We start from the raw sequence: 56,707 nt of genomic DNA on the forward strand, positions 1-56,707 counted from the left end.
GCATGACATATCCACTGAACGCCAAGCTCATCCGGCGCACCGTCAGCGGTCACGCGAAAACCACGATGTTCAAAAACCACAAACCCTCCAGACATAGAACGAAATGCAGGTACCTCGACGACCATGTACACCGAGGATCATGGGAAGCCTAACATGGGTGCCCAACCCTCTGCATTAGAGTGCCAAACTCGATTACACGTAGCTGACTCTTGCGCAAAAATGCGCACCTCGCTGAAAGGGAGCCGCATGCAAACGGTGTGCGAACGTCGCTCCCGGCGTCAGCACGCGTGGCCGCATTCCAGATTTCAGACAGGGTTTTGATGAGTTTCGATGAGACCGTCGGCCGGTCGCTTACATCTGTATTCCGGCCGCGATGATGATAGAGAGGGCGAGGACACACAACTCGAAGGTTGTGAATCGGGGGTATCTAATGTTCATCTTCATCCTCATGTCCCACGAAGGATCTTCATCAGGTCATCGTATGGCGACAAGGTGCTTTCCAAAACTTGTCAGCCACTCCGAAGCAGGAGCCTATCCGTGAATAGCAAGTGCATTCGCCGTCGACGGAGCCATGGCGTCCTCGTCGCCGATGCGGAACGGGTCATCTCGTTCCGGTCATCGTTGGCTACTGCCAGACCGCAAATCCGCTGCATTCCGTGGTCATTTCGGCGAAGCACTTCGCACAACAGACGGCGGTTATATTCGGCCAAATGCTCACGTGCTTCTGAACGTCTTCCTTCAACTCGCCGCATTCATCGCAGCGTTCCAACACCCGGACCTGGAGCGGTCGGTTGTGCCACTTTTCAAGCGCGTTCATGTCAGCAACCCTCCCATGGAATCAAGATAGACCGACGACTCCAGGAAAACTATTCTACGAACGGTTGCTGCAGTTCTACCTGGACATAGTGCACCTATACGCCTGGATAACTCGAGGCTTCCAAGGGGGCTAGTGTTCGGATCTTGACGACGATGTTGCGGGATCCGTTACTGGAAAGCCGGTCATACTCGATTCAACAAACAATTCTTGCGGGCTAAAGAGTCAGCGTTTCGTGCGCCTTGACAATGTCGCTTGCCACCACCTCGATTGGCTCGCGCTTGAGCATCGCCTTTGAGCGTAGCGACTGATACGCGTGCTCTTCCGACACACCGCGCCTTTCCATCAGGATCTGCGTGGCCTGCTGGACCACTCGAACCTTCGCCTGCTTCTTCTCGAGCCGCTCGATGTATCGATCGCGCACCCGCAATGCCTGACATTGCGTCAGCGCCACCGCAATCGCCGTCAGCAATCCGAATGAACGCACTGGCGACGGTATCGTCGTCAGCGCGTTCAGGCGCAGCACTGCTTCAACGGTGATCGGATTTTCGCAGGTCACCACCGGAATCACGGGCGGCGATAGGCTGGTTCCGAGCCAAGGAAAATCGGCCGAGAGGGTTTCGGGGCGCATTGCCATCAGCACGAGGCCGGTTCCGAAGGGCAAGCAGTCGAGTGTCGGCCAGCAGACCGTCACGTCGCATCCAATGCGATGGAGTTGAGCTAGAAGCTCGTCGCCGTCCTGATCTTGCGGATGAATCACAACAACTTTCAGCGAGCGCAAATCGCGAAGGATCGCCAGGCTATCCGCAGTCCACTTCATCGTTGCGCCCTGGCATGTAAGCACACGCGACGCGAGTCCTCGGGCCCGACTTCGCCTGGGTTGATTACATCGTCGAGGCCCGAAGGAAGACGGTGCAGTCGCGCAAACCTGGCGACCTCTAGTTGCATGGTAAGTCTCCTGTAGCCAGACCGAAGAGCGTACCGTGAGGCCGGTGCCCAGGCGATGCTTCACGGCGCGTTGACCCAATCTACGCCAACGCCGGCACCGCCAAAGAGGAGATCGGCCCCGCGGGAGCCGGAAGCGCATGTCGTCGTGGTGGCCGAACCGCGGGCTTCCCGCTGGTGTAACAGCCAGCGCGTAGCGATGAGAGAAGATTAGGCCGAGCCGGAGGACGAATCTACTCTACGGTTGGATATGCCAATGCCGCGTTAGCGTACCGCGCTTATACGGAGGTATAAGCGCAACGAGGGATGAACGCCTGGATTAACCGCCCATCTCTGCAAATATCAGAGCGGCGGTTCGCCTTGATCTCGTCAATAGCCAGTCGCTCCGCCTGAACCACCGGCGGAGCCACACGCTATTTGCACCGCTCAGACCTTTGCGGCACCTTAGAGCTGCACGCCGCGCGTGAGCGCGCCATCCACGACGAGATTCGCCCCGCTCACGAAGCTCGCCGCCGGACTCGCGACGAACGCAACCGCGTTCGCGATCTCCTGCGGGCGCGCCATGCGTCCGCTGGGATTCAGCGCGAGTGCTTCCGCGAACAGCTTCGGGTCGTTGTGTTCGATGTGATCCCACACGCCGCCTTCGAAATAGACGTTGCCCGGCGACACGGCGTTCGCGCGAATGCCCTTCGGCGCGAGGTGATAGGCGAGGCCTTGCATGTAGTGGATCAGCGCCGCCTTGAAGGTCCCGTAAGGGCCGGCGGCGAAGTCGATTTCGCGGCCGGACACGCTCGATATCGCGATGATCGAGGCGGCCTTGCTCGCTTCGAGAAACGGTAGCGCGGCATCGACCAGATTGACCGTGCCCATCAGGTCGGTTTCGAACTCCTTGCGCCACGATTCGAGATCGTTGCCGATCGACAGCGCGCTCACATTGGCGACCACGATGTCGATTCCGCCCAGTTGCGCGGCGGCTTCGCGGGTCCAGGCCTGTAACGCGGGACCGTTGGAAACGTCGACCGAGGCGCCGCACACCTTGACCGCACCACGGGTGGCCTGCACGATGCCGGCCACCGTCTGTTCGACGGCGGCGCCATCACGCGCGCAAAGCGCGACGTGCGCGCCTTCGGTGGCCAGCGTTTGCGCAATGGCGCGGCCGATACCTTTGGTGCCGCCGGTAACAAGTGCCTTCAAACCGTTGAGTTTCAGATCCATGGTGGCGTCTCCTCAGGCAGCCGGTGCGAGATATTTCTTGCTGATCGCCGCGCCGACCGAATACTTCGGGTCGACGAAATTGCCCAGCCGCACCTTGCCGCACTGGCTGAGCATCATGTAGGCATCCCAGCGGTCGAAGCCGTATTCCTTTTCCATCCACAGCACCAGTTCGTGGTACGCGATGCGCGTTGCGTCTTCAAGCGGGCGCGCACTGCCGATCGCCATCAGCAGCTCATCCGTTTCGAGGCGCGGCCATTCGATGTGCCAGCCCTTGATCAGATCGACGTGGATCGTGGTCGTGCTGGAGAATTCGACGGCGGTGCCGCATACTTCGCCGTCGCCCTGGCAGGCGTGCGCGTCGCCGATAAAGAGCCGCGCACCGGCGGAGCGCACCGGCAGATACGTGATGCTGCCCGGGCCCATGTCGGGCACGTCCATATTGCCGCCGTGATTGTCCGGCGTGAGCGAATTGATCGAGTCGATTTCCGGCGACAGGCTCAGTGTGCCGATATGCGGCTTGTACGGCAGCGTGACGCGCTTGCTCCAGTAGACGCCTTCTTCGTCCACGTCGATCTTGCGGGTGATCTCGGGCAACGGCTCATTGAGCGTCGCGGTGTATTCCGTACCGGTCAGCGCGCCGAAGCGCGGAATCAGGCAGCAGGTGCCGCGCGGATTGTCGCCGCGCGGCAGCATCGATTCGATGTAGACCGCCACCACGTCGCCCTTCTCCGCGCCTTCGATCATGATCGGACCGCTTTGCGGATTCAGGAACGGCACCCGCAGCTTCTGACTCGGCAGATCCTGTTCCGTCAGGATCTTGCCGTCGAATGCGTCGCGTGTCTGAACCACTACCCGGTCGCCCGGGGCGATGTTCATCACCGGCGTCGAGTACGGTCCGATGGTGTAGTGAAATGTGCCCTGACGGGATTCGCTGAGATCATGCGTTTCACGGACCTGGCCGCGTGCGACGCCGCGCGTGTACATGATCGATTGTTCGAGCCAGTTCATTATGGTGTTTCCTGTTCAAATGTGGGTTGTCGATGTGAATGGGCGCAACGCTCACGCCGCATTACACTGAAATTAACGCTCTGACGTTATTGGCTTCCATCTGGTCCCCGGCCCCAGCCGAGACAACCTGGCCGCGTACCAGCACGACATAGTCGTCGGCTACCGCCTGCGCGAAATCGAAAAATTGCTCTACCAGCAGGATCGACAGCGATCCTTTCAGCGAACGGATCACCGCCTCGATCTCCATCACGATCGACGGCTGGATGCCCTCGGTCGGCTCGTCGAGAATGAGCAGCTTCGGATTGGTCAAAAGCGCCCTGCCAATCGCAAGCTGCTGCTGCTGTCCGCCGGACAGATTTCCTGCAATGCGCCGGCGCATCGTCTTCAGCACAGGAAAGGTATGAAAGACGTCATCGAAAGAAAATTGCTTGCCCTTGGCGGTCTGATTGCTCTCGCCGGCGTAGGCGCCGATGCGCAGGTTTTCTTCGACGCTGAGTTGCGGAAAAATCTCGCGTCCTTGCGGCACGTAGCCCAGACCCGCCAATACGCGCCGGTGCGACGGCGTGCGGGTCAGCGGCTGGCCCGCCAGTTCGATTTCGCCGGCTTTGACCGGCAACAGCCCGACGAGGCACTTCAGCAAGGTCGTTTTGCCCACGCCGTTACGGCCGAGCACGACGGTGCAGGCGCCGTCGGCGACGTTGAGCGACACGTCGCGCAACGTGTGGCTGCTGCCGTAAAACTGATTGAGTGCGGAAATCTTCAGCATGCTCACCGTCCGAGATAAACCTGAATCACGCGTGGATCATTGCGCACGCTCTCCATCGATCCCTCGCCCAGCAACTGCCCTTCATGCAGCACGCTGACGAGGTCCGCGATCCTGCCGACAAAATCCATGTCGTGCTCGATCACCACCACCGCCCGCTCGGGCGACTTGAGCCGCGCGATCAGTTCGGCGGTGCGTGCCGTTTCGTGGTCGGTCATGCCGGCAACCGGTTCGTCGAGCAGGATCACTTGCGGATCGGCGACAAGCAGCATGCCGATTTCGAGCCACTGCTTCTGGCCGTGCGACAGCGTGCCGGCTATCCGGGGCCCTTCATTCCCGAGGCCGATCGTCTCGAGCACTTCGTCGATGCGCCGGTTCTGCTGTGCGCCGAGGCGCGAGCGAACCATCTCCGCATATCCGCGACCGTTGCGAATCGCCAGTTCGAGGTTTTCGCGAACCCGCAGTGCTTCGAACACGCTCGGCTTCTGGAACTTGCGGCCGATGCCCAGCCGCGCGATGGACGTTTCGTCGAGCGTCGCGAGGTTCGTCACCTTGTTCAGAAAGACCTCTCCGCCTGCCGGCCGGGTCTTCCCCGTGATGACGTCCATCAAGGTCGTCTTGCCCGCACCGTTCGGACCGATGATGGCGCGAATCTCGCCGTATCGAAGCTCCATCGACAGATTCGTGATCGCCGCGAAGCCGGAAAACGTGACGGACAGGCCGCTGATGTAGATGGCGGTGGCCGGTTGTGGCTTGTTCATTGGCCGCCCCTCCTGGTTTCGCTGGCGGCGGCCTTGAGCGTACCCCACACGCCGTTGCTGAAATAGACGACGATCACAAGCGTGACGCCGGCAAGAATGAACGGCCACAACGCCGGCAGTTGCGCCGTCAGCCAGAACTTGAGTCCGTTGATCACGATAGCGCCGACGATCGCGCCGATCAGCGTGCCGCGCCCACCGATGGCCACCCACACGGCAATCTCGACGGACAGTTGCGGCGAAACGATGGTCGGGTTGACGATGCCGACCTGCGGCACGTACAGCATTCCGGCAAACGCCGCGAGTACCGCCGAGAGACACCACGCGAAGAGCTTCAGCGTATGCGTGCGGTAGCCGAGAAAACGCATCCGCGCTTCGTCGTCGCGCACCGCGATCAGCGCCCGGCCAAAACTGGAGCGCGCGAGAAACCGCACGCCGACATAGGCGACCACCAGGAGCAGGCACGAACACACGGCAAGGCCTATCTGCGTGGACGTATCGGCAAGCTTGCGGCCGGCGATGCTCGTAAAACCGGTCATGCCATTGTTGCCACCGAGGCCCACGTCGTTGATGAACAACAGCAGCATCAACGCATATGTGAGCGCCTGAGTGATGATCGACAGATACACGCCGTTGATGCGCGAGCGGAATGTGACGAAGCCGAACGCGCCCGCGACCAGCACGGTGACGACGATCGTGCCGACGATCGTCACATCGAGCCGCGAAAGCATCTTCCATAGCGCGGGAAAGTCGCTCGCGCCCATGTATTGCATGAAGTCCGGCAAGACGTGCGTTTCGGCATAGGCGCCGTTCAGCAGATAGATGGCCATCATATAGCCGCCTATGCCGAAGAAGACGCCGTGCCCGAGGCTCAGGATGCCCGCATAACCCCAGACCAGATCGAGCGCCAGCGCGAGCAGCGCGAAACACATGATCTGTCCGATCAGATTGATGCCGAACAGCGACAGATGCAACGCATTCGACTCCGGAATCACAAAATAGGCAAAGGGCAGATAGAGCGCCAGCAGGACCAGCACCGGCACGATACCGGCCTCCACGGACTGGCCCATCCATTTCGTTGCGAACGCCGACAAGGTGACTCTCCCGCTGTTACGCGGTTCAGGAAATGTATTCATACGCGGGTCTTCAATGCGAAGAGTCCTTGCGGGCGCTTCTGGATAATCAGCACGATGAGCAGAAGCACAGCCACCTTGGCGGCAACTGCTCCGTAGAACGGTTCGATGAACTGGTTGATTTCGCCGAGCGCAAGCGACGACACGACCGTCCCCGCGAGACTGCCCGCACCGCCGAGCACCACCACCATGAACGAATCGACGACGAAGCCCGTGCCCATCGACGGATTGACGCTGGCAATCTGCGTCAGCACCACGCCGGCCAGTCCCGCGAGGCCGGCGCCCAGGCCGAACGCGATACGATCGACGCGCTCGGCGGGGACGCCAAGGCAGCGCGCCATGTCGCGCAGCTGCGTGGTGGCGCGCATCAGCAACCCGAGCTTCGTGAAGCGGACCACGGCGAAGGTCGCCACGAAGATCAGCACGGCGAGCACGATTGCAAATACGCGGTTGTAGGTCACGAAAAAGCCGGGCGCGACCTGCATGCCGCCGTTGAGAAAGCCGGGCGTGATGAACTCGACGTTCTGCGAGCCGAACAGCACCTGAATCAGCTTGATCAACGCAATGCTGACCGCCCATGTGGCGAGCAGTGTCTCCAGCGGCCGGCGATACAGAAACCGGATGACGAAGAATTCGAGCAACATGCCGCACGCTGCGCAGATCACGAACGCCACGGGAATCGCAACGAAAATGTAGGCGTCGAACAAACCCGGCAGATGCGCCTGCATGAAACGTTCGACGAGATACGTCGCGTACGCGCCGATCATGATGAATTCGCCATGCGCGAGATTGATCACGCCCATCAGTCCGAACACGATCGACAAACCGAGCGCCGTCAGCAACAACACGCCGGCATAGCTCAAGCCGCTAAACAGAATCGACAAGCCCTTGCCGAGCGACAGCCACGTATCCATGTTGCGGATCGCGCCCTGCACTGCGGCCAGCACGTCGGGATCCGATCGCACGGAACTTTGCTCCGCAAAGTTCGCCAGCGCGGTACGCGCGGTTTCGCTCGGCACCTCGGCCACGGCCTTGATCGCCGCCAGGCGGTCGGCCTTGACGTTGCTGTTCAGTCCGCGCTTGGCCAGCGCCAGCCTGAGAACGGTCGCGATATCCGGGTCGTTCTGCGCCCTGACCGCACGGGCGACGATAGCGGGGTCGAGTAATGCAAAGAACTTGTCGACTTGCCGCGCGGCCGTCGCGCGGGTGTCTTGCTGTGGCGAGAACAGGTCCATTTCCGCCGACACCACTGCGAGCTTGCGCATCATCACGATGCTCGGCACATAGGGCGAATCCGCCGGCCCATTGGCACGCGGCTGGAGAGTCGCGGCGTCGAGCGCGGGGTTGCCTTGCAGCGTCGCCTGACCGTCGGCGCCGCACTGCAGCGCGCCGTTACGGATCGCATCGACGATCTGACGCGCCCACGCACGCTCGTGCGTGTCGTCCGACACGCCGGCTTCGACGACTTGCTCCAGCGCGGCGGCCTTATCGCCGTCCGTCGCGCAGAACGACGTGAGCATCGCAGCGCGGCTCGGCGCTGCGTTCGCGGTAGTGGCCCAAACAAGCGCCAGACAAGCGATCGCGAAAAAGAGCTGCCTGAAATTGATCATGGGTGTTTCCATTCGATCCTGCCAGGGGACCGGCATGCTTGCGTATGCCGATCCCACAACTGCTGACTGTGCGACAGGGACTGTCAAGCCTTGCCGATGAACGGGCTGAATGCCACTGGCTTCTCGATGTCTTTCGACTTCCACAAAATGTCGAAGCCCTGAGTCGCGTTGATCGAGCCGATCATGTCGCCCCGCCACAAGTACTGCGTGGAAGCATCCATCTTCACCGTGTAACCCGCCGGATCGACCATCGACTGACCCGCGAGCGCCTTGCGCACCGCGTCCGTGTCGGTGGAATGCGCCTTCGCGGCAGCCTGCGCCCACAGATTGATGCCGAGGTAGGTCGACACCATCGGGTCGATCACCATGTCCGGCCGATGCTTCAGGCTATGCGCGCTGACGTAGTTCTTCCAGTCGCTCTTGAACTGGCGATTCTGCGGCGTATCCACGTTCTGGAAATAGCACCAGCAGCTGAGGTGGCCGACCAGCGGCTTTGTATCGAGACCCTCCAGATCGCTGTCGACCACGTCCAGGCCAAGAATCGGAATATCGGTGGCGCGCACGCCCTGATTGATCGCTTCCTTGAACATCGCCGGAATCGAATCGCCGACCACGGTCATCACGACGATGGCCTGGCCACCCGGTTGCGCGGCGAAGTCCTTGATGTCGCGCACGATGGTCTGGAAGTTCGATTGCCCGAATGGAACGTAGTGTTCGCGCCATGCGGAGTCCGGAATGTTCTTGGTCTTGAGATAGCCCTTGAGCATCTTGTTGATCGTGCGCGGCCAGACGTAGTCGCTGCCGATCATATAGAAACGCTTGGCGCCGCCGCCCTGGTCACTCATCAGGTAATCGATTGCGGGGAGCACCGAGCTGCTCGGCGGCGAGTTCAGATAGACGACGTTCTTCGACTGCTCTTCGCCTTCGAAGTGAAGCGGATAAAACAGCAGGCTGTCTTGCGACTCGACCACCGGCAACACCGACTTGCGCGACACCGACGTCCAGCAGCCGAATAGCGCCGCGCATTTGTCGCGCAGAATCAGTTGCTTCGAGAGCTGCGCATACATGGGCCAGTCCGACGCCGGATCGACGACGACACCCTGAAGCTTGCGCCCGAGCACGCCGCCCTTGGCGTTGATCTGATCGATCGTCATCAGTGCCGTATCTTTTAACAGCGACTCGCCATTGGCCATCGTGCCCGACTGCGAGAACAGCAGGCCGAGCTTGATCGGATCGCTGGCTTGTGCGGCGAACGCAGCCTTAGGTAGCGCGGTGCCCGCAGCGGTCACCAATCCGGAGCCGACTGCCGACAGGAAAGTACGTCTTTTCATATGCTTCACTCCGACATGGATTAGAAATCGCAAACGCAAAAAGCCCGAAACCAGACAAGCTGGTTTCGGGCTTTTTTGGCCGGTGCTGCTCAAGACGCCTTTGTCTCGAACAACGAAATGGATGCTGTGGGTCGCCGTGATGCACAGCGGGACAGCGTCACCATATAAGCAACGGTCATGCCAGAGCTTTGCGTTCGGCAGGGGTGCGTGCCGCAAAAGCCTTTGTGAAGCGGCTGTAAATTGATTAGTTGCGCCCCGGTCAACGCGGGAGGCATTATAAATAAAGCACTTTGCGCGGCTGACTACCTGAAAGCCGCACAAAGGCAGTGCGAGTGCGCACCAGTCACGTGCTGCACGCACAAACAGCGCACTTCCCTGGCGACCTTTGGTTTTGACGAATGACTCGTATTGATGCCAGCCGTACCTCGGACCCAATCAGAATTGGCGTCCTGTATTCACGCTCAGGCGTAACCTCGGCCGCGGAGCTCACTCAACTGCAAGCCACCATGCTTGCAGTGGAGGAAATCAATCGCGCAGGCGGCGTGTCAGGACGCGAGATCGAACTCGTCTGTCTGGATCCGCAATGCCAGCCGCGGCGTTATGCCAACCTCGCGGAACAACTGATTCTCGAACACCGGGTTCGGATCATCGTCGGCTGCTATATGTCCAGCACGCGCAAGGCGGTCATTCCGATTGTCGAACGGCACAATGCGCTGCTCTTCTATGCGACACCGTATGAAGGCTTCGAATACAGCCGCAACGTGATCTACACCGGCGCGGCGCCCAATCAGAACACCTTGCCGCTCGCCGGTTTCATGCTCACGCAGTTCGGCTCACGCGTGAGCATGATCGGTTCGGACTACGTGTGCCCATACGAGTCGAATCGCGTGATGAGCGATCTGATCCTCGAACGCGGCGGAGAAAAGGTGGACGAAACCTATCTGCCGCTCGATGCGCCGTGGGAGAGTTATCTCGATGCCGCCAAGCGGATCAAGCAACTCGCACCCGACTTCATTTTCTCCACGGTAGTGGGCGAAGGCATTCCGCATCTGTACCGTGCGTTTGCGCAGGTCGGGCTCGATCCGTACCGCACGCCTATCGCCAGCCACATGACCAGTGAAGCCGAAATCGCGGTAATGGGAAACGACCTCGCACAAGGACACATCACCTCAGCCGCGTACTTCCAGAGTGTGGATACAGTTGCGAACCTCGGTGCGGTCGCCCGCTATCAGGCTCGCTTCGGCGACGACCAGCCGACCAACATGTGCTGGGAAGCCTCCTATTTCCAGATGCATCTGCTCGCGGATGCGATCCGCCGCGTCGGCTCGGACGACCCGACGCTGTTGCTGCGCGTATTGCCCGGCCTCGAATTCGACGCGCCGCAAGGCCGCGTGCGTATCGACGAGCACAACAACCACACGTACCTGCATCCGTTGATCGGCCGGGTCGACGCGCATGGCCGCTTCGATATCATCGGGCGTGCGCCTGAGCGCGTGAAGGCGGATCCCTACGTCGTCTCTCACAGCACGCCAGCGTGGACCGCGCACGCGCATCCTGAACTCGCACGCGCGGGAGAGGTTCGATGAAGCGGACCACGCAGACGCCGGCGATCCTGCGCGACCTGCGTTCGCTAAAAGTCGTTGTGATTCATCCGCAGGATCAGGACGGTGAAGAGTTGCTCGCGCAGCTTCAGCGCATCGGCTGTGACGTGCAGGTATGCTGGCCACGGCTCGATAGCCTGCCTGCCGACACCGGCCTCGTCCTCATGGCGATGCGCCCTGAGGCTCTGTCAGTCGATTATCCGTGGCTCGGAACCAGCACGTCGCCGCCGGTGATTCCGGTCGTGACCTACGAAAATCCGATCACCATCGAAGCGGTGCTGCGGCTAAATGCGTTCGCGACAATCCCGTCGCCGGTCCGCTCGTTTGGACTGTTGACCGCCATCGCTGTCGCGCTGACGCAATTCAAGGCATCCCGCACACGTGAGCGATACATCGAGCGGCTCGAGCAGAAGCAGGCGAAGGTTCGGGTGATCCAGCAAGCCACGCGAATCGTCATGGACTCGCGCGGCATGTCTGAAGAAGATGCATATCAGCTGCTGCGCTCACAGGCCATGCTCAAACGCGAACAGATCGAGACGGTGGCCGGCGACATCGTCAAGGCGCACGAAACACTGAGTTTCTAACGACGGCGCAGTGGCGTCGCGCAAGCGCCCCGATGCATACCACGGCGGTTGTGCCGCCGCTTATCGGGTCCGGCTGTTCATTTGGCCTGCCGATACCCGCCAATTGCCTCGTCGCCCAATACCGACGCCAGAAGGTACTTCATGGCAAATTTGTCATGTCCGCGTCCGTTTCGTGTTAACTACGAACTGATATCCTCGGGCCTGTCTCCGCAATTGCATCGCGACACGGATAGATCCGTAGACCGTCCGGCGTCGTGTTTCCTCGCATGAGCCTGAGTTTCTTCAAACAGTGGTTAAGAGCCCCTGCAACCGTGGGCGCAGTGGCTCCTTCGTCGCGCTGTCTCGCCGACGCCATGGCCGATGGTGTCGAGTCGTTCGAGGCAATCGTCGAGGTGGGCGCCGGCACCGGAGTCGTGACGGACTCTCTGGTGCGCCGGCACCCATCGGCGCGGCTAATCGTATTCGAGCTCGGCGATCAATTGGCCACCGAACTGAGAGGGCGGTTTCCTCAAGCGCATGTGGTCGGCGGTGCGTTTCATAAGAACGTAGAGGTCCTACAAGACCTGCCAGCGAAGACGATTATTGTCTCCGGACTCCCGTTTCGTTCGCTTTCGTCCGGTGTCGTCGAACCGACGGTTGCGGCTTTCGCCGAACTCCTTTACGCCGACCGGGCTCGCCGTCTCGTGCAGTTCACGTATCAACCGCGCGTCCCATTCGCCGCTCCTATAGGCTTGCGTTGGCACCGCATCAGAACAGTGTGGCTGAATGCGCCGCCAGCGAACGTCTGGCATCTCAGCAGCAAGACCAACTGGTAAGGCAGCGCGACGACGCGGCGGGGCTTGCTGCCAACCCAAAGATCCCTAACTTCAGGCATCTGAAGTCTGGTACGCTGCGCCCTTTGCTACCGCTTGCATTCAGATTCGATGGAAACCCCTTTCAATGATCGTGGCGTGTCGGTCACGCGCAACGCTCTCTCGTCCGCCGGCCAGGTCTTTCCGCTGCGCGATATCGTGAGCGTGCAGGTCGTCACCGTGCCGAAAAACAAGGTCTTGCCGCTCACGATTTCGCTGCTCGGAGCCGTCGGCGCTATTGTCGGCGTAATATTGCGCTCGCCGGTGGGCATGGTGTGCGGCACGATGCTGGCCGTGGTCGGCTGGCTCACCTGGCTGACCCAGGACGTCACCCATCGTCTGATGGTGCAGACGGCAAATGGCGAGCGTGAAGCGCTGATGAGCACCGATCGCGATTTCGTCGAACGCGTCGGCGTGGCCGTGAACGAGGCGAAGGCCGCCGCCGCGGCGCCCAAGGTTTGATGCCGCGATTGACCGGCCAGCACGGTGCACGCAGGTCGCGCGCAGGCCGCCCGTTAACACAATTTTGATTCGACGCGCCGCAGCTTTTGCGCTTCATTGAGACGCGCGTCGCTAGAGTGAACGGGTGTCAACAACGCGCGCCGCCCGCCGGGTCGGCGCAACTCTATGCCCCCGTCCGCCGCAACGTCCGACCTCTCCCTCACACGTCCCTCGCGCACCCAGCGCACACCGCAAACGCCGCGCATGGCCCGCCGCACGCATATCGTCGTGCCGCTCGTCATTATCGACGTCACTGTGCCCGGCACATCGTCGGCAGACGGACGGCGCGCGTTGCACGCCGCACTCGGCGACGACCTGCGTCTTTATGTCGTCACCATCGACCAGCAACGCGAGCGCGTCACCTTTCGCGTCGAAGTCACCTCGCGCACCCTCGAAGACGTAATCGGCCTGCTGGCCATCAAACTCGATAGCGCCACGCTCGGCCGCGCGCAATCGACCGTGGTCCGGCGTCCGCGCGACTATTGATTTAGATCGGATGTAGATCGACGCTCGCGCGGGCCGGTTGTCAGCCGCGCCCGCGCCTTCACACATCTTTGCAATTGCACTTGAGCGGCCATGTAGAGTCGCCGCTCCTGTTATCGCGTGTTCCCTCCCGCAGGCCCGCAAGCGTCACGGTTTCCGCTCACGCCGCGGCCAATCCAGCGAGATTGCCGCTCGTGTTGTCCGCCTCACCGCTTGCAATGTCTCGCCTTCGTCGGGGACCCACCTTTTGCAAAGCGTGTGATCCATGTTCCTGTCGTCTCTCGATGCCGCGCGCCGGCATGTGCGCCTCAACCTGCGTCGTTTCGGCGCGACCGCGTTCGTCGTGACCGGGGCGCTCGCCGCGCTCAGCGGCTGCGCCGTGACCTTCCCCACGCCCACGCCGCCCGCGCCGACTGCCTCCCTGATCAACGGCGGCCAGGACGGCCTGCTCATTCCGCTGCAAGTGGAGCGCGTCGACGCAGGTCATGCGCGCCTCGGCCTGCCGGTCCAACTCGACGGCAAGCCGGTGTATGTCGCACTGGACACGGGCACGCAAGGCGTGCGCGTGCTGAAGTCGGTTCTGCCGGCCACAAACTATCCGAACGCCGGCCCGGTGAGTTCGCTGCCGTTGCAGAACGGCGCACAAGTCTCCGGCGCGGCGGTGAAATTGCCGATGAGCCTCGCGGGGACGAAGCCGGCGCAAATCGACGCGCAAGCCGTCGAACTGGTGAATTGCCAGCCCAACGCCCGGCGCTGCGTGGGCATGGACGGCTACACCGGTGAATTCGGCTGGGCGTTCTCGGGTCTGTTCGGCATCGGCGCGGCGCAACCGGACGACACGTGCTGCACGCAACCGCTGAGCGCGTTGCCCGGCAATATCGGCCAGCGCTATCTGGTGCACTCGAACTTTGCGAAACCTTACCTGGTGCTGAGTCCGTCGGGCGCGCTCACCAAGGACTACACAATGGTGCCGATGACCGTCCTGCAAGACGGCACGGCGCAATGGCCGAGAGGTTGCGTCAACGTCGGCGACAAGATGACCTTTTGCGCGCCGCTCGTGTTCGCCACGGCCAGCACCGACATGATCCGCGTGGAAATGGACAAGGCGCCGAACTGGACCGGCGACGACGACGTAGGCAAGGTGCTCAATCAAGGCAACTACAACGCGGCGGTCGGCACGGGCAAATGGGTGCATCGCTATGAAGGTGCGCAAGTGGCAATCGTCAAGGCGAATCCGGGCGCCGAGCGCATCGTGATCGGCCTGATGGGCATGCAGAATATCGACGTGCTGTTCGACTTCCCGCACGGCCAGTTGGGCCTGCGCGCCGCGAGCGAGGTCGAGAAGTTCGCGCAATAAGCGTTGCGGTAGCAGCCAATCAAAAAGGCCGTGCGATTCACCCACAATCGCACGGCCTTTGCACATCTACGGCGAGTTGAAACGAGGCAACCGTCCGCTATTCGATATCCAGCGGATTCACATGCCAGATGTTGCGTGCATATTCGCCGATCGTTCGATCCGACGAAAACTGCCCCATGCCCGCCACATTCTCGATTGCGCTTTCGGCCCACGCGCGTTTGTCGACAAAGCGCGCGTCCACCTCGTCCTGCGCCTTCGCGAACGCCGCGAAATCGGCGAGCACCATGTAGTGATCGCCCCAATCGACCAGCGTGTGGAAAATAGCCGAGAAGCGTAGCGGATCGTCTGGTGAGAAGAAGCCGGTGCGGATCTGGTCGAGCGCCATGCGCAGTTCCGCGTTCTCTTCGTAGATCTGCCGCGGCCGGTAGCCGCTGGCGCGCAGGTTGTCCACTTCGTCGGCGGTGTGGCCAAAGATGAAGATGTTCTCGCGGCCCACCGCGTCGCAGATTTCGATATTCGCGCCGTCCATCGTGCCGATCGTCAACGCGCCGTTGAGCGCGAGCTTCATGTTGCCGGTGCCCGATGCCTCCGTGCCGGCCATGGAAATCTGCTCCGACAGATCGGCGGCCGGAATGATCAGCTCCGCCACGCTCACGCCATAGTTCGGCACGAATACCACCTTCAGGCGGTCGCCGACCAGCGGATCCTGATTGACCTTTTCGCTGACGTCGCCGATCAGCTTGATGATCGTCTTCGCCATCCGGTACGCGGAGGCGGCCTTGCCGGCGAACATCACCACGCGCGGCACCCAGTCGAGTTCCGGATTCGCGCGAATCTGGTTGTAGCGCACGATCACGTGCAGCACGTTGAGCAGTTGCCGCTTGTACTCGTGAATGCGCTTGACCTGCAGATCGAACAGCGCATCCGGATCGAAATGCAGTTTCGTATGATGCGCGAGACGGTGCACGAGCCGCAGTTTGTTCTGCCGCTTCGCTTCACGGAAGGCGTCGATGAAACCGCTATCCGTGCGCAGGTTGCGCAGTTGCTCCAGCTCGAACAGATTGCTGCGCCAGTGCTTGCCGATCTGCTGATCGATCAGCGACGACAACGACGGGCTCGCCTGCGCGAGCCAGCGGCGCGGCGTGATGCCGTTGGTGACATTGGTGAAGCGGTCCGGATAGATACGCGCGAAGTCGGCGAAGATATCGCGCGTCATCAGTTGCGAATGCAGCTTCGACACGCCGTTCACCTTGTGGCTCGCTACGATCGCCAGATACGCCATGCGCACGCGCCGCTGCCCGTATTCGTCGACGAGCGAAATGCGGCGAATCATCTCGGCGTCATGGCCCGATTGCTCGCTGACGTGCTTGAGAAATTGCGCATTGATCTCGAAGATGATCTCGAGGTGCCGCGGCAACAGGCGCGCGAGCATCTCCACGTCCCACGTTTCGAGCGCTTCGGGCATCAACGTGTGATTCGTGTACGAGAAGATCTGCGTGACATGCTTCCACGCCTTGTCCCACTGCAGATGGTGGACGTCCACCAGCAAACGCATCAGCTCGGGAATTGCCAGCACGGGGTGCGTATCGTTCAGATGCACCGCCACCTTTTCGGAGAAGCGCCCGAACGTGCTGTGCGTGCGCTGATAGCGGCGAATCAGATCCTGCATGGTCGCCGAGACGAAAAAGTATTCCTGACGCAGACGCAACTCGCGGCCGGCCGGTGTCGAGTCGTCCGGGTACAGCAGGCGCGAGACATTCTCCGACGTGTTCTTGGTGTCGACCGCGTTGCGGTAGTCGCCGCGATTGAATGCGCCGAGATCGAGTTCTTCGGTCGCGCGCGCCGACCACAGGCGCAGTGTGTTGGTCGCATCCGTTGCGTAACCCGGAATGACGGTGTCGTATGCCGTGGCATTCACGTGTTCCGTATCGATCCACTCGACATGTTCGCCACGCTGCACCGTGCGGCCGCCGAAGTGCACCACGTACTTGATCTCGGGCCGCGGAAACTCCCACGGATTACCCGCGCGCAACCAGTAGTCCGGCGCTTCGACCTGCTCGCCGTTGACGATCTGCTGACGGAACATGCCGTATTCATAACGGATGCCGTAACCGAAACCCGGAATGCCGAGCGTCGCCATCGAATCGAGAAAGCACGCCGCGAGCCGGCCGAGGCCGCCGTTCCCGAGCGCGGCGTCCGGCTCGATATCGGTCAGCGCATCCATGTCGACGCCGAGACTCGCCAGCGCTTCCTTCATCTGGTCGTGGATGCCGAGGGCGAGCAAGGCGTTCGTAAAGGTCCGGCCAATCAGGAACTCCATCGACAGGTAGTAGACGCGTTTCACGTCCTGTTCGTATTGCAGGCGCGTGGTCTTCATCCAGCGCGCGACCAGCCGGTCGCGCACGGCGAGCGCCGCGGCGTGCAGCCAGTCATGCGGATGCGCGGTGACGGCGTCCTTGCCGACGCCGTACATCATGCGATTGGAAATTGAGCGCCGTAGCGCGTCGACGGTACTGTTGAGCTGGTCGAATTCCAGATCGACGGCTGTCATCGAAGCCTCCGGGGAAAAAGACGCGACATGCGCGAACCGCACAGATGACGGACGGGAGGCGCGTGCCGGTCAGGCGGGTTAAGAAACAGAGTAGATCATTTTACGGCCACCGGACACCGGCGAGCGCGAGCGTCGGGTCACGCACATGCCATGCCCGCCGACATCGGCCGGCGCGCCGCTTTTTCGCACGCGCGAGGTGCAAGCCACGTATATGGGGCACTGCGCGCGTGCATCGGTTCCGCAAAACAGGCAAACGATTGCGAGCCAGCCGATGCGCCGTGCATGGAACGCAGCGTCATTATTTTTTCGCCGCGTGACGCGCGGATGAATGAGTCGATGGACTCGATGCGTGGTCAAATCGGAGCGCCTCGTCTGCAGGGCTGTTGTGCCGGAATGGCTTGTGACAACGCGAGGCGGCGTCAGTTCGCGGTGGTCGCGCGGACTTGACCGTTAGTTGCATTGACAGCGAGGTGGGCGGAACCCTACTCGCTCGGGTCCCAGCAGGATTTCCGCGTCTCTGTAACAATCACTACATTCGCCGCGCGCCCCAGCCGGAACGCTTCAAACGCTGGATTCAGACCACGCGCTTCATGCCACGAAACCCCTGCCACACGCGCGCCGTGCGCCTCGACTCGTCCGGCCGCGCGCGGGCATGCTTAACCCGACGAGCCACTGCCTTGTCCGACAAACCTAGCGCCACCGCCGCCCGGCCCTTCCCCGCGGACCGCCCAATGTCCGCCGCCAACCGCCGTGCGATGGCCGCAATCATGCTCGCCGTCGCGCTCGCCACGCTCGACACCGCCATCGCCAACACCGCGCTGCCCGCCATTGCCGCCGACCTGCATGCGGCGCCGGCGGCGTCGGTGTGGATCATCAATGCCTATCAGCTGGCGATGGTCGCGACACTCCTGCCGCTCGCCGCGCTCGGCGATATCGTCGGGCATCGACGGATCTATATCGGCGGCATTGCGCTCTTCACGCTGGCTTCGCTGGCGTGCTCGCTGGCGTCGACGCTGCCGCTGCTGGCCGCCGCGCGCGTTCTGCAAGGTCTCGGCGCGAGCGCGATCATGAGCGTGAATACCGCGCTGATCCGTTATCTGTATCCGCCGCACCGGCTCGGACGCGGTCTCGGCACCAATGCGCTGATCGTCGGCGTGTCGTTCGCGGTCGGGCCGACTGTCGCGTCGCTGATTCTGTCCGTTGCCGCGTGGCCGTGGCTGTTCGCGGTCAACGTGCCGCTCGGCCTGCTGGCCTTGGGCTTCGCCTGGCCGGCGCTGCCGCACACCGGGCGCGGCAAGCACAACTTCGATCCGGTCGCGGCGTTGCTGAACGTGATCACCTTCGCCGCGTTGATCTTCGCGCTCGGCGAAGCGGCCCAGCGTGCCTCGGCGCAACTGGTGCTGAGCGCGGCGGCGATCGCGGTGGTGTTCGGGCTGCTGCTGATTCGCCGCGAAGCGGGCCACCCGGCGCCGATGCTGCCCGTCGATCTGTTCAAGCGGCCGGTGTTCGCGTTGTCAGCGGTGACTGCCGTGTGCTCGTTCGCCGCGCAAGGGCTGGCGTTCGTCTCGCTGCCTTTTTACTTCGAGGACGTGCTGCATCGCAGCCAGGTCGAGACGGGCTTTCTGATGACGCCGTGGCCCGTGGTGGTCGCGCTGGCGGCGCCGCTCGCGGGCAGCTTGTCCGACCGCTATCCGCCGGGACTGCTCGGCGCGATCGGTCTCGCGGTGATGTCGGCGGGGATGGCGTCGCTGGCGCTTCTGCCGGTGCATCCGCATGTTCTCGACATTGGCATCCGCATGGCGATTTGCGGCGCGGGCTTCGGCTTCTTCCAGTCGCCGAATCTGAAAGCATTGATGGCGAGCGCGCCGCCGGAGCGCAGCGGTGGCGCAAGCGGCATTGTCGCGACCGCGCGGCTGCTTGGGCAGACCACCGGCGCGGCGCTGGTCGCACTGAGCTTCGGGATTGCGGGGCGGCATGGGCCAACGCTGGCGCTGAGCGCCGGCGCTTTCTTTGCGGGCGCGGCAAGCCTGGCGAGCGGCCTGCGTTTGCTGGCGCCGTCGCATCGGTCGGGTGTGCATGCGAAAGCGTCGGTGAAATGAAAAAAGCGGGCGCGCCGGGTGACAGTGCGTCCGCTTTTGTTTGCTGATTTTTCTTGCTGGTTGCTTTGCTGCCTGGCTTTGCTGTTCGGCTTTGCTGTTCGGCTTTGCTGTTCGGCTTTGCTGTTCAGCTTCGGCCCCTCGCTGGCGCCTCGCTTCACCGCCCGGCCTCGCGACTGTTCCCGGCGGCCTTGATGCCCGGCGCTTCCCTGCTTGAGCCTTCACTTCAATGCGCCTGGCAGATCAACTCTCCGCCTGGACTTCGCAAGCGCGGCCGCTCGAAAACCAAGGATCAGACCGCGCCTCGCCCAAACGTCACCGCGCCGCGAAGTACCCCTTCACCGCGGCGATAAACGTATCGATATCCCCACGTGACACGTCCTTATGCGTCACGAATCGCGACGCATACAACATCTGCGTCAGAATGCCACGCTCCTTGAGCCACGTTTCGAGCGGCACGCAATGTTGCTGCGGGAATTGCGCGAACACCATGTTGGTGGCGACCGACTGCACCTTGACCTGCTCGATGCCTTCCAGACCCGCTGCCAGATGCGCGGCGTGCGCATGGTCGTCGGCGAGACGCTCGACGTTGTGATCCAGCGCGTACAGGCAAGCCGCCGCCAGCACGCCGGCCTGACGCATGCCGCCGCCCAGCACCTTGCGCCAGCGTTGCGCCACTTCGATCAGCTCCCGGCTGCCGACCAGCACCGAGCCGACGGGTGCGCCCAGTCCCTTCGAAAAACAGATCGAGATCGAATCGAACGGCTCGCACAGCGCCGCAACCGGCTTGCCCGAAGCAACCGCCGCGTTGTAGACGCGCGCGCCGTCGAGGTGAGCGGACAGGCCACGCTGACGCGCAAGCTGCACCGCCTCGGCGACATAACCCGCCGGCAGCACCTTGCCGCCGATGGTGTTTTCCAGCGCCAGCAGCCGCGTGCGCGCGAAGTGGTTGTCGATGGGCTTGATCGCGGCGGCGATCTTCTCCAGCGGGATCGAGCCGTCCGCGGCATTTTCGAGCGGCTGCGGCTGGATGCTGCCGAGGACCGCCGCGCCGCCGCCTTCATATTTATAGGTGTGCGCCAGCTGGCCGACGATGTATTCGTCGCCGCGCGCGCAATGCGCCATCAAGGCCGCGAGGTTGCTTTGTGTCCCGCTCGGGAAGAACAGGCCTGCCTCCTTGCCGGTACGTTCGGCCAGCGTGGCCTGCAAACGCAACACGGTGGGGTCGTCGCCCCAGACATCGTCGCCCACTTCGGCGGCGGACATGGCCGCGAGCATCGCCGGGGTCGGACGGGTTACGGTATCACTGCGCAAATCGATCATTGGGTGTTCCTGTGCGTCCATGAATGACAGCCGGTCGGCGCACCGCTTCGTCGGTATCGACGGACGGACACGGCGCCGGCAGTGTGGCCACACAGTATATTCAATTATCGCGGCGCTGAAATCGCGCCAAAAGAACCTCACCCACCCGACTTGGGCAGCCACGCGAGCGGATCGACCGGCTGGCCGTTCTGGCGGACTTCGAACTGGATCGACGCCACACCGCGGCTGTCCACCCCGACTTCGCCGATGGTTTGCCCCTGCGCGACGGCGTCGCCTTCCTTGACGAGCAGCGTGCTGTTCTGCCCGTAGGCGGTGATCAGCGAGTCGTCGTGCTTGATGATGATGAGCGGGCCGTACGCCTCGATGCCCGAGCCGGCGTAGACGACGCGGCCGGTCGCGGCCGCCTTGACCGGGTCGCCCGGACGACCGCCGATCACGATTCCGTTCGACCTGCCCGGTGCGAAGGCTTTCAGCACGGGACCGCGAACCGGCCATTGCAACACGCCTTGCTGCGGACCGGTGGCCGCCGGGGGCGCGCCGGGCGTCGTAACCGGACCGTTCGGCCCGACGGCGACCGGCGGCGTCACCACACTGCCTGAAGCCATCGGCGGGGACACGCGCAGCACTTGCCCCGGCGTGACCGCGGCGGTGACCGGGAGGCCGTTCCACGCCGCAATCTCCTGCGGTTTGCGACCATACGCCGACGCAATCCCACCGATCGTGTCACCCGGATTGACCCGGTAGAAGCCGGCGGGAACAGGCACCGTGCTGAGGGTGGTCGGGCGGGAAGGCGTGCTGCTATAAAACGGCGTGCTCTCCCACGGCATCGTCGTGCAGCCGCTGAACATCACCCCGAGCGCGGCCGCTGTCAGCAACCGGGTCCCCGTCAATTGCCATGGTCTTGTCATGTGATTTTCCTCGACACTTTATTCAATCAATCGGATTCAATCGATGCCCAAGCATTTGCCGTGCCGCAGTCTCGAGGGCGCGGGCGCGGTTATCCATTATGCCGCCGTGTGCGCGGACAACCGTGCCCAGCATGGCATCGGCCGTCCGCCAAGATTCAGACGCTACCCTCCGCCTCGACCACCAGAATGCGCGCCGCGCCGATCGGATGAGCGACATGTTCGGTGCCCACCGAAGCGTAGAACACGTCGCCCGTTTCCAGAATCGCCGACTGTTCGACGCCGCCTTCGCGATAGCGCATCTCGACGCGCCCATCGAGCACGGCGAACACTTCCTCGCCGTCGTTGACATGCCACTTATACGGCTGATCGGTCCAGTGCAGGCGCGTCGTGATGCCGCCCATGTTGGCGATATCGAGCGCGCCCCAGGCGCGCGCGGCGGTGAAACTCTTGCTGCGAATGATCTTCATGGTCGCGAGTCAATTGAAAAAAAACGACGCCGGCCAGTCATACGATTCATGCGGCATGGCGAGCCACCACGGCTCGCGCGAACCGTGTTCCGGCTGGCCCCATTATAGGTGCGCTACACGCCATGCTTGCCGCCGGCGGGCCGCGCGCCAATTCGTGTGAATATTGAATCCTTTGGGGCCTCGCCTATACTCAGTCATGCTGCCGCGACGCGCCGTAAGCAGAACGTTTGAATCAAGCGAGGGGGTTGAGGATGAACAAAGCCACTTTTCTGGCCGTACAACTCAACGTCGACGATGTGGCTGCGTCGCCCGGTCTGGTCGAGTTGCTGAACACGCATCTGGTCTTCGCCGCCGACGTGGCCGAAGCCGCCGACGCCCTTGTCCAACTCGCCAGCGTTGCGGGATTGTCGAGCGGCGTGGAAGCGAGCGTCGAGATTCCCGCTCTGGCAATCGAGCGACTGCGCGAGGCGCTCGACAATCTGAGCGGCTACGACGAATCCTGGCTGCTAGCCCTCGAACCCAGCCGCGCATTATTCGATGAGATAGGCCGCCGGCTTCGCACACTGCATTAGAGCCGCATTAGCGGATCGCATCTGCGTTGCATCTGGCGGATTCGCCAGCTCAATCTGACGAGCAGCGACCCGATTCCCCATTTGCCGACTCGTTGAGACCTGCGCGTTGAGACCTGCGCGTTGACACCGCGCGTCGAAGCGTGCACGCCGACATCGTGTCAGATACCAGCGCCAAAGCCCCGCCGTAAACAACAAACGCCGCCCGGCAATCCGGACGGCGTTTCAATTTGCTCGCCGCCCGTTAGCCAGGCGGCATTTCCATCAGCTTCAGCGCGAATCAGTTGCCGAAGTAGATCGAGTTACGATCGTTGCTGCTCACCGGACGGCCAGCTTGCGAGCTGCCGGCGATCGGTGCGCCATAGCCGCTGTTCGCAGCCTGGGCGGCGCCGTTTTGAGCGTCGACACGGGCCTCGGCAGCCTGGATGTTAGCCGGGTAATCGATGTGATCGCCCACCGGGTTGTAACCGGCCTTTTCCAGCTGAACCAGTTCAGCGCGGACTTGAGCGCGCGTAACCGGCTGGTTCGATTGAGCAAACGAAGCGACAGGAGCGGCCAGAGCGGCGGCGACGACAACTGCAGAGATAAGAGCCTTCATGATGTAAACCTCCAGAACTTGTTTTAATTCGCTGTGGGCTTGTTGTGCCGTAGCGGTTAAGCAGAAGTTTAGGAGTGTCGACACCTAGGGGAAACCCCTAAATTGATGAAACTCTGTTTCGGATTTCGCAACAGTAGCAGAGGCGCCGTGCCGCCTTGCCGTCTGTCCATTGGCTTTCAGCAATAATTGGCTGTCTCGATTTCAAGCGCCTTCCTAGCCCGGCGTGCCTCGCTGCATAGGCGCGCCGGGCTGTCGGTCAAACGCTCAGCTCCAGTTCGCGTGGAAGCTGCCGGGCTTGTCGATGCGTTCGAACGTATGCGCGCCGAAGAAATCGCGCTGCGCCTGCACGAGGTTCGCCGGCAGGCGTTCCGACCGATACGCGTCGAAATACGCGATTGCCGACGCGAAAGCCGGCACCGGCACACCCGCATTGATCGCCGCAATCACCACTTCGCGCAAGGCCGATTGGTAGTTCTTCGCGATGTCGCGGAAATACGGATCGAGCAGCAGATTGGCGATCGCTTTGTCTTTCGTATAAGCGTCCGTGATCTTTTGCAGGAAGCGGGCGCGGATGATACAGCCGGCGCGGAAAATCTTCGCGATGGTGCCGTAGTCCAGATCCCACTTGTACTCTTCCGACGCCGCACGCAGTTGCGCGAAGCCTTGCGCGTACGAAATCACCTTGCTGAAGTAGAGTGCGCGGCGCACCGATTCGATGAAGGCGTCGCGCTCGGCGCCGAGCGGCTTGGCGGCCGGGCCCTCCAGCACTTTGCTCGCGGCCACGCGCTGCGTCTTCAGCGACGACAGCACGCGCGCGAACACGGCTTCCGTGATCAGCGGCAGCGGCGCGCCGAGGTCGAGCGCGTTCTGGCTGGTCCACTTGCCGGTGCCCTTCTGCGCGGCGCGATCGAGAATCACGTCGACCAGATCCTTGCCGGTCTCGTCATCCTTCTTGCTGAAAATCTTCGAGGTGATTTCGATCAGATAGCTGTCGAGCTCGCCCTGATTCCACTCGGCGTACACCTTGCCCAGCTCTTGGTTCGACAAGCCGACCACCTGCTTGAGCACCGCGTAGCTTTCCGCGATCAGCTGCATGTCGCCGTATTCGATGCCGTTGTGCACCATCTTCACGAAGTGGCCCGCGCCGTCCGGTCCCATGTAGGCGACGCACGGCTCGCCGTCCGGCGCTTTCGCGGCGATCTCGGTGAGGATCGGAGCCACGAGGTCGTAGGCGTCGCGCTGGCCGCCCGGCATGATCGACGGGCCTTTCAGCGCGCCTTCCTCGCCGCCCGACACGCCCGTGCCGATGAAATGCAGTCCGGATTTCGCGAGATCCTGATTGCGGCGAATGGTGTCGGTGAAATGCGTGTTGCCGCCGTCGATCAGAATGTCGCCCTTGTCCAGCAGCGGTTTCAGCTGGTTGATCGTCGCGTCGGTGCCTTCGCCTGCCTTCACCATCAGCAGAATGCGACGCGGTTTTTCCAGCGATTCCACGAATTCTTCCAGCGTGAAGGCCGGCACCAGCTTCTTGTCCGGATATTCCGCGATGAGTTCGTCGGTTTTCTCGCGGCTACGGTTGTACACCGACACCGCGTGGCCGCGGCTCTCGATGTTGAGCGCCAGATTGCGGCCCATGACCGCCAGCCCCACCACGCCGATTGCCTGTTTGCCCATGTGAATTCTCCAGAGTCCAAAAATGTCGTGACGCCGCGCCGGAAAGAACGTCGGCGCGACGTCGAGGGTGAAAGAATAAAAGAAATGCCAGCTTGCCGCTCGTTGGCGGGCAACGGGCGGCGTTTTCTGCTGCGTCGAACGTTTGTGTCAGACCCGCGCAGCGTCCGCGCGTTTCCTGAACACCAGACTGAAATTGTTGGCCGGCATCGCGATCGGCTCGTCGCACACGAGTCCGACCGAAGCGCCCAACGCCACCACCGCCTCCATGTCGCGCACGCCCCACTCCGGGTTGCGGCCTCGCAACTGCTGATCGAACGCATCGTTGCTCGGTGAAGTATGCGCGCCGCCACGTCTATAAGGACCGTACAGATACAGTACACCGCCGTCGGCGAGACGGCGGCTCGCACCCGCGAACAGCGCCTGCGCCGCGCTCCACGGCGAGATGTGAATCATGTTGATGCACACCACGGCGTCGAGCGTGTCCACGCCCCAGTCCGGCTGATGCACGTCGAGCGCGAGCGGCGCGCGCACGTTCGCGAGACCCTGGTGCGCGGCCCACGCGGCGATCGAATCACGCGCGTCGGCATCGGCGTCGCTCGGTTGCCAGTCGAGTCCGGGCATGGCGCGGGCAAACCAGATCGCGTGCTGGCCGGTGCCGCTCGCGATTTCGAGCACGCGGCCGTTAGCCGGCAACACGTCGCGCAGCACCGCGAGGATCGGTTCGCGGTTGCGTTCAGCGGATGGCGAATGTTGCCGCAACGCCGATTGGGAATCTGTCATGTTCAGCTTCGGTTTCAGTAGAGGGTCGTGCGCACGCGTTCGGCGAGTTCGCGATCGTAGGTCGCCGCGTCGAACTGCGCGCCGTTGATGCGCCGGTGAATCTCGCCCGCGCTCGGCAGCCGCGAACGTTCTACATGATGCGCGGGATCCCATAGTTTCGAGCGCACCAAGGCTTTCGAGCAGTGAAAGTAGACGCTGTCCACGTCGATCAGCAGCACGGTGCGCGGCAGTTTACCTTCGACAGCGAAACTGTCCAGCCATTGTGGATCGTTGGTGATACGGCCGCGGCCGTTCACGCGCAAACTTTCGCCCACGCCGGGAATGATGAAGAGCAGCGCGAGACGCGGCTCGACGATGATATTGCGCAGACTGTCGAGCCGATTGTTGCCGATCCGGTCCGGCAGCGCGAGCGTGCGCTCGTCGACGATGCGCACGAAACCCGGCGCGTCGCCGCGCGGCGAACAGTCGAGGCCTTCCGGGCCGGCGGTGGCGAGCACGACGAATGGCGCGACTTCGATGAACGCGCGATAGTCCTCGTTGATGCAGCCAATCTCTTTGCGCACGGCGCGCTCGTGCGGTTGACCGTAGAGGGCTTCGAGCTGTGCGATCGTCGTCAGCATCGGCATTCCTTGTTTGTTGATGTGTCGTTTAATCCAGCGCCAGCCGGCCCGCTAGCGCGGTCAGCGTGTCGGCGCACGGCGCCGCGATTTTCAGCGACAACAGCGGATCGGCGCGCGTGCGCCCCAGATTGATCGCGACGACCGGCTTGCCCTGCTTCTGCGCCCACACGCAAAAACGATAGCCGGAGTAGACCATCAGCGACGAGCCGATCACCAGCACGGCGTCCGCTGCGTCGAGCGCGTGCGAAGCCGCCTCCACGCGCTCCTTCGGCACGCTTTCGCCGAAGAACACCACCGCGGGCTTGAGCAGGCCGCCGCAGTTCGAGCATGCCGGAATGCGAAAGCCGCCGAGATCGTGCCACTCGAGATGCGCGTCGCCATCGGCGGCGGTTTCGGCGGTCACGTTTAGCAGCGCGGGATTCTCTGCTTCAAGCGTCTGCTGGATCGACGCGCGCGAGTGCTGCATGCCGCAGTCCAGACACGTCACACCGCCGATGCCGCCATGCAGTTCGATCACCTCGCGGCTGCCCGCCCGCTGATGCAGGCCGTCGACGTTCTGCGTCACCAGCGTGGGCACATGGCCGGCCGCTTCGAGCCGGGCCAACGCCGTATGCGCGGCGTTGGGCTGCGCGTGCGCGACCACCGGCCAGCCGACCATGCTGCGCGCCCAGTAGCGCTGGCGCATGGCGAGCGTGCCGAGAAACTCCTGCATCGTAATGGGTGGCGAGCGTTTCCATTCGCCATTGTCGTCGCGATAGCCGGGGATGCCCGAGTCGGTGCTGATGCCCGCGCCGGTCAGCACGAACAGTCGCGGGTAACGCTGCACGAAGCGATGCAGATCGTCCAGCGTGTGCGATTCATTCAGGGGTTCGAGAGGGGCGGACTGAAGGTCGGTCATGACGGGGCATGGTGGAGGGCTGCAGCCTCGAGGCGAAACCTCGAGCGCGATTCAACGGCGCGAGCGCGGCTTGCTCCGCCGCGCCGGCGCCCTGTGCTGCTGCGCCTGCCGCGCTTGCCACTCGGCAAGCACGGTTCGATAACGTTCGAGCGCTTCATCGTAGAGATCGAAAACACACGGATTGCAGCCGCTATGACAACAGTCGTCGAGATCGGGCTGCACGGGCGGCATTGGCTGCGGGTCGTCCTTCGGTGTGGCTCGGGGCACGGCAAATCGCGTTCCATCAAAGGCAGGAAGCGACCAGTATAAGTTGATCCCGCGCGGCTTGCTGTTCGCGTGAGGCCGTCAACCCCGGCCGACGAACGGCATCTTGCTCGCCATGATCGTCATGAACTGCACGTTCGCCGAGAGTGGCAGTTCCGCCATGTGCAGCACGGCGTCCGCCACATGCTGGACGTCCATCAGCGGCTCGACCGCGATCTCGCCGTTCGCCTGCGGCACGCCGCGCGCCATGCGTTCGGCCATTTCCGTCGCCGCATTGCCGATATCGATCTGCCCGCACACGATGTCGTACTTGCGGCCGTCGAGCGACACGGCTTTCGTGAGGCCGGTGATGGCATGCTTGGTGGCGGTATAGGCAACGCTATTGGGCCGCGGCGCATGGGCCGAGATGGACCCGTTGTTGATGATGCGCCCGCCGCGCGGGCTCTGCCTTTTCATCAGACCGAAGGCCGCGCGCGTGCACAGGAACACGCCGGTGAGATTGGTGTCGACCACCGAGCGCCATTCGTCGATATCGAGTTCGTCGATATCGACCGGCGAACCGCTGCGGCCCGCGTTGTTGAACAGCACGTCGAGCCGGCCGCGGCGCACGCGGATCGTCTCGAACAGCGCGGCGACACTGTCGGCGTTCGTGACGTCGCACGCCACGGCGAGCGCGTCGCCGCCGAGTTGCTGCGCTTCTTGCACGACGGCGTCGAGCGGCGCCTGGCGACGGCCGGCCAGCACGACGCTATACCCATGTTCCAGCAGCTTGAGCGCACACGCGCGGCCGATCCCGCTGCCCGCGCCCGTCACCAGCGCGACCTTCTTGATTCCCGTTTCCGTCACAGCACGTCTCCTCGTTGCGCAGTTGCTGCATAGTGCAGAGCGGCTGTACGCGAACCCGCCGGACCGGACAGCGTGGAGAGCGCCACGGAATCACTCGGCGATCAGTCAGTCCAGCGCGCGGTCGTTGGGGTTCGCGAACAGCGACTTCATATCCGCCGACAGCGGATAGTTCAGGTTGATGCCCTTCGGCGGAATGGGCTGCGTGAACCACTTCTGATACATGGTGGCCGCCTCGCCCGAGGTTTGCAGCCGGGAGATCACGCCATCAGCGAGTTTCTTGAAGCCCGGGTCTTCCTTGCGGAACATGCAACCATACACTTCGGACATCGGCGAGCTGCCGGTGATCAGGTAGTCATCCGCGTCCGCCTCCTTGGCTTTAGCACCATACAACAGCGGATCGTCCATCACAAATGCCACGGCGCGGCCGGTCTTCACGTTGAGGAACGATTCCGCGTGGTCTTTCGCGCTGATCAGGCGCATATTCATGCCCTTCTCGTTGTTCATCTGCCGCAAGAGCCGTTCCTCGGAAGTGCCCGCCGTGGTCACCACCGTCTTGCCGGCGAGATCGGGAAAGTCCTTCACGCCCGAGCTTTTCTTCACGATCATGCGCACGCCGTACTGGAAGAAACTATTCGAAAACGCCACCTGGTTGTCGCGGTCTCTGGTGTGCGTGGTCGAACCGCATTCGATATCGACAGTGCCGTTCTGCACCAGCGGAATACGGTTTTGCGACGTGATCGGCACTTCCTTCACTTTCAGATTCGGCAGGTTCAGTTCCTTCTTCACCTCGTCGACGATCTTCAGCGCGATGGCCTGCGAGTAGCCGATCACCTGCTGCTGTTCATCGTAGTAAGAGAACGGCACCGACGATTCGCGCACGCCCAGCGAAATCACGCCAGTGTCGCGGATCTTTTTCAGCGTGGCGCTCGACGCCCCGGAAGAAGTCCCCTTGGGGGACTCTTCGGCCCGCGCGGTGCCGGCAAGCGTCGTGGCGATGGCGATCGTGGTGAGGGTTACAGCGAGTTTCATGACGTCTCCTTTCGTGGCGCCGAAGCGGCGTGTGGTAGTGGTGGTTCTGTAACGACGGCGTAACGCACCGCGGCGCGCTACCGTTGCCATGCATAGGCGCCCAGATCGAGCGGCGGCGCGCGGCCGGCGATCGCATCGGCGAGCACGCGCGCGCTGCCGCACGCCAGCGTGAAACCGAGCGCACCGTGTCCCGTGTTGAGCCACAGGTTGCGCAATGGCGTGGCGCCGATGAGCGGCTTGCTGTCCGGCGTGGCCGGACGATGCCCGTACCATGTCTGCGCCTGCGCGTAGTCGCCGGCATGCGGGAAAATCTCCTGCGCCTGGCGCTGGAGCAAGGCGAGGCGCCGCTCGCGTTGCGCGACATGCATGCCGGCAATTTCGACCATGCCGGCAATCCGCAAACGCTCACCGAGCGGTGCGTACACCACCTTGCGATGCAGATCGGTCACGCTCACGCGCGGCGCATGGCCGGGCGCACCGGGAATGGTGAGGCTGTAGCCGGTGAGCGGATACATCGGCAGTCGCACGCCAAGCGCGCGCAACAACGGCGCGCTGCCGTTGCCCAATGCGACCACGAAGGCGTCCGCGCTGACGTCGCCGTGCGGCGTGCGCACGGCGAGTGCCGCGCCGCGCACCGTGACAACGGAGTGCGCCGGCGTGTCGTAGTGAATCGCCACGCCGTAGCGCGTTTTCAACACCTCGGCGAGCGCGACGCTGAATCGGTGGCAATCGCCCGCCTCTTCCGAGGGCGTGTGAATTCCGCCCGCCAGTAGCAGCTGCGCGCGTTCGAGTGCGGGCTCGAGCGCCACGCAGGCGGCGGCGTCGAGCGCGCGCTGGGCGGAGCCGGCCGTTTGCAGATAAGCCATCTTGCGACGCGCCGCGTCGAACGCATTCGCGTCGCGATACACGACGAGTTTGCCGTTGCGCACGTAATTGAAGTCGATCGCTTCGCGTTGCACGAGCTCGTGCAGCGCAGCGCGGCTCAACGCGCCCAGTTGCAGCATTTCGATCGCCGTCTGCCGCGCGCGGTCGCCGCGGCAGGCGAGCAGAAACGACAGGCACCAGCGCCATTGCTGCGGATCGAGACGCGGCACGAAACGCAACGCGGAATCGCTTTGCAACAGCCAGGCCGGCAGATGCGGCAGGACCGACGGATCGGCAAGCGGCGCGACATAGCTATAGCTCAACTGGCCGCCGTTCGCGAAGCTCGCTTCCAGTGCCGCGCCGCCGCGGCCTTCGAGAATCGTCACGTCGTGGCCGTCGCGCGCCAGTTGATAGGCGCTCGTCAAACCCACCACGCCTGCACCGAGTACACACACTCGCATAAACGTCACGCCTGAAGAAAATCGTCCACCGCGAGTGTGGCGCGACGAAATGCGCGCAGCAAATGAGCAGATGCACGGCTCCATAACCCAGGGTTAAGAGCGCGAATCGGCGCGACGGCTCAGGCGAAGGGTGCGCGCAACACGTCGAGGAATGCGTTGCCGGCCTGCAAGTCCATGCCGCCGTCGCGCCACAGCGCGAACACGCCCGCCGACAGCGCGGGCGTCACCGGCCGGACCGCGACCGGCTCCGCGCCGCTACGCGCCGTCAATTCGTCGAGCAGCGCATAGCCGATGCCGCGCGCGGCCAGTGCGCGCGCCACATACCAGGTCTGCGCTTCGACGGCGGCGACGCTTTCATCGAGTCCCTGCGCCTCGAGCGCGTTGCCGATCAGCTCGCCGAGCGGATCGGTATTGCCGATGCTGATCCAGTCGCGAGCGAGGAAAGCCGCGAGATCGATCGGCTGCCGCGCGCCGGGATCGTCGGGCGGACAGACGCAGACGATTGCCGTGCGGCCCAGCTCGACTGCGGTGATGCCGGGCCGCGCCGGTGGATTGAGCGCGATCGCGAGATCGAGATCGCGCGTGAGCAGCGCGCCCAGCAACTCCTCCGTATGCCGCGTCTGAACCTTCAGCGACACCCGCGGATAGGCGCGGCGAAACGCCTGTACCGCGGGCGGAATCAGACTCAGCCCGAGACTCGGCAGACAGCCGATGCGCAGGTGCCCTTCCGGTTGCAGCGCGAGATTGCGCGCCAGATGCCGAATGCCGTCGAGATTCGCCTGCAGCTTCTGCGATTCGGAGAACAGCAGCTCCGCTTCACGCGTCGGCTGCAAGCGGCCATGCACGCGGTTGAACAAAGCGAAGCCGAGGCTGCGCTCGGCGTGCGCGAGCGCCTTGCTCACGGCGGGCTGCGACACGCACAGCAGTTCCGCCGCTTTCGACAGCGACCCCGTGCGCATGATGGCGTGAAAGATTTCGATGTGACGCAAACGCATGGATGCATGACCGGCACGAACCGGCGAACTGAGCACAGTGAGATGGACGAGCGGCCGCCCGCCTGATGGCCCGGCCGTCGCGAAGCATAACGTCTTTCAGCGTGCTTTCATTATTTGCCGTTCCTGTCGGCAGGCGCGGCGAGGCGCGCATCAATGGTATCGTTTGCCGTTGTGCGCCACGCGCGCGATTGAAGGCCTTCGCAGGAAGGAGGAAGGAAGAAAGACAGGAAGCACGCTTGATGAAAGAACTCTTTACGTCGCCGCATGGCGTCCACGACGCGCCGCCACGCCGCTGGCCGCAATCCGGCTATCCCGCGATGCTCACCGCCACCGCCGCATGGCACGTATTCGTGCTGGCCGGATGGTTGCTCGTGCCCGCCGCGTGGCCCTGGTGGCTCGCCGCGATCTTTGTGAATCACGCGATTTTCACGGTGGCCGGCCTGTTGCCGCGCACCTCGCTGCTCGGTCCGAACTGGACCCGCCTGCCCGCCGCCACGCGCAACGCCGACGCGATCGCGCTGACCATCGACGACGGTCCCGATCCGCTCGTCACGCCGCAAGTGCTCGATCTGCTCGACGCCTTCGGCGTGCGCGCCACGTTCTTCTGCATCGGCGCGAAGGCGCAGCGGTATCCGGAACTCGCACGCGAGATCGTCGCGCGCGGCCATGCGCTCGAAAACCATTCGCAGGTTCACGTCCACACGTTTTCCGTGACGTTGCCCGGCGCCCTCACGCGCGAGATCGACGCCGCGCAACGCACGCTCGAAGCCCTGGGCGGCGAACGGCCGATGTTCTTCCGCGCGCCGGCCGGGTTGCGCAACATCTTTCTCGAACCGGTATTGCGCAAGCTCGATCTGCGGCTCGCGGCGTGGACGCGGCGCGGCTACGACACGCGCGAGCGCGATCCTCAGGTGGTCACGCGGCGGCTGCTCGACGGCCTCGGGCCGCGCGACATTCTGCTGCTGCACGACGGCAACGCCGCCCTCACGACCGATGGCAAGCCATTGATCCTCGCGGTGCTGCCGCGTGTGATCGACGCGGCGCGGCAACGGCATCTGCGTTTCGTGACGCTGCGCGAAGCGCGTGTGGACGGCTGAGCCACGCACGACCGCACGCGCATAGGCCGCTCAGCGCGTGTCCGTCGCGCGGCTCGCACACAGCTCGACTCAACGCGCAGAGCCGCGCGAACACCGCCGCTACACGCGGAAATCCGCCGCCATGTCTTCGTCGGTGCGTGCTTCGAGCTCGCCGCTGCGGCACGCCTTCAGGAACACGTCGTAGTCACGTTCCACCTGATCCGCGTAGGCAGCCGCATAGCCGGTGAGCGCTTCCGCGAACTGGTCGCCACGGCCGATATACGCGCTGACTTCGATGGCCTGCCCGCTCGCCTTGGCATGCGCGCGCGCCATGATCCAGCCACATAGCCGCGCGTAGCCTTCCAGCAGATCGATGTCGAACAACTCGATATTCGCCGAGAGCTTCATGTCGCGCAGCTGGCGGAAATAGAAATGCCGCCCGAGCGGCCCCGTCGCCCAGCCGAGAAAGATATCGCTCGCGGCCTGCAGCATGCGCTGCCCCCGCACGACGCGCTCGCCCTCATGCTTGATGACCGGCGACTTGTAAAACTGCGCGATCACCGAGGGCCGCGCCTCCTTCATTTGCAGGAACAGCGGCTTGCCCATGTGATCGACCAGCAGCACCACCATGCAGCGCGTGCCGACGCTGCCCACGCCCACCACCTTGAACACGCAATCCTGCACGGTGAAATGACTGAGCAGTTCGCGCCGGTCGTGCGACATCGTCTTCAGATATTCGCCCCACATACGTTCGAGCATCTTGCGCCAGTTCGAGCCTCTGAACGCTTCGGTCTCTTCCGCGGTGAACAGGGTGTTGGCGCCCAGCACGTGGAACAGCGCCGGCGGCGCATCGCGAATCGTCCAATGGTCGCCGTCGTGCTGCGCCATTTTTTCGAGGAGGTTTTCGTGCGTGCGGCTCGCGGCCTTCTCCATACCGCGCCGCACGGTGCGGCGGCGCTCCGGCGTCAACGCCGTCTCCGCCATGCGGTCAAAGGTAATGCGGTCGTACCAGAGTTCGAGCGCGCCGCATTGCGCGTACTGCGCCATGCGGTTGCGGTATTCGGTGACCGCGGTCATCACCAGGGTTTCAGCGGCGCCCCGGCTTAAACGCATATGACGCGCGGCGACCACGAAGCTCGCGGTCAAACGCTTGAGATCCCACTCGAACGGCCCGACCGACACCTCGTCGAAGTCGTTCAGATCGAAGACGAGTTGCCGCTCGGGCGTGGCGAACCCGCCGAAATTCATCAGATGGCCGTCGCCGCAGATCGGCATGGTCAGGCCAGAGTCGCGCACCTGACTGAGATCGTGCGCCTGAAGGATCGCGGTGCCGCGAAAAAACGTGAAAGGCGACACGGCCATGCGCCCATAGCGCAGCGGCACGAGGTTGTGCACCCGGCCCTCGCTGCTTTGCTTGAGCAACTCGACCGGGTTGCGATGCAGTTCGCCGACCGCCTTGTGGCTCGAACGTTTCGAATGCTCGCGAGCGGCACGGCCCCGGGCCTCCCGTTCGGCGATGGTGCTGGCTTTCATGCTCTTCTCCGTTTTTTCGAGTCTTGATTAGCGGTTTGAGAGACTGCCACCTCGTTATTGGTGACCTTGTGGGTGCTGCCGCCCGCCCAGTCGCGCGGACCCGGCGAACCGGGTGCGTCGAGCTGATAGCCGACGCCGAACATCACGCCGGCCGAATCCGGTCCACGCTGCACGTGCACGCGATTCAACTGGAGCTGCGTGATCCACCGGTTCGACGCATAGTACGCGGCGCGCACGCTGTACACCACGCCCCAGCCGTGAGTGTTGGAATAACTGCCGCCCTGCCCGCCGGTGGTCGTATCGAAGTAGCGGTATGGGCCGACGCCCGCTTGCAGGACGAATTGCGGGCTGCCCACGGGAATCCGCGCCCACAACTGGACCAACTGGCCGTCGCGATGATGATCGGGAATATGTCCTTCGTTGAGCCACGTGAAGCTGGCGGCGAAATATTGCCCCAGGCCTTCCTGATAGTTGAAGGCCCACGTATAGGTGTTAATACTGCTCGCGCGCGAGCCGCCGCCGAATAGCGAAAACTCCTGAGCGTGACTGAAGGTGGGAATGAACAGCAGGCCGAAACCCGTCATGCAGGCAGCCTTGGGAACCAGCCAACGTCGAGCAAGAGATGTCAGAGTCCGCATGCGGCATTGTTCTCCGGTTGAGTCGCTAGCGCTGCCTGGTTTCCTGATCGACGGGGCGCCGTGACGCGGCAAGGGATTGCACGGGAATGGCCGCCGGACGAACTGTTCATCATGCTAGCAGACCGATCGGTAAAAAGGTGGCTATCCGCTTAGCGTTAACGACGCATTAACTCGGGTTTGCACCGGTATGACAAACACCAGTTGCAACTGCATCGATCGCGGTACGCGGACAGATTTACCGGCACCAATTCAAAAACTAACCGATTGGTGAGTTCTTTCGAATTCGATACTGGCGAGCACTTCAGCAAACGCGAATTCAGCCGTTTACCCATACATGCAGGAATTTTTCGACGAACGAGAAAAGCCCCTGAAATAAGGGCTATTCTGATCGAACGTGCACCGCGCAAGATAATCGCAGAGAGTATGTTTGTTGCAATCGGCTGGGTGGTAGTGATCGGTTCTCGCATCAGCATCCTGGTATTGAACAAAGCCGCGGAGCTGGCGTTCTTCCACGACAGCGGACGCACCGCGATCGACGAAACCACGCCGGCGAATTCAGCCATTCCCGCCGTGCTCGGGCGCTTGCAGCCGGTGAGCGGTTCGCATAGCACGCCGTAGCATTGTTTCGGCCTCGTGCCTGACCAGTTTGGCTCGTGCGCTCGATAACGCACACTGCAAGGCACATACAGTGTGTATAGAATCGAACCCATGCGCCCTGCCCTTTCCGAGCAACGGGAGTCCGAGCTTCCGCTGCATACGCCTAGTGTCTCGTCGATCACGCTGGCGGCGATCATCGCCGTCATTGCGTGGATGTCCATCGTCGCGCAAGCCGACATCACGATCGATCGCACGCTTGCTCGCGGGCTGACCGTGTTCGACGGCTTCGCCCGCATGAGCAGTTACCTCACCAATCTGACGGCACTCGCCTGCGCGATCTGTTTTACCTGTGTGGCCTTGCGCGGGCACAGGTCGGCGCCTGCGCGGTTTTTCCGGCAACCTACCGTCGTCACCGCTGTGGTGGTGTATATGGCGTTTGTCGGCATCGCCTACAACCTGCTGTTGCGAGGTTACTGGACGCCCACGGCATTCCGTCTGCTGCTCAACGAATCGCTACACAGTGTCTTGCCCATGCTTGCCGCGCTTTACTGGGTGCTGTTCGTACCGCGCTTTCATCTGAGGCTGCGGCATTGTCTGTGGTGGCTGGTGTATCCGTTGGTCTATCTCGGCGTGACCTTCTGGCGCGGGAGCCTGTCGGATTTCTATCCCTACCCGTTCATCAATGTCGAGACGCTCGGGTTCAGGCATGCCGTGGTGAATTCAGCGCTGCTGTTCGGTGGCTTTCTCATGTTGATGGCCGTGTTCGTGGGGATCAATTCCCGGCGGCGCCCCTGACGCTCGAGTCCAGTCCCGCTTTTCCCCGGGCGCGCTTCTTGCGCCGTGTCTGGTGGACGTAAGCCGCGCTTCCCGGCGTGGCGTGCGCGAAACCTTGGTGTGATCGCGTTGCGATTGCAATGGCTCACACGTAAATATGACAATGGGAGCAAAAACGTATGGACACCAATTCGGCAACTAACTCAGCGGAAGGCGCAGTGAAGGAAGTCGCTGGCAAGGTTCAGGGCGCGGTCGGCGACGTGTTGGGCGATACCGGCACGCAACTGGCCGGCAAGGCGAAGGAACTCAGCGGCAAAGCCCAGCAGCTATGCGCGAGCACCACGAGCCTCGTCCGCGAGACCACGGCGGAAAGCCCGTTCACCGCGATCGCGGTGGTCGCGCTCGCCGGTTTCGTGGCCGGCGCGCTATGGGCACACGGCGCCTCTGGACGCGACTATCGCCGTTAATTTTCGGCGCGGCTGACCACCGGGCGATCCGCGCTGAGCGATCGCCCGTTTCGCACCCATGCACCGCTTTCAGGCGCCGTTTTTCTTACGGCGCCCTGCGCTCATCTCCAGTTCGATCCACGCAGGCGCATGATCGCTCGCATGCGGCTCGCCACGCACCCAACGATCGACGCCCGCGTCGCGCAAGCGCGGCGCGAGGTCGGCGCTCAGCAGCAGATGGTCGATGCGCAAGCCGGAGTTCGTGTCCCAATGCCGGCGGAAATAGTCCCAGAAGGTGTAGACCCGTTCGTCGCCGAAATGCGTTCGCAGCGCGTCGGTCCAACCCTGCGCGAGCAGCCGCTGGTAGCGCTCGCGGCTTTCGGGTTGCAGCAGCGCGTCCTTCAGCCAGGAGCGCGGGTTGTAGATGTCTTCATCGGTGGGAACCACGTTGAAGTCGCCCGCCAGCACCACCGGATGCGCGCTCTTGTATAGCTTCGCCGCGTGCTTGATCAGATGATCGAACCACGCCAGCTTGTAGTCGAACTTGGGCCCCGGCTGCGGATTGCCGTTCGGCAGATAGAGGCATGCCACCAGCACGCCGCCGACTGCTGCTTCGAGGTAACGGCTGTGCGTGTCGTCCTCGAAACCGGGCAGGCCGCGGCGGCTCTCCAGCGGCGCTTCGCCTTTCGACAGGATCGCCACGCCGTTCCATGCGCTCTGCCCTTGCCAGATCGCTGCATAGCCGGCATCGCGCAACTGCTCGACGGGAAACGCGCTGTCCACCGCCTTGAGTTCCTGCAGACAGACGATGTCCGGCGCCTCGCGTTCGAGCCATTGCAGCAGCGCCGGCAGGCGCGAGCGAATACCGTTGATGTTGAAGGTCGCGATTCGAAGCCTGGCCACAGCCTGTCCTCCTTGCACTCCCTGCAATGCGGCCTAGTGCGCCGCCGCGTCGCACCACTCCATCGCCCAGGACTTCGCGCATGAAATGGCATCGGCCTGATTGGAAAAGCCGTCGATATCGCCCGAATCGTGCGATTGGACGTGCTCGTTTTTCCGCGGCGCGCGCGTGATCTTCGCTCTCGCATAGTAGAGGCCGTCTTCTGCATGACGGGCTCGGCAATCGATATGAAAATGCCTGTAGTCGAACTGCATTCGCTCTCCCTTGAACGCGTTTCACCTGATCTGCCGCAGCATCGTTTATACCCGGACAGCCATGCTCACGGCCGGCAATCGCGCACACCGGCTCGCGTGCGCGATTGCCACCGCCGTGAGCCGGATGCGCAGTCCGCCCGACTCAGTCTGGCACGTTCACCGCGCCGTTGGTCACCGTGATCGCGTTGACGCCCGGGCTCGCCGCGATCGACGGCAGATTGGCCGTGCTCAGCGCGGGCGCGGCACCGGCCGCGCCGCCGCGCGGTATCGTGTGAATCACCTGCGATGGTGGCAGCGGCGTGCCGTTCTTCAGGTGACTCCACATCAGATTGAGCGCCTGAAGGTTGTAGTAATGCAGCGGCACGAAGCGCGAATCGAAACCCGCCACGCCGAGGAACGCATCGAAGTGCTGGGCGTTCGTCACTTCGTAAAACGACAGCTTGCTCGCGCCACCTTCGCTCAATTGATTCAAGCCGAGATACGGCCGTGACGCGTGGTTGATCGGCACCAGCGCATCCGCGCGGCCCTGCACGATGATGGCGGGTTTGCCATGCAGATTCGCATTCACGCGAATGGCCTCGACGCTATTGGTCAGCGTGCCGTTCGTCCACAGCGTACGCAGGCAGGAGGCCCCCGCGAAACTGCCGTCGGCGGTCGCCAGCCGGTGGTCCGCCGCGCCCCCACCCGAATTGAAGATGAGGCTGATGCCGTTGGTCGGCGGCACCCCGTTGCCATTACCGAACACCGTGGGCATCGGCGACACCGCCGGCGTCACGCCGGCTGTTCCCGTCGCGCTCGTCGTGCCGAAGCTGAAGTCGCAAAGGTTGGCGGTGACGCTCGCTTTTGCGTATGCATCCGCATAGGTCACGGCGACAGCCGGCACCGCCTGCGAATCCCACATCGGCGCTTGCAGCAGATCGGAGTCGGTCTGGTAGCCGTTCTGATGCAGGAGCGCGAGCGCGTTGGCCGCCTGGGTCGTCACGTCCCCGCCCGCGATCACGCCAGCGGCTGCCAGCGACGCGCATCGCGCGGTGCGAATCGCCGTGGTCGTGGCGAGTGGCAATGCTGTCAGATACGGCGCGCCGGTCGCCGCGGGCGCAAGCGCCGCGCACGGTTGCAGCATGTTCGCGAGCGTCGTGTAGTCGGCGAGCGGCTTGCCGAATGCACCTACCGGCACGCCGCCCTGGGCCACCGATACCTGCGCGGGCAAGCGCAAATTGATCTGCGGTTCGCCCACGACGACCGCGGTGATCAAACCGGACGTGTCCTGTTCCGCCGCCGCGAGCGACGCGCCGCCGCCGTTGCTCACCGAGGCCGCGATGGTCGTGATGCTGCCGCTCGCGTAACGCACCGTGCGAGTCGAACCGTTGAGCGCTCCGTAAGAATCGTTGAGCGCCCAATACGCGAACTGGATCGCCTGCAACGTATTCTTGCCCCAATCCTTCTCGGGATTCTGCTGTGAATGCGCGTGCTTGAACGCGTAGCGATTCGGAAACCTGCTGTTGTAAGACGCGAGATCGGTGTTGCCCAGGTTGGCCGTGAAGAAGCTGGCCTTGCCGGCGGTGGTCGCGTTCTGCAACGTGCCGTCGATCAGTGTAACCAGATTGGAAGACAACTCATGTGCGCCGTTGCCGCTGCCTTTGTCGGTGTACGCGACCGCGCAACCGCGCTTGAGGCCCCACTCGCCTGCCGCCGAAATCGCGCCGTAAACGCCGCGCGAACCGGATGACGTTGCCGTGACAATGCACGGCTGATCCGCATTGAAGCTTGCCGGTATCTGAACGAGCATGGTCACGTTCTGCGTGCCGCTGCCGTCGTCGGCGTAAGCGAGGTATTCCTTGCCGGCGATCTTGCCTTCGCCGAGCGTGTCGTTGCCGTTCAGGTCGACATTGGGCCCCCAGAAGCGTCCATAGCCGCCGTTCGCCGTCATGTCGACGAGCGCGCGATAGTTCGACCAGATGGCGAGGCGCCGCAGTTCGGCGGCGGTGGGTTGCGCGGCATTGGCAATGGCCGGCGCCGTGGCCGACCCGAGGCCGGATTTGCCGAGGCCCGCGGTGAGCAGGTCGTCGGTGTTGCCGTCGTAGGACTGGGTTTTCACCGATGAGGCAGTAACGAAACCCGGCAGCGAGTTCGCTTGCGGCGGCGAATCAATGTCGCTGCTGCCCTGGCAGGCGGTCAGCGCAATTGCCACGGCCATCGTCGTCGCCAGGGTTCGCACCAACGGCACGGGGCTTGGCGTAGGTCTGATTCCGAAAGCTGATGTCATCTTTGACTGTCTCCGTTATTTTCTAATACCGTTGTGAATGCAACGGCACCGAATTTGCTGCGTGCTGTCCAAGGGATCGCGACGCTTCGGATACCGACGCATCGCTAGCCTGCATTGACCTTTCAACGGAGTCAATAGAACGTCATGTCTACGCATAACGAATGTCAGGATTCGAGCCACGCCTCCGCCGCCACCCCACCCAAACCTTCACGCCGCCGCTTTCTTCAATCAGCCGCCGCTGCCGCCACGGTCGGCGCGGCCCCGCATCTGCGCGCGCAAAGCCAAACCCCGACCGCGCCACCGGCCCAGGTTCAGCAAGCCGTGCCGCCGCGCCCGGTCACGCTGACCGTAAACGGCCGCGCGTATACGCTGCAACTCGAGCCGCGCGTGACCTTGCTCGACGCGTTGCGGGAATACGCTGGCCTGATGGGCACGAAGAAAGGCTGTGACCGCGGACAGTGCGGCGCATGCACGGTGCTCGCCGACGGCCGCCGCATCAACTCCTGTTTGACGCTCGCCGTGATGCACGAAGGCGAGAACATCACGACGGTTGAAGGACTCGCCGCCAACGGCGCGCTGAGTCCGATGCAACGCGCATTTATCGAACACGATGCCTTTCAGTGCGGTTACTGTACGCCCGGGCAATTGTGTTCCGCGACCGCCCTTCTGAATGAATTCCGCAATGGCACGGCGAGCACCGTCACGGCCAATGTGCGCACCCGCCCTGCCCAACTCTCCGACGATGAAATCCGCGAACGCATGAGCGGCAACATCTGCCGCTGCGGCGCCTACGCGAATATCGTGGCCGCCGTACGCGCGGTGCATGAAGGCGGCGGCCAGAACAGCGGCGGCAGCAACCCCAACGCCTGACGGAGCGACAGCATGGATGCGATCTCTTATGAACGCGCCGGCGATGTCGCCGGCGCAGTGCGGGCGGCGCAGCAGCCTGGCGCGGTATTCATCGGCGGCGGCACGAATCTGCTCGATCTGATGAAAGGCGGCGTAGCGCGGCCGATGCGGCTGATCGATATCACGCACATCCGCGGACTCGATACGGTCACGACGCTGCCTGACGGCGGCATCCGGCTCGGTGCGCTGGTGCGCAATAGCGATGCGGCCAACCACGCGTTGGTGCGCGAGCAATACCCGTTGCTCTCGCAAGCATTTCTGGCGGGCGCGTCGTCACAACTGCGCAATATGGCGACGGTCGGCGGCAATCTGCTGCAGCGCACGCGTTGCGGCTATTTCTACGATACCGCCTTCACGCAGTGCAACAAGCGCATGCCGGGCAGCGGCTGCGCGGCGCTCGACGGCCTCAATCGCACGCATGCGATTCTGGGCGCGAGTCCGCAGTGCATTGCAGTCAATCCGTCGGATATGAGCGTGGCGCTGGCCGCGCTCGATGCCGTGGTGCGCGTGAGCGGCCCCGCAGGCGAGCGGACCATTGCGTTCGCCGACTTTCACCGGCTTCCCGGCGACCGGCCCGATGTCGATACGACCTTGCAGCCCGGTGAGTTGATTACCGCCGTCGATCTGCCGCCGCCGCTCTTCAGCGCGAACTCCCACTATCTGAAAGTGCGTGACCGCGCCAGTTACGCATTCGCGCTGGTCTCGGTGGCCGCCGCGTTGCAGATGGATGGCGATCGCGTGAAGACCGCGCGTATCGCATTGGGCGGCGTCGCGCACAAACCGTGGCGCGCGAGCGTCGCGGAACAGATGCTCGACGGCCAGCCGCTCACGCAAGCAACGCTGACCAACGCCGCCGCGGCCGCATTACGCGAAGCGCGGCCGCAGCACGACAATCGTTTCAAGGTGCGGCTCGCGCAGCGCGCGATCGTGCGCGCAGTGAACCAGGCCGCCGGCCGTGCGGGAGGTGTTGCATGAATCTGATTGGTCAACCGCTCGACCGCACCGACGGTCTGCTCAAAGTCACCGGCGAAGCGCGCTATGCAGCCGAATTTCCTGAAGCGCGTCTCGCGCATGCGGTGCTCGTCACCAGCACGATTGCGCGCGGCACCATTGCATCGATCGATGCGAGCCGCGCGCAGGCGCTGCCCGGCGTGCTGCTCGTGATGACGTATCAGAATGCGCCGCGTCTGCCGAACGGCGGCAAGGCCGCGTTGGCGCCGCCGGCCGGACGCCGCCTCTCGCTGCTGCAGGACAACGATGTTCACTACAGCAACGAGCCGGTCGCCGTGGTGGTGGCCGACACGCTCGAACATGCCACCGACGCCGCGCGCCAGTTGCGCATCGCGTATCAGAGCAGCGCCGCGACCGTGGACTTTGCGCGGGCCTTGCCGAACGCGTATGCGCCGGACAAACCGCAAGGCAGGCAAACCGACACGCAACGCGGCAGCTTCGACGACGGCCTGCAAAGCGGCGCGATGCGTGTGGACGCAACCTACACCACGCCGATCGAACATCACAACCCGATGGAGCCGCACGCCACGATGGCGCACTGGGACGGTCCGCAACTCACGCTCTACGATTCGACGCAAGGCGTGAGCGGCGCGGCGCAGGCGATCGCGAAGACGCTCGGCGTTTCACCCAGCGACGTGCGCGTGATTTCGCCGTTCGTGGGCGGCGGTTTCGGTTGCAAGGGCTCGTCATGGTCGCATGTCTCGTTGTGCGCGATGGCGGCGAAGCAGACCGGGCGGCCCGTGCGGCTCGTGCTCGAACGGCCGCAGATGTTCGGCCCGGTTGGCGCGCGTCCGCGCACCGAGCAGCACTTCGTGCTCGCCGCGCGGCGCGACGGCACGCTGACCGCGATGCGCCACGACAGCATCTCGAACACCTCGGTGATCGAAGACTGGACCGAGACCTGCTGCATGGTCACGCGCATGCTGTACGCGGTGCCCAACCAGGTCACCACGCACCGCATCGTGCAGCTCAATCTCGGCACGCCGACCTTCACGCGCGCGCCGGGCGAAACAACCGGCTCGTTCGCGCTCGAATCGGCCATGGACGAACTCGCGGCGGCCCTGAAGATGGACCCGCTCGCGCTGCGCATCAAGAATTACGCCGACGCCGACCCACAGGAAAACAAGCCGTGGTCGGGCAAGTCCTTGCGCGAGTGTTATCGGATCGGCGCGGAGAAATTCGGCTGGTCGCGACGCACGCCCGCCCCGCGCTCGATGCGCAACGGCGGCACGCTGATCGGCATGGGCATGGCGACCGCGACCTATCCGGCCAATCGCAGCGAAGCCAGCGCCATTGCGCGGATCTTGCCGGACGGCACCGCGATGGTCGCCTCCGGCACCCAGGATATCGGCACCGGCACCTATACCGTGATGACCCAGGTGGCCGCCGACGCGCTCGGCTTCGCGCCGGAAAACATTCGCTTCGCGCTCGGCGATTCGTCGCTGCCCAGAGCGCCGGGGTCGGGCGGTTCGCAATCGACCGCGAGCGTGTCGCCGGCCGTGCGCGACGCGGCGAGCCAGGCGCGCAGCCAGTTGATCGCGCTGGCGCTCGCCGATCAGGCGTCGCCCGTGCACGGCATCGCGCTCGACGACATCACCGTGGAAAACGGCTGGGTGATGAGCCGCTCGCAACCGGGCAGGCGCGATCCGGCGGCGGCGATCATCGCGCGCTCGGGCGGCAAGCCGATCGAGGCGAGCGCGACCGTCAAGCCCGGCGACGAAAAGCAGAAGTACTCGTTTCACTCGTTCGGCGCCGTGTTCGTGGAAGTGCATGTCGATGCCGATCTCGGCACGATCCGTGTGCCGCGCGTGGTCGGCGTCTACGACGTGGGCCGCGTGCTCAACGAGAAGACAGCACGCAGCCAGTTGATGGGCGGCATCGTGTGGGGCGTCGGGGCGGCGCTGCAGGAAGAGACCTCGCTCGATACGCGTTACGGGCGCTTCACCAACGCGAATCTCGCGGACTATCACGTGCCGGTGAATGCCGATATCGGTTCGCTCGACATTACTTTTATCGACCGGCCGGATCCGTATATCAACTCGCTCGGGGTGCGCGGTATCGGTGAGATCGGCGTGACGGGCGTGCCGGCGGCGATTGCGAACGCGGTGTATCACGCCACGGGCGTGCGCGTGCGCGATCTGCCCATCACGGTAGACAAGGTGATGGGCACGATGGAGGTTTGACGCGTTGGGGTTGGCGTCGGCGTCGGCGTCGGCGTTGGCGTCGGCGTTGGCGTTGGCGTTGGCGTTGGCGTTGGCGTCGGCGTCGGCGTTCGGCGTTCGGCGTTCGGCGTTCGGCGTTCGGCGTTGGCGTTGGCGTTGGCGTTGGCGTTGGCGTTGGCGTTCGGCGTTGCCCGTTGGCGTCGCCGCTGCGGTTCGACGGTGCGGGAGCGGGCGCCCGCACCGTCGCGCGCGTCTCTCAAATTGACGCCGGTTCGTTCCGAGCGACGTGGCGATCCGATGAGCCCGCCGGCGCCGAGGCGCCAAGCATCCGTATTGGCGCTTGCCTGTGGCTGCGTTGCATCGCACAATCGATCTCATCCTTCTACCGGTGCCCGCCCATGGCCTACGCCTCGCTCGCCACTGGCGTGTTGCTCGCCGCCGGCTTCGGTTCTCGCTTCGATCCGGACGGCCTGCACAATAAACTGCTCGCGCGCATGCCCGACGGCACGCCGGTCGCGCATGAATCGGCGCATCGGCTGCTGCGGGTCGTGACGCGCGTGCTGGCCGTAGTGCGGCCGGGTTCGGACGCGCTCGCGCGGCTGCTCAACGATGCCGGTTGCGACGTGGTGTTCGCGCTGGACGCCGAACGCGGCATGGGCGCGAGTCTCGCCGCCGGCGTCGAGGCCAGCGAGGGCGCCGAGGGTTGGATCGTCGCGCTCGCGGACATGCCGCGCATCGCCACCACGACGATCGAAGGCGTGGCGCGCGCGCTCGACGGCGGCGCGTCGCTGGTCGCGCCGTTTTATCAGGGGCAGCGTGGGCATCCGGTCGGCTTCGGCATCGAGCATCGCGACGCGCTGCTGGCACTCGACGGCGACACCGGCGCGAGGTCGTTGCTCATGTCGCAACAGGTGACGCGGCTGGACGTCGACGACGCGGGCATTTTGCGCGACGTCGATACGCCGGAGGATCTGCGCAACGTGTAGCTGCGACCGCGGCGTGGTGTTGTGAGGTCACACGCTTGATCAGGAGCGCTGTTCAGGCGCATACTGTACATCCATACAGTATTTTGGTCCGCATGGGCTGGCGCGTTATGTTGCGCATGGCCGCGGCGCGTCCGCATGAAACGCATTTCAATCGAGCCGTCTTTTGCCGCATGGCGCCGCGCGGCGCGGGAACTGCTGCGGCAAGGAGTCGAACCGGAACGGATCGAGTGGGTTGAGTTCGATTCAGGTGCTGCGGGGGCTTCGGAGGCTTCGGAGGCTTCGGTCGCTTCGGGCACCAACAGCACACACGTTTCAAACAGCCCCGCCATCGCCCCGCCCGCCATTCCTCGCGAACTGCTCGCCTGGCTGAAAACGGCGGCCTGCTTTTGCGCGCCGGACCGCTGGTCCCTGCTCTACCGCATCCTGTGGCGTTGGACACGCGGCGAGCGCCACGTTCTCGACACGCAAGACGCTGACGGCGCGCTGCTCGATCAGCGCATCCAGTCGGTCGAGCACGAAACCGACGATCTGCTGCTGCTCACCCGGTTCAGGCGACGCGACCCGTCCATGGGACCGCCGGAGTTCGTCGGCTGGTACGAGCCGCATCATGACCTGCTGGAGCGTGCCGCCGCGCGCTTTGCCGAGCGCATGGGCGATTCCACTTGGATGCTGGCGACGCCGCAAGGCGCGGTGCTCTGGAACGGCATGTTGCTGCGAATCAGCCGGCCGACCACTGAAGACGGCGAGCACGCCACGCACCCTTTTCCCACGCGCCAGCAGCAGAATCCGCCAGCCATGCAAGCGTTGCCACCCGGCGCCATGGCCGGCGAAGCCACGACCAGCGAACCCACCGAGGCGCTCTGGCTCGCGTATTACGCCAGCGTCTTCAATGCCGCCCCGGCGCCCGTGCCACTGCGCTACTGGAGAACGCCGCCCGCGGGTCCGCCGCTGCCCGCGCACCTCGCGCGCCAGCGCAGCCGTCTCGGCGCGCAGAGCGGCACCGTCACCGTTCCGGAGCTGCCGCCGCTCGAATATTCGGCGGTGACGCCACCCTTGCGCGAGCCCACCGGACCACTGGCCACCTGCCGGCGCTGCGCGTTGTGGCGCAACGCGAAGCAGGCCGTCGCGGGCGCCGGTCCGGCTCAGGCGGCACTCATGGTGGTCGGCGAACAGCCCGGCGAGCACGAGAACCAGCACGGCGCGCCCTTCACCGGCCCAGCCGGTCAATTGCTGGACACGGTGCTAGCGCGCGCCGGCCTCGAGCGCGCGGCGCTGTATCTGACTTATGCCGTCAAGCATTACAAGTGGGAAACACTCGACCAGCAGCGCGTTCATCGCACGCCCGCGCGGCGCGAGGTCGAAGCCTGCCAGTACTGGCTGGAAAACGAGCTCACGCAGGTCGCGCCGCGTGTGGTCGTTACGCTCGGCGCGACCGCGCTGAAGGCGTTGACCGGTGCGCACGTCAATCTGTCGGAATATCTGGGGCAGACCATCGATCACGGCGGGCGGCTCATCGTGCCGACGTGGCATCCGTCGTATGCGCTGAAAATGGCCGATGGCCGGCTGCGCGAGGATATTGTCGCGGGCATGGTGGCGGCGTTCAGTCGGGCGGCGGGGTTGGCGGCGCCAGGGGTAGACGATTAACCCGAACGGAGGCGTCAGCCAACCGGTGTCATCAGGCACGCCGCTTGCGGACCACAAACCCGCCGCGCAAGCCGCGACGATTCCGCCTAAGCTGATGTGACGCCGCATTTTTCCAAGCACCGGCGCGACGCTCGAGCCTCGAACAGCTTCGTCCACGGCTCGCGGGTTGCGAACCATCACACGTCCCATGAGCGAAACCAGCCCACGCCTTTTTATCGTCTCGCCCCATTTCGACGACGCCGTCTTCAGTTGCGGCGCCTTGCTCGCCGCCCATCCCGACGCCGCGGTCTGCACGGTATTCGCCGCCCCGCCCGAGCAGCCGATGCATACCGAATGGGATGAAAAGTCGGGCTTCACGAACGCCCATCAAGCGATCCACGAGCGCACGCTGGAAGACAATCGCGCGCTCGAAGTGCTCGACGCGATTCCGCTGCGCATGCCGTTTCGCGACAGCCAGTATTCGGACTCACCCTCGATCAGCAAAATGGCGGCGGCGCTCGAGGAAACCATTTACCGCAGCACCGCGAACACACTGCTGATGCCGCTCGGCCTGCATCACGACGATCACGTGCGAGTCTTCGAAGCCTGTTGTGAAATCCTGCCGCGCCTGTCGCATCTGACCTGGTTCGGCTACGAGGAAGCGATTCACCGGCGCACGCCCGGCGTGGTGCAGGCGCGGCTCGCCGATCTCGCGCAGCGCGGCATTGTCGCGACGCCGGCGCATCCGAGCGCTGGCCACACGATCGATTCACAGCGCCGCGCGCAGCTCAAACGCGAGGCGGTCAATGCTTACGAAAGCCAGTTGCGCGCGTTCGGCGCCGGCAATTACGACGACGTCTTTGCCACCGAGCGTTACTGGCAGCTCAGCGTGGGCCGTCGCGTGAAAAAGTAGGAGACGCGGCGCGCCGGAAAGGCCTACGCTTGAAGAAAGCGGCCGGCTTGAATTCGATAGCATCACCGTACCGTTCGCTTCTCCACTCAAAGGTGCTGCCATGAGCTACGACATGCATACCAGTCCGATTCCCGACCCCAACGCCGATCCGAACCGCGACCCGGAGGCCGATCCACTGGTGCCGCCGTCGCCCGGCCATCACGTCGAGGAACCGCAGCGGCCCGACGGGCCGCCGGACAAGGATCCGGTGTGACCGCGTCGCGCGGTCGGAGGCGCAAGCGCGAATCAGCGCATCAGTTCGGTAAAGCCTTGCAGCAGACGGTCGATGTCGGCGGCGTGAATGTTGCCCATCGTCGAGATGCGGAACAGTTCGGCCGACAAGCCGCCTTGCCCGGCGTAGATGACGAAGCCGCGTGCCTTCAGCGCGTCGTGCAGTTGCGGATAGGCAATGCCCTCCGGCAACCGGTACGCGCGCAGCACCACAGACGACTGCTCCGGCGGCAACACGCTGCCGATGCCGCGCTCGGCGAGACCCGCCCGCGCCTGTTCGGCGAGCGCCGCGTAGCGCGCGTGACGCGCGCGCCAGCCGCCTTCATCGGCGAGTTCGCGCAGCGCTTCGACCAGCGCGTAGTACGCATGCACCGACGGCGTAAACGGCGTATTACGCTGATCCTGCAAGCGCGCGAGGCGTCCGAGATCGAGGTAGTACGTGCGGCTCGCCGCCTGCGCGAGCGCCGCGCGGCGCACCAGCACGAACGACGCGCCCGGCACGCCATGCAGACATTTGTTCGCCGTGGCGGCCACCGCGTCAAGACTGGTGTCGGCGAAATCGACCGGTTCCGCGCCGAAGCTGCTCACGCCGTCCACCAGCAGGCGCAGCCCCCGTTCGCGGCACAGCGCGCCGAGCGCCGCCAGATCGTTCAGGCGGCCCGTCGTGGTTTCGTGATGGATCACGGCGACGTGCGTGAACGCCTTGTCCGCGGCGAGGCGTGCAGCGATCTTCGCGAGATCCGGCGCCTGCATCCAGTCGTGCTTCAGCGAGTCATGCGCGATGCCGTACTGCGAGGCGATCTGCGAAATACGCTCGCCGTACACGCCGTTTTCCACGACGAGCAGCTTGCCGTTTTGCGGCACCAGCGCGGCGGTCATGCTTTCGACGGCCGCCGTGCCGGAGCCTGTCATCAGCACGGCCTGCCATTCGCTGGCGTCGAGGCCGTACAGATCGACGAGGCGCGTGCGGGCCTCTTCCTGCAAATCGAAAAACTCGCTTTCGCGGTGGCACAGATCGGTCTGCAACAGGCTGTTGCGAACGCGTTCGGTGAGCGTCACCGGGCCGGGGTTGAGCAGCAGCATGAGCGCTCCTTGAGTTTGAATCGGGTTTGACTTCAGGCGGCGCCGATGTGGCGCATCAGACGCGTCTTCACATCGGGCGGCGTGATGGTGGGACGCGGCAGCCCGTCGGGCGTGCCGCGGCGAATGGCCAGACGCGCGAAGCGCGGGCCGTCGAGCGGCGGCGCTTCGAACAGGGCGTCGATCACGTTCACGTCGTCGCTTTCGACCGCGGATGCATAACCGCACGCCGCCGCGACGCCCGCAAACGAAACCTGCGACGACACCGTCGCCTGACCGCCGGTCGAATCGTGCGCGCCATTATCGAGCAGCACGTGCGTGAGATTCGACGGACCGTACGCGCCGATGGTGGCGAACGCGCCCATGCGCATCAGCGCGGCGCCGTCGCCGTCGAGCGCGACCACGCGCAGGTCGGGACGCGCGAGCGCCAGGCCCAGCGCGAACGGCGTTACGCAACCCATCGAGCCGACCATGTACAACTGGTTCGCACGGTCGTCGATCGCGTAGAGTTCGCGCCCGCAAAAGCCGGTCGACGCAAGCACTACCGTCGATTCGAGCGGCGTGTGCGCGATCACCTTGTTCAGCGCGTCGTGACGCGAAGCCAGTTCGCCCGCCGCCTTCGTGAACTGCGATTGCGGCGTAACGGGCACGCGGCGCTCGCTCGCACCGCTGTCTTTCAACTCGTACGGCGCCACGCTGCCCTTTTGCATGACGAGCGCGTACGGGCGCCCGGTTTCATCCATATAAGCGATGGCGCGATCCAGCGCCGGGCCGATCGCGTCGGCTTCGGTCGGGAACGTCTCCCAGGGAATCTCCATGGTCTCCAGCATCGCGGGTGTGACCGGACCCATCAGCGCGTGCTGCGGTTCGTCGGCGACACCGGGCTGGCCGCGCCACGTGACGATCAGCAACTGCGGCAGACGGAAGGTCCACGTGAGCGAGGTCAACGGGCTCACGGCGTTGCCGAGTCCGGAGTTCTGCATCATCGTGATGCCGCGGCGGCCGTTTTTCGCGCCGAGCGTAACGCCAGCGATCAACGCGACGGCGTCGCCTTCATTGGCCGCCGACACGTAATGCAGCGATTCGTCCTGCAACACGTAGTTGATGAACGGCGTCAGATACGAGCACGGCACGCCCGCATACCAGTCGAAGCCGCGTTCGCGCGCCGCCTCGACGAACTGTGCTGCCTCGATCATTGCGCGGCTCCGCTCGCTGCGTCCGCCGCGCCTTTGCCCGCGCCTTTGCCCACGCATTTGTCTGCGGCGCCGACCGCGGCCGCGAACGGCGCTTGCGCGTGCGCGAAGTCGCCCGCACGGCGGAAGTCCTCCAGGTCGTTCACGCCGCGCCAATGGCCGTGCACGTATTGCACTTCGATCGATTCGCCCGCTTCGATCAGCGCGTTCAGCAATGCCGGCATGTCGAGCGATGCGAAATCCGCGCGCGCCCGCAACTCGCTCATGACCGCCTGCAAACGCTCACGGCCTTCACCGCGCACATTCAGCAGACCGACCCAACGGCCATGCGGCGTTTGCGATGCGATGGCCGACGTTGCATCCTGCCCGCTCGACACGTGACGCAGCAGCACCTTGTTGCCGAACAGGCCGCGATCATCCGCCGCCGAACACCAGGCGAAATCGCGCACGCTGGCGTTTTCCGCGTCGGTCAGCGACGAATCGACCACCACGCTGAACGCCGCTTCGCTTTCCACGAGATCGCGCAGAATATAGCTGCGGAACAGCAGATCGCCGTACGAGATCACCGTGTCGCCCGCCAGCTTGTCCACCGCGCAGGCGAGCGACGCGAGTTCGCCGGTTTGCGCATGCTGTTCGTTGACGACGAGCTTGATGCCGGCCGTGTCGATCGCATCGGCGCGATAACCGCCGACCACGGTGATGTCGTTCACACCCTGCTTCTTGAACGCATCGACGAGCCAGCGCAACAGCGGCTTGCCGGCGATCGGCAGCATCACTTTCGGACGGTCTTCGGTGACGGCTTCCAGGCCCTTGCCGCGGCTCGCCGCGAGCACGACCGCGGAACCGGCGGCACGGCCGCTCGACAGATAGCGGTCTTCCGCTTCCGAATACTCGTCGGCGTCTTGCAGGCGGAAGATTTCGTTGACGGCGGCGATGCTGTCTTCCACGTTGACGAGCGTCTCGCTCGAATGGATTTCCTTGGCGACGGCCTGCATCGCCGAGGTCGCCGCGCGGATCAAATGGTTCGCCCAGATTACCGTGCTGATACCGGCTTCGCGGAACACTTCGGTCGGCGTGCTGTAGTACTTGGTCGGCACGATCACGAGCGGAGCGCGGCCGGCCCATTCGCGCGCGAATTCGAGAATTTCGTCGGGGCGCGAGAGTTTGCTGTGAATCAGGATCGCATCCGCGCCGGCCTGACGATAGGCTTCCGCGCGACGCAGCGCTTCGTCCATGCCCCAGCCGGCAATCAACGCTTCAACCCGCGCGACGATCGAAAAGTTCTCATCGGACTGCGAGTCTTTACCGGCTTTGATCTTGCCGCAGAACTCGTCCATATCCGCGAGCGGTTGCGCTTCGCCGTTGATGAAGCTGTTGGTCTTGGGGAATTGCTTGTCTTCGATACACACGCCGGCAATGCCGCGCTGTTCGAGTTTGCGCACGAGGCGGCGCACGTTGTTGAAGTTGCCGTAGCCGGTATCGCCGTCGAGCAGGATCGGCAGATCGCTGGCGTCGGCCATGAATTCGAGCGTGTCGACGACTTGCGTCCAGCTTGCTTCATTGTTGTCGCGCACGCCGTATTGCGCAGAAATCGCGAGGCCCGAACCCCAGATCGCCTTGAAACCGGCTTCGCGGACGATCCGGGCGGACAGGCCGTTATGGGCCTCCATCATGAATTCGAGTTCGCTGCTGACGAGCATCTGGCGCAGGCGCGCGCTGCGGGACGCGGAGACGAAAGCGGGTTCGCGGGCGTTCATTTTATGTACTCCTGGTGGCGGGCTTATTGATGCTCTTCTTTTGCCCGACTGGCGTCTGGAAAATGGCGACTATAGCGGAATTTTTATTTATTCGTCTTTTTCGTGACAGTGGTTTTCTCCATTTGCGGATAAGTGGAAAAATGTGTCGTTTTTTGCAATCCGCTAATGCGACCGGCGGCTTGGATTTTATTGGCGTTCTGTGGAATCGTGACGCGATCGCATGGCAGCGTGTTGGCGGGCGGCGTGTCCGTTCGGTTTGGTCGCCAATCGGTTGTGGCGATATTGAGGTTTGAATATCCGATTTTTATTGGCGGAAAGCCTTAATTATCAATATCGATTCACAAGCACTGGCATTTGGCATTGGCAATAGATGGAAAGCCCGATTGAATCAGCAGAAAATGAATAAGCGTTCTGAATGAAACATAAATAATGCCGTCGCGCGGTAAAAAAGTCTTTTTGGTCAGACGAATAGAAATACATAACAGCGGGTTTCCCCTGCCCTGCGGAGTCCAGGCCGCCGCGCCGTAAACACAGTCAGCGACAAGCCACTCGCCACAAGCGAACCCAATCCCTGACCGACCACTGTGCGAAAGCAAAACCCGCTATGACTCTGAACAGAAAACTGGCCTCGATGATCGCCGTCCTCTGGATCGGCCTGATCCTGATCGGCGGCTTCGGCGCATGGCAGAACCGTGCCTCGATGATCTCGGACCGCCGCGATCAGTTGAAATCGCTGATCGAGCAGGCCAACCACATCGTCGGCCGTTACTACGCGCTCGCGCAGCAGCACACCATGACCGAAGAAGAAGCGAAGAAGCAGGCGCTTGAAAGCCTCGCGGCCATGCGCTACGGCAAGGACGGCTACATCTCCGTCAACGATTCGCAACCCGTCATGCTGATGCATCCGATCAAGCCGGAAATGGTCGGCAAGAACCTCGCGCAGTTCACCGATCCGGCGGGCAACCACCTGTTCGTCGATATCGTCAACGCGGGCAATCGCGAAGGCGGCGGCTTCATCGACTACCTGTGGTCCAAGCCGGGTAGCGACAAACCGGTTGCCAAAACCAGCTACTCGATTCACTTCGCGCCGTGGGACTGGTATCTCGTCACCGGCATGTATATGGACGACGTGCAAAGCGCGTTCTACGCCAATCTGCTGCGCTGGCTCGTGATCACCGTCACGCTCGGCGCAATCGCCACCGCCGTCATGCTGCTGGTGCTGCGCAGCGTTCGCCGTACACTCGGCGGCGATCTCGAAGTGGCCGTGGAACACGCGCAGTTGATGGCGCGCGGCAACCTCGCCACGCGCGTGCCGGTCCAATCGGACTACACCGGCAGCCTGCTGCATGCGCTTCAGACCATGCAGGCCGGTCTCGTCGAGACGGTGTCGCGCGTGCGGCTCGGCACGGAGAACATCAATATCGGCGCGACCGAAATCGCCGCCGGCAACACGGATCTCTCGCAGCGCACGGAAGAACAGGCCGCCGCGCTCGTCGAAACGGCGTCGAGCATGGACCAGATGACGGTCAACGTGAAGCAGAACGCGGACAGTGCGCTGCAGGCCGCGCACCTCGCCGGCCAGGCCGCGGATGTCGCCACGCGCGGCAGCCGCGTGGTCGACGACGTGGTCCGCACGATGGGCGAAATCACCACCAGTTCGCGGCAGATCGGCGACATCATCGGCGTGATCGACGGCATCGCCTTCCAGACCAACATCCTCGCGCTCAACGCGGCCGTCGAAGCGGCTCGCGCGGGCGAACAGGGACGCGGCTTCGCGGTGGTCGCAGCCGAAGTGCGCAGCCTCGCGCAACGCTCGGCCACAGCAGCGAAGGAAATCAAGGCCTTGATCGAAACCTCGACCAACACGGTGGAAGCCGGCGCGTCGCTGGTCGCCAATGCCGGTTCGACGATGGGCGAGATCGTGCAGTCGGTGCGTCGCGTCAACGAGATTCTCGAGGAGATCAGCAACGCCTCGCGCGAACAGAGCGCGGGCATCGAGCAGGTCAATCGCGCGGTCGGTGAAATGGATCAGGTCACGCAGCAGAACGCGGCGCTGGTCGAACAGGCCGCGGCCGCCGCGCATTCGCTGAAGGACCAGGTGGGTGTTCTGCGCGAAGCGATTTCGAGCTTTGCACTGCCGGCCTGAGCATTTTCGGAACGCCGGACCTAACAGAAGCAGCGCACCAAAAAAGAAGGCGCTCAACAGGCGGAGAGCGCCTCTTTAACACGCCGCGTCGGAGTCGACGCATTAGTCGAACGAAACAGCCGCGCGGATTTTTCAAGTCCGCGCGGTTTTTTTACGCCCGCGCGCGCCCTGGTCTACGTTGAGCCGTCTCCGGCTCATGTGCCCATCTACCTGCTCGCCATCGTCGCCGACGCCATGTCCCGCGTATTCATGAGCATGCGCCGCGGTATGGATCGCTTCGGTCTGTGCCTCGTCGGCACGGTTACCGCGCCCTGCGGCGGCACGGTGCGCGACGTGCTGCTCGGTCGCTACCCCTTGCGCGGATCTCGCATCCAGATTACGTTCTCATTACAATTGGCGCGGCGTCGGTTGCCGCGGCGTGCGCGGCGGCATGTTGCGCGACGTGCTGTGCAGTTTCGCGCTGCGCATGCCGGCGGTGCGATTCCGCTGGTAACTCAAGGTATTCACCGCCGCCGATTCGGGCGGCGCAAAGTTAATCGAGCTGTTCGTTATCCGCACCCAATGATCCAGAAGAAGAAATCGCAGTCGCACGATCCCTACGCGCCCGTCGCGAAACACCCGTTGCTGGCCGCGCGCCTGCCGATGTGGCGTTCCAAATTCATCGTCCTGCTGGTGTTCGGCGCGTTCGCGTCGCTCGCAGGGCGCGCGTTCTGGGTGCAGGTGGTGAACCAGGACTTCTACGTCGATCAAGGACAGAAGCGCTATCAGCGCACCATCGAACTCGACGCGACGCGCGGGCGGATCGTCGATCGCAACGGCTCGATGCTTGCCGTCAGCCTCGCAACCTACGAGATCTGGGCCTCGCCCAAACTGATCGACGAAGCCGCGTTCGCGCCGCTCTCCAGGCTGCTCGATCTGCCGCTGGCGGAATTGCGCCGGCGTTTGAACGGAGACAAGATCTTCGTCCTGCTCAAGCGCCAGGTGGACGCCGAGACCGCCGGGCATCTGTCGAAATTGGGCCTCGCGGGCATCACGCAGATCGCGGATTCGAAGCGTTTTTATCCTGAAGGCGAATCGGCGGCGCACGTGGTCGGCTTCACGGATATCGAGGACAACGGTCAGGAGGGCGTCGAGCTCGCCGCCAACGAGCAACTGCTCGGCGTGCCCGGCCAGCGCGAAGTGATCCGCGACCGTCTGGGCCGCGTGGTGTCCGAGACCCGGCCGCTCGTGCCCCCGCAGAACGGCGAGACCATCCATCTGACGATCGATCGGCGGATTCAGCAGCTCGCCTATGCGCAACTCAAGGACGCGATTGCCAGACATCACGCCGAAGCCGGCAGCGTGGTGGTGCTCGACGCGCGCAACGGCGAGATCCTGGCGCTCGCCAATTACCCGAGCTTCGATCCGAACGATCGCGCCCGCCTGACCGGCCGCCAGTTGCGCAATCGCGCGGTGGTCGATACTTTCGAGCCCGGCTCGACGATCAAGCCGGTGGTCGTCGCGCTCTCGATCGACGAGGGCAAGGTGCGGCCGCAAAGTGTGATCGATACCGCGCCTGGCTGGTACAGGATCGGGCCGGCCGTGATCCACGACACTTCGAATCACGGCGTGATGACCGTTGCCGAAGCCGTGCAGAAGTCGAGCAATATCGCGCTCGCCAAGCTCGCGTTGAATTTGCCGGCCGAGAAGATCTGGACCAAATATCAGGAATACGGGCTCGGCCTGCGCCCGGAGCTGACGTTTCCGGGCGTGGCGTCGGGCAAGGTGCGTCCGTATAAGCGCTGGCGCCCGATCGAACAGGCGACCATGGCATATGGCTACGGGCTGTCCACGTCGCTACTGCAAATGGCGCAGGTCTACACGGCCTATGCCGGCGACGGCACGATGCATCGCGTGAGTCTGCTGCGTAATGGAGCGGGCGCGCAATCGGAGGACAAGGGCCAGGCGGTCACGACGCCGACCACCGCGCGCGCCATCCGCGCGATGCTGGAAATGGCGACCGGCGTGGGCGGCACGGGACGCGCGGCGACGGTGGAAGGCTACCGGATCGGCGGCAAGACCGGCACGGCGCGCAAACAGGTCGGCGCGACTTACGCGAAAAACCGCTACCGCGCACTGTTCGTCGGCATGGCGCCGATGAGCGACCCGCGGCTGATCGTCGCCGTGATGATCGACGACCCGGCGGGCAAGGCGTTTTATGGCGGGACGGTGGCCGGTCCGGTGTTCAGCGGCGTGACGGGTGGAGCGCTGCAGCTACTGGGTGTGCCACCGGATG

The 56,707-nt window shown here is 63.8% G+C and carries 51 protein-coding genes and 3 pseudogenes (2 of these 54 cut by a window edge); 23 read left to right on the forward strand and 31 right to left on the reverse strand.

Annotated elements, in window-relative coordinates:
• From RI103_RS29025 to RI103_RS29065, 9 genes are all read right to left on the reverse strand, one after another.
• A protein-coding gene (locus tag RI103_RS29025; protein WP_310818601.1) for a hypothetical protein crosses the window boundary here: on the reverse strand, positions 1–125 show its beginning. 160 nt of this gene lie to the left of the window's left edge; the window shows 125 of its 285 coding nt (coding positions 1–125); its start codon is at positions 123–125; its stop codon lies beyond the left edge, outside the window.
• A 906-nt stretch (positions 126–1,031) separates the two neighbouring features.
• A complete protein-coding gene (locus RI103_RS29030) occupies positions 1,032–1,634 on the reverse strand; it encodes an ANTAR domain-containing protein (RefSeq protein WP_310816010.1) in 603 nt (200 codons plus the stop codon).
• A 569-nt stretch (positions 1,635–2,203) separates the two neighbouring features.
• A complete protein-coding gene (locus tag RI103_RS29035) occupies positions 2,204–2,974 on the reverse strand; it encodes an SDR family oxidoreductase (protein ID WP_310816012.1) in 771 nt (256 codons plus the stop codon).
• A gap of 12 nt (positions 2,975–2,986) precedes the next feature.
• Positions 2,987–3,982, reverse strand: coding sequence for an acetamidase/formamidase family protein (locus tag RI103_RS29040; RefSeq protein WP_310816014.1), 996 nt, complete (start codon positions 3,980–3,982; stop codon positions 2,987–2,989).
• Positions 3,983–4,043: 61 nt separating this feature from the next.
• Positions 4,044–4,748 carry an urea ABC transporter ATP-binding subunit UrtE gene (gene urtE, locus RI103_RS29045; protein WP_310816015.1) on the reverse strand — a complete coding sequence of 235 codons (705 nt, stop codon included), beginning with the start codon at positions 4,746–4,748 and terminating at the stop codon, positions 4,044–4,046.
• 2 nt (positions 4,749–4,750) lie between these two features.
• A complete protein-coding gene (urtD, locus tag RI103_RS29050; RefSeq protein ID WP_310816017.1) occupies positions 4,751–5,506 on the reverse strand; it encodes an urea ABC transporter ATP-binding protein UrtD in 756 nt (251 codons plus the stop codon).
• Positions 5,503–6,639, reverse strand: coding sequence for an urea ABC transporter permease subunit UrtC (urtC, locus tag RI103_RS29055; protein WP_310816018.1), 1,137 nt, complete (start codon positions 6,637–6,639; stop codon positions 5,503–5,505). Before urtC ends, urtD begins: the two co-directional genes overlap by 4 nt.
• Entirely contained in the window at positions 6,636–8,246 is a 1,611-nt protein-coding gene (gene urtB / locus RI103_RS29060; RefSeq protein WP_310816020.1) for an urea ABC transporter permease subunit UrtB, read from the reverse strand. The genes urtC and urtB overlap by 4 nt, the downstream gene beginning before the upstream one ends.
• Positions 8,247–8,329: 83 nt before the next feature.
• The gene (locus tag RI103_RS29065) at positions 8,330–9,577 is read right to left on the reverse strand and encodes an urea ABC transporter substrate-binding protein (protein WP_310816021.1); all 1,248 of its coding nucleotides are present in this window, start codon (positions 9,575–9,577) and stop codon (positions 8,330–8,332) included.
• Positions 9,578–9,975: 398 nt separating this feature from the next.
• Between RI103_RS29065 and RI103_RS29070 the strand changes: the two genes are divergently transcribed.
• The 6 genes from RI103_RS29070 (at position 9,976) to RI103_RS29095 (ending at position 14,954) form a co-directional block, all read left to right on the forward strand.
• Positions 9,976–11,163 (forward strand): transporter substrate-binding domain-containing protein, encoded by a 1,188-nt coding sequence (locus RI103_RS29070; RefSeq protein WP_310816023.1) that lies wholly within the window; start codon positions 9,976–9,978, stop codon positions 11,161–11,163.
• Positions 11,160–11,762 carry an ANTAR domain-containing protein gene (locus tag RI103_RS29075; RefSeq protein WP_310816025.1) on the forward strand — a complete coding sequence of 201 codons (603 nt, stop codon included), beginning with the start codon at positions 11,160–11,162 and terminating at the stop codon, positions 11,760–11,762. Before RI103_RS29070 ends, RI103_RS29075 begins: the two co-directional genes overlap by 4 nt.
• A gap of 266 nt (positions 11,763–12,028) precedes the next feature.
• Positions 12,029–12,577, forward strand: coding sequence for a hypothetical protein (locus RI103_RS29080; RefSeq protein WP_310816027.1), 549 nt, complete (start codon positions 12,029–12,031; stop codon positions 12,575–12,577).
• A gap of 108 nt (positions 12,578–12,685) precedes the next feature.
• Positions 12,686–13,075 carry a DUF6232 family protein gene (locus RI103_RS29085; protein WP_310816028.1) on the forward strand — a complete coding sequence of 130 codons (390 nt, stop codon included), beginning with the start codon at positions 12,686–12,688 and terminating at the stop codon, positions 13,073–13,075.
• 165 nt (positions 13,076–13,240) lie between these two features.
• A complete protein-coding gene (locus tag RI103_RS29090; RefSeq protein ID WP_310816030.1) occupies positions 13,241–13,600 on the forward strand; it encodes a hypothetical protein in 360 nt (119 codons plus the stop codon).
• Between the two features lie 262 nt (positions 13,601–13,862).
• Entirely contained in the window at positions 13,863–14,954 is a 1,092-nt protein-coding gene (locus tag RI103_RS29095) for a hypothetical protein (RefSeq protein WP_310816031.1), read from the forward strand.
• A 97-nt stretch (positions 14,955–15,051) separates the two neighbouring features.
• Here RI103_RS29095 and RI103_RS29100 read toward each other — a convergent pair whose 3' ends face one another.
• Positions 15,052–17,505 (reverse strand): glycogen/starch/alpha-glucan phosphorylase, encoded by a 2,454-nt coding sequence (locus tag RI103_RS29100; RefSeq protein ID WP_310816033.1) that lies wholly within the window; start codon positions 17,503–17,505, stop codon positions 15,052–15,054.
• A 731-nt stretch (positions 17,506–18,236) separates the two neighbouring features.
• On the opposite strand from RI103_RS29100, the gene RI103_RS29105 reads away from it, so the two are divergent.
• Entirely contained in the window at positions 18,237–19,604 is a 1,368-nt protein-coding gene (locus tag RI103_RS29105) for an MFS transporter (protein WP_310816035.1), read from the forward strand.
• A 312-nt stretch (positions 19,605–19,916) separates the two neighbouring features.
• Here the strand turns inward: RI103_RS29105 and ltaE are convergent, their stop codons facing one another.
• From ltaE to RI103_RS29120, 3 genes are all read right to left on the reverse strand, one after another.
• Positions 19,917–20,924 carry a low-specificity L-threonine aldolase gene (gene ltaE / locus RI103_RS29110; RefSeq protein WP_310816036.1) on the reverse strand — a complete coding sequence of 336 codons (1,008 nt, stop codon included), beginning with the start codon at positions 20,922–20,924 and terminating at the stop codon, positions 19,917–19,919.
• Positions 20,925–21,061: 137 nt separating this feature from the next.
• On the reverse strand, positions 21,062–21,832 hold the full coding sequence (locus tag RI103_RS29115) for a peptidoglycan DD-metalloendopeptidase family protein (protein ID WP_310816038.1): 771 nt from the start codon (positions 21,830–21,832) through the stop codon (positions 21,062–21,064).
• Between the two features lie 155 nt (positions 21,833–21,987).
• Positions 21,988–22,299, reverse strand: coding sequence for a cupin domain-containing protein (locus tag RI103_RS29120; RefSeq protein WP_310816039.1), 312 nt, complete (start codon positions 22,297–22,299; stop codon positions 21,988–21,990).
• A gap of 251 nt (positions 22,300–22,550) precedes the next feature.
• Here RI103_RS29120 and RI103_RS29125 point away from each other — a divergent pair, with 251 nt between their 5' ends.
• The gene (locus RI103_RS29125) at positions 22,551–22,871 is read left to right on the forward strand and encodes a hypothetical protein (protein WP_310816040.1); all 321 of its coding nucleotides are present in this window, start codon (positions 22,551–22,553) and stop codon (positions 22,869–22,871) included.
• A gap of 277 nt (positions 22,872–23,148) precedes the next feature.
• Here RI103_RS29125 and RI103_RS29130 read toward each other — a convergent pair whose 3' ends face one another.
• The 10 genes from RI103_RS29130 to RI103_RS29175 all read right to left on the reverse strand — a co-directional run bounded on the left by RI103_RS29130 (position 23,149) and on the right by RI103_RS29175 (position 31,897).
• A complete protein-coding gene (locus RI103_RS29130; protein ID WP_310816042.1) occupies positions 23,149–23,466 on the reverse strand; it encodes a DUF4148 domain-containing protein in 318 nt (105 codons plus the stop codon).
• Positions 23,467–23,730: 264 nt separating this feature from the next.
• Positions 23,731–25,140: an NADP-dependent phosphogluconate dehydrogenase gene (gene gndA, locus RI103_RS29135; protein WP_310816043.1), complete on the reverse strand. Its 1,410-nt coding sequence runs from the start codon at positions 25,138–25,140 to the stop codon at positions 23,731–23,733.
• Positions 25,141–25,287: 147 nt separating this feature from the next.
• Positions 25,288–25,920, reverse strand: a complete 633-nt coding sequence (locus RI103_RS29140; protein WP_310816044.1) for a DUF938 domain-containing protein — start codon at positions 25,918–25,920, stop codon at positions 25,288–25,290.
• A gap of 14 nt (positions 25,921–25,934) precedes the next feature.
• Positions 25,935–26,540, reverse strand: coding sequence for a pyridoxamine 5'-phosphate oxidase family protein (locus tag RI103_RS29145; RefSeq protein ID WP_310816045.1), 606 nt, complete (start codon positions 26,538–26,540; stop codon positions 25,935–25,937).
• Positions 26,541–26,568: 28 nt separating this feature from the next.
• The gene (locus RI103_RS29150; protein WP_310816047.1) at positions 26,569–27,438 is read right to left on the reverse strand and encodes an NAD-dependent protein deacetylase; all 870 of its coding nucleotides are present in this window, start codon (positions 27,436–27,438) and stop codon (positions 26,569–26,571) included.
• A 51-nt stretch (positions 27,439–27,489) separates the two neighbouring features.
• Complete coding sequence (locus RI103_RS29155; protein WP_310816048.1) at positions 27,490–27,705, reverse strand: oxidoreductase-like domain-containing protein; 216 nt, start codon at positions 27,703–27,705, stop codon at positions 27,490–27,492.
• 78 nt (positions 27,706–27,783) lie between these two features.
• The gene (locus tag RI103_RS29160; protein WP_310816049.1) at positions 27,784–28,548 is read right to left on the reverse strand and encodes an SDR family oxidoreductase; all 765 of its coding nucleotides are present in this window, start codon (positions 28,546–28,548) and stop codon (positions 27,784–27,786) included.
• Positions 28,549–28,653: 105 nt separating this feature from the next.
• Entirely contained in the window at positions 28,654–29,577 is a 924-nt protein-coding gene (locus RI103_RS29165) for a glutamate/aspartate ABC transporter substrate-binding protein (RefSeq protein WP_310816050.1), read from the reverse strand.
• A 77-nt stretch (positions 29,578–29,654) separates the two neighbouring features.
• Positions 29,655–30,902 carry a D-amino acid dehydrogenase gene (locus RI103_RS29170; RefSeq protein ID WP_310816051.1) on the reverse strand — a complete coding sequence of 416 codons (1,248 nt, stop codon included), beginning with the start codon at positions 30,900–30,902 and terminating at the stop codon, positions 29,655–29,657.
• Between the two features lie 119 nt (positions 30,903–31,021).
• Positions 31,022–31,897, reverse strand: coding sequence for a LysR substrate-binding domain-containing protein (locus tag RI103_RS29175; RefSeq protein WP_310816053.1), 876 nt, complete (start codon positions 31,895–31,897; stop codon positions 31,022–31,024).
• A gap of 239 nt (positions 31,898–32,136) precedes the next feature.
• Here RI103_RS29175 and RI103_RS29180 point away from each other — a divergent pair, with 239 nt between their 5' ends.
• Positions 32,137–32,994 (forward strand): polysaccharide deacetylase family protein, encoded by an 858-nt coding sequence (locus RI103_RS29180; protein ID WP_310816055.1) that lies wholly within the window; start codon positions 32,137–32,139, stop codon positions 32,992–32,994.
• A 99-nt stretch (positions 32,995–33,093) separates the two neighbouring features.
• Here RI103_RS29180 and RI103_RS29185 read toward each other — a convergent pair whose 3' ends face one another.
• Together RI103_RS29185 and RI103_RS29190 are read right to left on the reverse strand one after the other, a co-directional pair.
• On the reverse strand, positions 33,094–34,506 hold the full coding sequence (locus RI103_RS29185; RefSeq protein ID WP_310816057.1) for a DUF2252 domain-containing protein: 1,413 nt from the start codon (positions 34,504–34,506) through the stop codon (positions 33,094–33,096).
• A gap of 47 nt (positions 34,507–34,553) precedes the next feature.
• Positions 34,554–35,090: pseudogene (locus RI103_RS29190) on the reverse strand (hypothetical protein); the annotation flags it as partial.
• Positions 35,091–35,606: 516 nt separating this feature from the next.
• Here RI103_RS29190 and RI103_RS29195 point away from each other — a divergent pair.
• The 3 genes and pseudogenes from RI103_RS29195 to RI103_RS29205 form a co-directional block, all read left to right on the forward strand.
• Positions 35,607–35,762: pseudogene (locus RI103_RS29195) on the forward strand (motility protein MotB); the annotation flags it as partial.
• A 90-nt stretch (positions 35,763–35,852) separates the two neighbouring features.
• Positions 35,853–36,536, forward strand: a complete 684-nt coding sequence (locus RI103_RS29200) for a Pr6Pr family membrane protein (protein ID WP_310816058.1) — start codon at positions 35,853–35,855, stop codon at positions 36,534–36,536.
• 158 nt (positions 36,537–36,694) lie between these two features.
• Positions 36,695–36,982 carry a CsbD family protein gene (locus RI103_RS29205; protein ID WP_310816060.1) on the forward strand — a complete coding sequence of 96 codons (288 nt, stop codon included), beginning with the start codon at positions 36,695–36,697 and terminating at the stop codon, positions 36,980–36,982.
• A 69-nt stretch (positions 36,983–37,051) separates the two neighbouring features.
• On the opposite strand, the gene RI103_RS29210 is transcribed toward RI103_RS29205, so the two are convergent.
• The 3 genes from RI103_RS29210 to RI103_RS29220 form a co-directional block, all read right to left on the reverse strand.
• A complete protein-coding gene (locus RI103_RS29210; RefSeq protein WP_310816061.1) occupies positions 37,052–37,864 on the reverse strand; it encodes an exodeoxyribonuclease III in 813 nt (270 codons plus the stop codon).
• A 33-nt stretch (positions 37,865–37,897) separates the two neighbouring features.
• Entirely contained in the window at positions 37,898–38,116 is a 219-nt protein-coding gene (locus tag RI103_RS29215; RefSeq protein WP_310816063.1) for a hypothetical protein, read from the reverse strand.
• 142 nt (positions 38,117–38,258) lie between these two features.
• Positions 38,259–40,382 (reverse strand): D-(-)-3-hydroxybutyrate oligomer hydrolase, encoded by a 2,124-nt coding sequence (locus RI103_RS29220; RefSeq protein WP_409076999.1) that lies wholly within the window; start codon positions 40,380–40,382, stop codon positions 38,259–38,261.
• Positions 40,383–40,526: 144 nt separating this feature from the next.
• Here RI103_RS29220 and RI103_RS29225 point away from each other — a divergent pair, with 144 nt between their 5' ends.
• The 7 genes from RI103_RS29225 to RI103_RS29255 all read left to right on the forward strand — a co-directional run bounded on the left by RI103_RS29225 (position 40,527) and on the right by RI103_RS29255 (position 48,239).
• The gene (locus tag RI103_RS29225; RefSeq protein WP_310816065.1) at positions 40,527–41,252 is read left to right on the forward strand and encodes a 2Fe-2S iron-sulfur cluster-binding protein; all 726 of its coding nucleotides are present in this window, start codon (positions 40,527–40,529) and stop codon (positions 41,250–41,252) included.
• A gap of 12 nt (positions 41,253–41,264) precedes the next feature.
• Positions 41,265–42,266 (forward strand): xanthine dehydrogenase family protein subunit M, encoded by a 1,002-nt coding sequence (locus RI103_RS29230; protein WP_310816066.1) that lies wholly within the window; start codon positions 41,265–41,267, stop codon positions 42,264–42,266.
• Positions 42,263–44,485 (forward strand): xanthine dehydrogenase family protein molybdopterin-binding subunit, encoded by a 2,223-nt coding sequence (locus RI103_RS29235; RefSeq protein WP_310816067.1) that lies wholly within the window; start codon positions 42,263–42,265, stop codon positions 44,483–44,485. The genes RI103_RS29230 and RI103_RS29235 overlap by 4 nt, the downstream gene beginning before the upstream one ends.
• A gap of 377 nt (positions 44,486–44,862) precedes the next feature.
• A complete protein-coding gene (locus RI103_RS29240) occupies positions 44,863–45,450 on the forward strand; it encodes a nucleotidyltransferase family protein (protein ID WP_310818602.1) in 588 nt (195 codons plus the stop codon).
• 135 nt (positions 45,451–45,585) lie between these two features.
• Positions 45,586–47,094, forward strand: a complete 1,509-nt coding sequence (locus tag RI103_RS29245; protein WP_310816068.1) for a UdgX family uracil-DNA binding protein — start codon at positions 45,586–45,588, stop codon at positions 47,092–47,094.
• A 187-nt stretch (positions 47,095–47,281) separates the two neighbouring features.
• Complete coding sequence (locus tag RI103_RS29250) at positions 47,282–47,986, forward strand: PIG-L family deacetylase (protein ID WP_310816070.1); 705 nt, start codon at positions 47,282–47,284, stop codon at positions 47,984–47,986.
• A gap of 100 nt (positions 47,987–48,086) precedes the next feature.
• Positions 48,087–48,239 (forward strand): hypothetical protein, encoded by a 153-nt coding sequence (locus RI103_RS29255; protein ID WP_008921009.1) that lies wholly within the window; start codon positions 48,087–48,089, stop codon positions 48,237–48,239.
• Between the two features lie 32 nt (positions 48,240–48,271).
• Here RI103_RS29255 and RI103_RS29260 read toward each other — a convergent pair whose 3' ends face one another.
• Genes RI103_RS29260 through aepX form a run of 3 tightly spaced genes read right to left on the reverse strand, consistent with a single transcriptional unit; the run spans position 48,272 to position 52,286 of the window.
• Positions 48,272–49,339 (reverse strand): 2-aminoethylphosphonate aminotransferase, encoded by a 1,068-nt coding sequence (locus RI103_RS29260; protein ID WP_310816072.1) that lies wholly within the window; start codon positions 49,337–49,339, stop codon positions 48,272–48,274.
• Between the two features lie 32 nt (positions 49,340–49,371).
• Positions 49,372–50,532: a phosphonopyruvate decarboxylase gene (gene aepY, locus RI103_RS29265; protein ID WP_310816074.1), complete on the reverse strand. Its 1,161-nt coding sequence runs from the start codon at positions 50,530–50,532 to the stop codon at positions 49,372–49,374.
• Positions 50,529–52,286: a phosphoenolpyruvate mutase gene (aepX, locus tag RI103_RS29270; protein WP_310816076.1), complete on the reverse strand. Its 1,758-nt coding sequence runs from the start codon at positions 52,284–52,286 to the stop codon at positions 50,529–50,531. Before aepX ends, aepY begins: the two co-directional genes overlap by 4 nt.
• A gap of 26 nt (positions 52,287–52,312) precedes the next feature.
• Between aepX and RI103_RS29275 the strand changes: the two genes are divergently transcribed.
• The 4 genes and pseudogenes from RI103_RS29275 to RI103_RS29285 all read left to right on the forward strand — a co-directional run.
• Positions 52,313–52,579, forward strand: coding sequence for a hypothetical protein (locus RI103_RS29275; RefSeq protein WP_310816077.1), 267 nt, complete (start codon positions 52,313–52,315; stop codon positions 52,577–52,579).
• 311 nt (positions 52,580–52,890) lie between these two features.
• Positions 52,891–54,432 carry a methyl-accepting chemotaxis protein gene (locus RI103_RS29280; RefSeq protein ID WP_310816078.1) on the forward strand — a complete coding sequence of 514 codons (1,542 nt, stop codon included), beginning with the start codon at positions 52,891–52,893 and terminating at the stop codon, positions 54,430–54,432.
• 198 nt (positions 54,433–54,630) lie between these two features.
• Positions 54,631–54,783 (forward strand): annotated as a pseudogene (locus RI103_RS39715) (TRIC cation channel family protein); the annotation flags it as partial.
• 210 nt (positions 54,784–54,993) lie between these two features.
• A protein-coding gene (locus RI103_RS29285) for a penicillin-binding protein 2 (protein WP_310816079.1) crosses the window boundary here: on the forward strand, positions 54,994–56,707 show its 5' portion. The gene runs 14 nt beyond the window's last position; only the first 1,714 of its 1,728 coding nucleotides appear in the window; its start codon is at positions 54,994–54,996; the stop codon falls past the right edge of the window.

It is taken from the genome of Paraburkholderia sp. FT54 (assembly GCF_031585635.1).
In the GTDB taxonomy this organism is placed as follows: Bacteria; Pseudomonadota; Gammaproteobacteria; order Burkholderiales; family Burkholderiaceae; genus Paraburkholderia.

Coding starts and splice junctions, on each gene's coding strand:
- RI103_RS29215 (WP_310816063.1), bottom strand. CDS start 38,116: ATGCAGTTCGACTACAGGCATTTTCATATCGATTGCCGAGCCCGTCAT.
- aepY (WP_310816074.1), bottom strand. CDS start 50,532: ATGATCGAGGCAGCACAGTTCGTCGAGGCGGCGCGCGAACGCGGCTTC.
- RI103_RS29125 (WP_310816040.1), top strand. CDS start 22,551: ATGAACAAAGCCACTTTTCTGGCCGTACAACTCAACGTCGACGATGTG.
- RI103_RS29230 (WP_310816066.1), top strand. CDS start 41,265: ATGGATGCGATCTCTTATGAACGCGCCGGCGATGTCGCCGGCGCAGTG.
- RI103_RS29280 (WP_310816078.1), top strand. CDS start 52,891: ATGACTCTGAACAGAAAACTGGCCTCGATGATCGCCGTCCTCTGGATC.
- RI103_RS29140 (WP_310816044.1), bottom strand. CDS start 25,920: ATGACAGATTCCCAATCGGCGTTGCGGCAACATTCGCCATCCGCTGAA.
- RI103_RS29170 (WP_310816051.1), bottom strand. CDS start 30,902: ATGCGAGTGTGTGTACTCGGTGCAGGCGTGGTGGGTTTGACGAGCGCC.
- RI103_RS29250 (WP_310816070.1), top strand. CDS start 47,282: ATGAGCGAAACCAGCCCACGCCTTTTTATCGTCTCGCCCCATTTCGAC.
- RI103_RS29070 (WP_310816023.1), top strand. CDS start 9,976: ATGACTCGTATTGATGCCAGCCGTACCTCGGACCCAATCAGAATTGGC.
- RI103_RS29175 (WP_310816053.1), bottom strand. CDS start 31,897: ATGCGTTTGCGTCACATCGAAATCTTTCACGCCATCATGCGCACGGGG.
- urtE (WP_310816015.1), bottom strand. CDS start 4,748: ATGCTGAAGATTTCCGCACTCAATCAGTTTTACGGCAGCAGCCACACG.
- RI103_RS29120 (WP_310816039.1), bottom strand. CDS start 22,299: ATGAAGATCATTCGCAGCAAGAGTTTCACCGCCGCGCGCGCCTGGGGC.
- RI103_RS29115 (WP_310816038.1), bottom strand. CDS start 21,832: ATGACAAGACCATGGCAATTGACGGGGACCCGGTTGCTGACAGCGGCC.
- RI103_RS29245 (WP_310816068.1), top strand. CDS start 45,586: ATGAAACGCATTTCAATCGAGCCGTCTTTTGCCGCATGGCGCCGCGCG.
- urtB (WP_310816020.1), bottom strand. CDS start 8,246: ATGATCAATTTCAGGCAGCTCTTTTTCGCGATCGCTTGTCTGGCGCTT.
- RI103_RS29130 (WP_310816042.1), bottom strand. CDS start 23,466: ATGAAGGCTCTTATCTCTGCAGTTGTCGTCGCCGCCGCTCTGGCCGCT.
- RI103_RS29220 (WP_409076999.1), bottom strand. CDS start 40,382: ATGACATCAGCTTTCGGAATCAGACCTACGCCAAGCCCCGTGCCGTTG.
- RI103_RS29235 (WP_310816067.1), top strand. CDS start 42,263: ATGAATCTGATTGGTCAACCGCTCGACCGCACCGACGGTCTGCTCAAA.
- urtD (WP_310816017.1), bottom strand. CDS start 5,506: ATGAACAAGCCACAACCGGCCACCGCCATCTACATCAGCGGCCTGTCC.
- RI103_RS29165 (WP_310816050.1), bottom strand. CDS start 29,577: ATGAAACTCGCTGTAACCCTCACCACGATCGCCATCGCCACGACGCTT.
- RI103_RS29080 (WP_310816027.1), top strand. CDS start 12,029: ATGAGCCTGAGTTTCTTCAAACAGTGGTTAAGAGCCCCTGCAACCGTG.
- urtC (WP_310816018.1), bottom strand. CDS start 6,639: ATGAATACATTTCCTGAACCGCGTAACAGCGGGAGAGTCACCTTGTCG.
- RI103_RS29200 (WP_310816058.1), top strand. CDS start 35,853: ATGCGCCCTGCCCTTTCCGAGCAACGGGAGTCCGAGCTTCCGCTGCAT.
- RI103_RS29180 (WP_310816055.1), top strand. CDS start 32,137: ATGAAAGAACTCTTTACGTCGCCGCATGGCGTCCACGACGCGCCGCCA.
- RI103_RS29075 (WP_310816025.1), top strand. CDS start 11,160: ATGAAGCGGACCACGCAGACGCCGGCGATCCTGCGCGACCTGCGTTCG.
- RI103_RS29035 (WP_310816012.1), bottom strand. CDS start 2,974: ATGGATCTGAAACTCAACGGTTTGAAGGCACTTGTTACCGGCGGCACC.
- RI103_RS29065 (WP_310816021.1), bottom strand. CDS start 9,577: ATGAAAAGACGTACTTTCCTGTCGGCAGTCGGCTCCGGATTGGTGACC.
- RI103_RS29105 (WP_310816035.1), top strand. CDS start 18,237: ATGTCCGCCGCCAACCGCCGTGCGATGGCCGCAATCATGCTCGCCGTC.
- RI103_RS29030 (WP_310816010.1), bottom strand. CDS start 1,634: ATGAAGTGGACTGCGGATAGCCTGGCGATCCTTCGCGATTTGCGCTCG.
- RI103_RS29185 (WP_310816057.1), bottom strand. CDS start 34,506: ATGAAAGCCAGCACCATCGCCGAACGGGAGGCCCGGGGCCGTGCCGCT.
- RI103_RS29150 (WP_310816047.1), bottom strand. CDS start 27,438: ATGACCGACCTTCAGTCCGCCCCTCTCGAACCCCTGAATGAATCGCAC.
- RI103_RS29095 (WP_310816031.1), top strand. CDS start 13,863: ATGTTCCTGTCGTCTCTCGATGCCGCGCGCCGGCATGTGCGCCTCAAC.
- RI103_RS29145 (WP_310816045.1), bottom strand. CDS start 26,540: ATGCTGACGACGATCGCACAGCTCGAAGCCCTCTACGGTCAACCGCAC.
- RI103_RS29205 (WP_310816060.1), top strand. CDS start 36,695: ATGGACACCAATTCGGCAACTAACTCAGCGGAAGGCGCAGTGAAGGAA.
- aepX (WP_310816076.1), bottom strand. CDS start 52,286: ATGAACGCCCGCGAACCCGCTTTCGTCTCCGCGTCCCGCAGCGCGCGC.
- ltaE (WP_310816036.1), bottom strand. CDS start 20,924: ATGATCGATTTGCGCAGTGATACCGTAACCCGTCCGACCCCGGCGATG.
- RI103_RS29090 (WP_310816030.1), top strand. CDS start 13,241: ATGCCCCCGTCCGCCGCAACGTCCGACCTCTCCCTCACACGTCCCTCG.
- RI103_RS29240 (WP_310818602.1), top strand. CDS start 44,863: ATGGCCTACGCCTCGCTCGCCACTGGCGTGTTGCTCGCCGCCGGCTTC.
- RI103_RS29225 (WP_310816065.1), top strand. CDS start 40,527: ATGTCTACGCATAACGAATGTCAGGATTCGAGCCACGCCTCCGCCGCC.
- RI103_RS29255 (WP_008921009.1), top strand. CDS start 48,087: ATGAGCTACGACATGCATACCAGTCCGATTCCCGACCCCAACGCCGAT.
- RI103_RS29260 (WP_310816072.1), bottom strand. CDS start 49,339: ATGCTGCTGCTCAACCCCGGCCCGGTGACGCTCACCGAACGCGTTCGC.
- RI103_RS29100 (WP_310816033.1), bottom strand. CDS start 17,505: ATGACAGCCGTCGATCTGGAATTCGACCAGCTCAACAGTACCGTCGAC.
- gndA (WP_310816043.1), bottom strand. CDS start 25,140: ATGGGCAAACAGGCAATCGGCGTGGTGGGGCTGGCGGTCATGGGCCGC.
- RI103_RS29085 (WP_310816028.1), top strand. CDS start 12,686: ATGGAAACCCCTTTCAATGATCGTGGCGTGTCGGTCACGCGCAACGCT.
- RI103_RS29040 (WP_310816014.1), bottom strand. CDS start 3,982: ATGAACTGGCTCGAACAATCGATCATGTACACGCGCGGCGTCGCACGC.